Below are 54,830 nucleotides of genomic sequence, written 5' to 3' on the forward strand. Positions count from 1 at the left end.
TGCCCTATCAAGCGTTGGCCACTACAGGCAAATTCGCCGTGGACTCTCCCGGGTGATAAAGAGCTTCGCTTCACTCGCCCGGGGGGCGCGCCCGTACCGAAGTGGACACGTGCGCGCTTTCACGATCTTCCGGGCATCCCCGGCGGATACCAATCCGTGACCTGCGTCACTCCCGCGCGGGCGCCGGGAAAGCGGGCTTGGCCACCGGCGTGAAGGAGTGGTAAGCGCACGGCAATTCGGACGTTTCGCGGAAAACCCATGATCACGGCCCTGATCACCACAGTCCGCATTGTCCGTTACGGCGTCAATAAGGGGCGAGCGGAAGCGGATTCACCCAATCCGCGCGCAACTGTGGCGCACACCACCTTTCTTGAAGGGAACCGTGAAGCCCTGATAGCGGTTGTACTCATGTCCCACACCGCTCACATACCCAGCCACCGGAAGCCCCGCCGCAGCTCTTCGAAGCTCGCGCTGCGGGCCGGAGTTGCCGGTGGCGTCCTCAGCACCATCGCGGTGGCCGGTGCTGCCGGGCCGGCGAACGCCGAGCCGGTGACCGAGACCATCGAGATGCCGACGCTCAACGCGGACCTGTCCACGGACCTGTCGAGCGTCGTCGCCGCCTCCGCCGAGGCCACCCAGCAGATCGCCCTCGACGAGGAGCTCCAGGCCCAGGAGAACGCGGCGGCCACCAAGGCCGCCAAGGACGCCAAGAAGGCGAAGGCCGAGGCCGAGCGCAAGGCCGAGGCCGAGGAGGCCCAGCGCAAGGCCGAGGCGAAGGCCAAGGCCGAGGCCGCCGAGCGCGCCTCCCGCTCCGCCGAGCGCACCACCCTGTCCGCGTCCGCCGGCGACTCCGAGGACGGCGGCCAGGACGACGGCGGCTCCTCCTACGACTCGGGCCAGGCGACCGGCTCCGCCGCCGCCATCGTGGCCTTCGCCCGCGCCCAGGTCGGCGACGCCTACGTCATGGGCAGCACCGGACCCAACTCGTGGGACTGCTCCGGGCTCGTCCAGGCCGCCTACCGCCAGGCCGGCATCGACCTGCCGCGCGTCTCCGGCGACCAGTCCAGCCGCGGCACCTCCGTCTCGCTGGACAACCTCCAGCCCGGCGACATCCTCTACTGGGGCAGCCGGAGCAACTCGTACCACGTCGCCATCTATGTGGGCGGTGGCAACTTCGTCGGCGCGCAGAACCCCGGCACCGGTGTGGTCGAGCGCTCGCTGGACTACGACATGCCGTCGGGCGCGGTCCGCGTGCTCTGAGCCGGTACCACCCGGCCCCGAGGGCCGTCGCTCCCCCGCTCGGGGCGGGAGCGACGGCCCTCCGGCGCGTTCAGCGCCCCCGGAACGCCTCCACCAGGCGCGCGTAGCTGTCCCCGCCGTGGCCGTCCGCGACCGCCTTCGCCATCAGCTCCCGGTGCAGCTCGGGCAGCCGCCCGTCCACCCCGCGCTCCCGGCCGGCGTGCAGCAGGTGCCCGACCGCCGCGAGCTGCACCTCGACGGTGGCGTCGTCCCCCGGGTAGTGGCCGGCGTCGATCTGCGCGGCGTACCGCTCCAGGAAGCCGCTCACCGTCGTCAGCCAGCGCACCGCGACCGGGGTGAAGTCCACCGCCGCCACCCCGTCCGCGCCGGTGAGCGCCACCGCGTGCAGCCAGCCGCCGAAGACCGACCACATCGTGCCCAGCAGCCCCGCGTCGTACAGGGACGCCAGCCCCGCGTCCGCGCCCAGGTCCACCGGGTCGCCCAGGACGGCGAGCGTGTCGCGGTGCCGGGCGAGCGCCCCGGGCGTACCGCCGTACAGGAACATGCTCGTCCGCAGCCCCACGCCCTCCGGCGTCGTCATGATCCCGCCGTCCAGGTACGCGATCCCGTGCCCGGCCGCCCACGCCGCCATCTCCCGGGCCTGCTCCGGCGAACCGGAGGTCAGATTGACCAAAGTGCGCCCGGCCAGCGACTCCGCGACCGGCTCCAGCAGGGCGCTCACGGCCGGGTAGTCCCAGACGCAGACCACGACGAGGCCGCTCGCCGTGACCGCGTCCGCGACCGTGTCCGCGCGCACCGCCCCGCGCTCCACGAGCGCGCCGGCCCTGGCGGGGGTGCGGTTCCAGACGGTGGTGGGGTGCCCGGCGGCGAGGAGGGCGGCGGCCAGCGCCGAGCCCATCCGGCCGAGGCCCAGGACGGTGACGGGCGGGGTGTCGGTGTGTGTGTTCGTCGTCATGATCATCAGCCTCGCAGCGGGCCCGCGCCCCCGACAGCGGCAGGACTGCCCGTCTCCGCAAAAATCCTGCCGCGCCCGCCGGCCGGGCGCCGTACGCTCGGCGCCATGAGCCCCGGGACCGTCGCCATCGCCGTCGTACCGGACCCGCGCCTGGGCATCTCGCCCTGGGAGATGTACGAACTGTCCATCGCCCTCGCGGTGTTCGGCGTGGCGCACGACGACCTCGCCGACCCCTGGTACGAGCTGCGCCTGTGCGGGGCGGCGCCCGGCGGGCCCGCGGCCGGGCCGTTCGCGCTCCGCACCGACCACGGCCTGGACGCCCTGGCCGGCGCGGGCACCGTCATCGTCCCGTCCGTCCCGGACCGGGTGGTGGACGAGGGCGAGGACGTCCCCGCCGACCTGGTCGAGGCGCTGCGCGCCGCCGCCGCCTCCGGGGCGCGCATGGTGTCGCTGTGCACCGGCGCCTTCGCCCTCGCGGCGGCCGGGCTGCTGGACGGCCGCCGGGCCACCGCCCACTGGCAGCACACCCCCGCGCTGGCCGCCCGCCACCCGGAGGTGGTCGTCGACGACTCCGTGCTCTACACCGACGAGGGCTCCGTGCTGACCAGCGCGGGAGCCACGGCCGCCCTGGACCTGTGCCTGCACCTGGTCCGCCGCGACCACGGCGTCCGGGTCGCGAGCCGGCTCGCCCGGCGGCTGGTGGTGCACGCCCACCGCACGGGCGGGCAGGCCCAGTTCATCGAGGCGCCGCTGCCGCCCTCGGACGCCGACAGCCTCGGCCCGGTGCTCCAGTGGGCCACCGAGCACCTGGCCCGGCCGCTGACCGTCGAGGACCTGGCGCGCCGGGCCCGGATGAGCCCGCGCAGCTTCCACCGGCGGCTGCTGGAGACCACCGGGACCACCCCGCTGAAGTGGCTGCTCCAGCAGCGCGTCGCCCGCGCCCAGCTGCTGCTGGAGACCACCGACCTGTCCGTGGAGCGGATCGGCGCGGACAGCGGGCTCGGCAGCGCGGCCAATCTGCGCCACCACTTCGGCCGGACGGTGGGCGTCTCGCCCACCGCGTACCGGAAGGCGTTCAGGCCTTCGGCGCCACCTTCGACAGTCCGTTGATGATGCGGTCCATCGCGTCGCCGCCCGTCGGGTCGGTCAGGTTCGCCAGCATCTTCAGCGTGAAGCGCATCAGCATCGGGTGGGTCAGACCGCGCTGCGTGGCGATCTTCATGACCTTGGGGTTGCCGATGAGCTTCACGAACGCGCGGCCCAGCGTGTAGTAGCCGCCGTAGGTGTCCTTGAGGATCTTCGGGTAGTTGCGCAGGGCCAGTTCGCGCTGCGCCGGGGTGGCGCGGGCGTGCGCCTGGACGATGACGTCGGCGGCGATCTGCCCGGACTCCATGGCGTACGCGATGCCCTCGCCGTTGAACGGGTTGACCAGGCCGCCCGCGTCGCCGACCAGCAGCAGGCCCCGGGTGTAGTGCGGCTGGCGGTTGAACGCCATCGGCAGCGCCGCGCCCCGGATCGGGCCGGTCATGTTGTCCGGGGTGTAGCCCCAGTCCTCCGGCATCGAGGCGCACCACGCCTTCAGCACCTCGCGCCAGTCCAGCTCCTTGAAGGAGTCGGAGGTGTTGAGCACGCCGAGGCCCACGTTGGACGTGCCGTCGCCCATGCCGAAGATCCAGCCGTAGCCGGGCAGCAGCCGGTCCTCGCCCGGTCCGCGCCGGTCCCACAGCTCCAGCCAGGACTCCAGGTAGTCGTCGTCGTGGCGGGGCGAGGTGAAGTACGTCCGGACGGCGACGCCCATGGGCCGGTCCTCGCGCCGGTGCAGGCCCATGGCGAGGGACAGCCGGGTGGAGTTGCCGTCGGCGGCGACGACGAGCGGCGCGTGGAAGGTGACCTCGCGCTTCTCCTCACCGAGCTTGGCCCGCACGCCGGTGATCCTCCCGGTGCGGTCGTCGATCAGCGGCGCGCCCACATTGCACCGCTCGTAGAGCCGCGCGCCCGCCTTCTGGGCCTGGCGGGCGAGCTGCTCGTCGAAGTCGTCGCGCTTGCGGACCAGTCCGTAGTCCGGGTACGAGGCCAGGTCGGGCCAGTCGAGCTGGAGGCGCACTCCGCCGCCGATGATGCGCAGGCCCTTGTTGCGCAGCCAGCCCGCCTCCTCGGAGATGTCGATGCCCATCGCCACCAGCTGCTTGGTGGCCCGGGGCGTCAGACCGTCGCCGCAGACCTTCTCGCGCGGGAAGGCGGTCTTCTCCAGCAGCAGGACGTCCAGCCCGGCCTTGGCGAGGTAGTACGCGGTCGTCGAACCGGCCGGACCGGCCCCGACGACGATCACATCCGCGGTGTGTTCGGAGAGGGGCTGCTGCTCGGTCACGGCGGGGTCTCCCGAATACTCGAAACTGCGTACCGGACGGCACAGGTCGTGTGCAGTCTATGGGGACGTACCGACCACCGACCGAAGGGCCACCCGATGACCGAGCTGCTCCCCGCCGCCGTCGAGCCCGCGCCCGCCGGGCCGGCCGCGCCCGCCGTACGGCTGCGCGTGCCGACCCACGAGGACGCGTACGCCTGGCACCGGGTGTTCGACGACCCGGAGGTCATGGAGTACTTCCAGGGCGGCCCGGCCGAGCTGTCCGTCTACCACGAGTTCACCGCCCGCCAGCGGCGGCACGACGCCGAGCGGGGCTTCTGCCTGTGGACGCTGCTGGACGGCGGCGGCGAGGTCGTCGGCTTCACCGGCGCCCAGCCGTGGCCGCACGCCTGGGGCCCGGCCGGGGAGATCGAGATCGGCTGGCGGCTGGCGCGGTCCGCGTGGGGCAGGGGGTACGCCACGGCCGCCGCCCGCACCACCCTGGACCGGGTGCGGGCCGCGGGGGTGGACCGGGTGGTGGCCATGGTCAACACCCGCAACGAGCGGTCCATGGCGGTGGCGCGCCGGCTGGGCATGGAGCGCGCGGAGACGTACGCCATCCCCGGCAGCGGCGGCCAGGAGGGGTACTGCTACCGCCTGGAGTGGTGACCCGGGAGCGGGCGCCGGCCCGTCCGGGCACCGCCGGCCGCCCCTCCTCCCGCCCGGGAGGGCAGCGGTCCCGGGGCGGCGCCGCCTAACGTGGGCCGGCACGGGAGGTGGTCCATGTCCTCGGTGCTGCTCGTCGCGCTCTACGCCCTGGTCGCGGCGCTGTACCTCTACGCCCTGGCCGACTGCGTCAGGACACCGGCGCCGCGGGTGCGCGTGCTGCCCAAGGCGGGCTGGCTGGTCCTCATGGTGCTGTGCCCCGTCCTGGGCGCCGTCGCCTGGCGGAACCTGGGCAAGCGGCCCGCCTGAACGGCCCCCGGGCGGGCTACTGCTTCGTGCCCCGGTGCAGGGCCACGATGCCGCCCGTCAGGTTGCGCCAGGCGACCTTCGACCAGCCGGCCTTCTGGAGCAGGCCGGCCAGCGCCGGCTGGTCGGGCCAGCTCTGGATGGACTCCGCCAGGTACACGTACGCGTCCGGGTTGGACGACACGGCCCGCGCGACCGGCGGCAGCGCGCGCATCAGGTACTCCTCGTACACCGTCCGGAACGGCGCCCAGGTGGGGTGCGAGAACTCGCAGATGACGACCCGTCCGCCCGGCCGGGTCACCCGGTACAGCTCGCGCAGCGCGCCCTCGGTGTCCTGCACGTTGCGCAGGCCGAAGGAGATGGTCACCGCGTCGAACACGCCGTCCCGGAAGGGGAGCCGGGTCGCGTCGCCCGCCGTCAGCGGCAGCCACGGGTGCCGCTTCTTGCCCTCGCGGAGCATGCCCAGCGAGAAGTCGCACGGCACCACGAAGGCGCCCGCCCGGGCGAACGGCAGGGACGAGGTGCCGGTGCCCGCCGCGAGGTCGAGGACCTTGTCCCCGGCCCGCGCGCCGACCGCCCTGGCGACCTCCTTGCGCCAGCGCCGGTCCTGGCCGAGCGAGAGCACGTCGTTGGTGAGGTCGTAGTTCGCGGCGACGTCGTCGAACATGGAGGCGACTTCGTGCGGCTGCTTGTCCAGGGTTGCTCGGGTCACCCGCCCATTGTGGCAGGCGGGCCCCGGCCGGCTACGCCCGCCTGTGGACGAGCCGGCCGCCGATCACGGTCGCCACGCACGTGGACGCGCCGAGCCGCACCAGCGCCTCGCGGTCCGGCACGTCGAACACCGCGAACCGCGCCGGGCCGCCCACCACCAGGGCGGGCAGCAGCACCAGCGGGCGCGGCGACAGCGCGGGGGCACCGGGCGGCGGCGCGGGCCGCGCGCCCACCGCCAGGCCCGCCCGGCGCACCGCGTCCAGGGCGGCCCGCCCGCGCAGTTCACCGGCGACGGCGACCGTGCCGTGCGCCAGGAGCCGCTGCACCCCGCGCCGGGCGCTGGCACCCTGCCGGGCCGGGTCGGCGCGGAAGATCGCCCGCGCCCGCTCCCCGGTGACCGGCTCGGTGCCGTACCGGTCGGCCTCGCGCGGGTCGGGGTGGTAGGTCTGCTCCAGCAGCTCGGGCCCGTACGGGTTGAGCAGCCCCGGCGTGAGGATGCCGGGCCACCGCCGCACGCGCGCGTGGGGGCGGGCGGCGGCCAGCTCCTCGTACGGGCCGATCGCCGCGAGGACGGACCCCTCGACCAGCACCGCCGTGCCGGGCGTGGCCCCGGCCACGTGGATCGTCAGCACGGCCGGCTCAGGTGGCGGGGAGCAGCTTGAGCTCGGGGTGGGCCAGGCCGCCCTCGATGGCGGTGGAGGAGATGTGCGAGGCGACGCGGTCGTCGGCCGGGTCGTCCGCCGGGTCGTCGTGGACGACGATGTGCTCGTACGTCGTGGTCCGCTGCGCGGGGACGCGGTCCGCGGTGCGGATCATCTCGATCATCTCGCGCAGGTTGGAGCGGTGCTTGGCGCCCGCCGAGGAGACCACGTTCTCCTCCAGCATGATCGAGCCGAGGTCGTCCGCGCCGTAGTGCAGCGTGAGCTGGCCGATCTCCTTGCCGGTGGTCAGCCACGACCCCTGGATGTGCGCCACGTTGTCGAGGAACAGCCGCGCGACGGCGATCATCCGCAGGTACTCGAAGAGCGTCGCCTGGGTGCGGCCCTTGAGGTGGTTGTTCTCCGGCTGGTACGTGTACGGGATGAAGGCGCGGAAGCCGCCCGTGCGGTCCTGCACGTCGCGGATCATCCGCAGGTGCTCGATGCGCTCGGCGTTGGTCTCACCGGTGCCCATCAGCATCGTGGACGTCGACTCCACGCCCAGCCCGTGGGCGATCTCCATGATCTCCAGCCACCGCTCGCCCGACTCCTTCAGCGGCGCGATCGCCTTGCGCGGGCGCTCCGGCAGCAGCTCGGCGCCGGCGCCCGCGAAGGAGTCAAGCCCGGCCGCGTGGATGCGGGTGATCGCCTCCTCGACGGAGACGCCCGAGATCCGGGCCATGTGCTCGACCTCGGAGGCGCCCAGGGAGTGGATGACCAGCTGCGGGAAGTCCTTCTTGATGGCCGCGAAGTGCTTCTCGTAGTACTCCACGCCGTAGTCCGGGTGGTGCCCGCCCTGGAACATGATCTGCGTGCCGCCGAGCTCCACCGTCTCGGCGCAGCGGCGCAGGATGTCGTCCAGGTCGCGGGTCCAGCCCTTGGCGGTGTCCTTGGGCGGCGCGTAGAAGGCGCAGAACTTGCACGCCGTCACGCAGACGTTGGTGTAGTTGATGTTGCGCTCGATGATGTACGTCGCGATGTGCTCCGTACCGGCGTACCGCCGCCGCCGGACCGCGTCCGCCGCCGCGCCCAGCGCGTGCAGCGGGGCCGACCGGTAGAGGTCGAGCGCCTCCTCGGGGGTGATCCGCCCACCCGCGGCGGCACGGTCCAGGACGGACTGAAGGTCGGCCTTCTCGGTCACCGGGTGTCCCTTTCGACAGGGTTGTGGACGGACCGGACCAGCCTAACCGCCGCCCCCGGGCCCGGTTCCGCGCGGGTCGTCCGCGCGGAACCGCGCCGTCCTACCGGTGGGCCGCCGGCTCCGGCGAGGCCAGTAGCTCCACCGCCACGTCGGCCGGGTAGCCGGTCCCCGGGCCGGTCCGGCGGGCGAACTCCCGCACGCCCTCCAGCTGGTCCGGCCCGAAGCGGAAGTCCAGCGTGGTGAAGTACTTCTCCAGCAGCACGGCGTCGAACGCCTCCCAGCGCGCCGCGTGCTCGGCCACCTCCGCGACCTCCTCCAGCGACAGGTCCCGGGAGGCCAGGAACGCCTCGTGGACCTGGCGCACCACCCTCGGCTCGCGCGCCAGGTAGTCCTTGCGGACCGCCCACACCGCGAAGACGAACGGCAGCCCGGTCCACTCCTTCCACATCCGCCCCAGGTCGTGGACCTGGAGGCCCAGCCGCGGGGCGTCGTGCAGCGAGGCCCGCAGCGCGGCGTCGCCGATCAGCACCGCCGCCTCGGCCTCCTGCATCATCACCCCGAGGTCGGGCGGGCAGGTGTAGTAGTCGGGGGCCACCCCGTGCCGCTCGGCGAGCAGCAGCTGCGCCAGCCGCACCGAGGTGCGGGAGGTGGAGCCGAGCGCCACGCGCGCGCCGTCCAGCTCCTCCAGCGGCCGCTTGGAGACGATCACGCAGGACATCACGGGCCCGTCGCAGCCGACCGCCAGGTCGGGGAAGGCGACCAGACCATCGGAGTGGCGCAGGTACTCGACGAGGGTGACGGGGGCGATGTCGAGGTCGCCGCGCACCAGCCGCTCGCTGAGCTTCTCGGGGGTGTCCTTCGACAGCTCCAGATCGAGGAGCGTTCCGGTACGGGCGAGGCCCCAGTAGAGGGGCAAACAGTTCAGGAACTGGATGTGGCCGACGCGGGGCCGGCTCCGCAGCTCGTGGGGGTCGTCGGTTGAATTGTCCACATCGTGAGGCTAGCCCCGCCCACCCGGACCGGCACCGCCGGGGCCTCCGGCCCGCGGTCGGATCGTCAGCCTGGATGAACATTGTCAAACGTCCGGGTGACGTGATCTTTCCCTCTACCCATGCACACACGCTGCGTGCTAGGCTCGACGCAAGTTGCAGTTTGGTTTCCCTTGCAGTACAGAGCCTGCGGAGCATGTGACCCGCAGGCTTTTGTAGTTTTCAGACTTGTTTGGCAGGTTCTGGAGCAGGGCAACCCTTTGGCCCATAGGAGGGCTTATGGCTACCGGAACCGTCAAGTGGTTCAACGCTGAAAAGGGCTTCGGCTTCATCGCCCAGGACGGCGGCGGCCCGGATGTCTTCGTCCACTACTCCGCGATCAACGCGACCGGCTTCCGCTCCCTCGAGGAGAACCAGGTCGTGAACTTCGACGTCACCCAGGGCCCGAAGGGCCCGCAGGCGGAGAACGTCACCCCGGCCTAATTGCCCGGGTCGGCGATCGCGCACGACTTTTGTACCACCGATTGAGCAGTACCCAAGGAGCCCTTTCCGCCCGGCCGCAGCGCCGGGGGAAAGGGCTCCTGCCTTGTGCCCCCGCGCCCGAGCGGGCGGCCGTATTCTCGAAGGCATGACCGAACGCAAACCGCCCGGCGTCGATTTCGAGTCATTCGTCGACAAGCAGATCCGTGAGGCGGCGGAGCGCGGCGACTTCCGCGACCTCCCCGGCTTCGGCAAGCCGCTGGCCGACGATTCCGCCCCCTACGACGAGATGTGGTGGGTGAGGGGGAAGATGCACCGCGAGGGCATCGCCCCGGTCCTGCCGCCCGCGCTCGCCCTCCGCAAGGAGGCCGAGGACGCGCTGGAGGCGGTCGACCGGGCGGCGAGCGAGGCGGAGGTCCGCCGGATCGTCGCCGCGGTCAACGAGAAGATCGCCGCGGCGATCCGCCGCCCGCCCCCCGGCCCCCCGCTGCGGCTCGCGCCCCTCGACGCGGACGAGCTGGTCCGCCGCCGGGGGTTCCCGTAGCGGCACGGGGCCCTCAGGCGTACCGCACCCGGTAGCGCAGGTGCGTGACCTGCCTCCCCTCGGCCAGCGAGACGGGCCCCTCCAGCTGGTACGGGGCGTTCCTCAGGTCCGTGAAGAAGGGCGTCCCGCCGCCCATCAGGACCGGCACCAGGTCGATGCCGACCTCCTCCAGGAGCCCCGCGTCCAGGCACTGCTGGGCGATCGTCCCGGAGTTCACCACTACGTCCCGGTCGCCGGCCAGCTCCCGGGCCAGGGCGACCGCCCGCCGTACGCCCTCCTCGCCGCCGTCCGTGACGAAGTGGAAGGGCGCCCCCTCACGGGGCCAGCCGTCCGGCACCGTGTGCGTGAGGACCACCACGGGCACCCCCATCGGGTGCTCGCCGCCCCACCCCTCGGTCATGTCGAACAGCTTCCGGCCGACCACCAGCGCCCCGGTCTCCGCGACCAGCCGCCGCCAGTAGGTGGCGCTGACGTCGGTGAGGTGGAAGGTCAGCTCGGGGTGGGTGGTCTCGACGGTGATGTCGCCGTTGTCGTACCAGGCGAAGAGCTTGTCGAAGCCCGTCTCGCCGGGCCCCGAGACGTAGCCGTCCAGGGACATGCTGGCGCCGGTGCAGACCTTGGTCATGGTTCCCGCTCCTCCGTGTGCCGGGTGTCCCGCGCGTGTACGCGGCCCCCTGAAGGGCAGACCGGCGCGCCGGGCGTAACTCATCGCGGACCCGTCGCCGACCCGTCGCGGGCTCGTCGCGGGCTCGTCGCGGGCGGGAAAACCGGACCCCACCGGCGTAGCGTGAGACGTGTCTCGGGGAGCACGCCCTGCCCACGCGGGGAGACCTCAGGGAGGCCCGCATGGCCACCACCGCTTCCGCCGCCGCCCTCGGCATCCCGCGCACCCACCCGCTGCGCGCCCGGGCCGTGAACGCCGCCGAGGTCCGGGCGGCCGTCACCGCCCTGGAGGCGCTCGAACCGGCCGACTGGTCGCGCCCCACCGCCTGCGCGGGCTGGACCGTGCGCGACGTGGCGTGCCACGTGGTGGGGCAGTACGAGGAGCTGGCCCGGCCCTGGCTGCTGCTGGGCCGTGCGGTGGCCGGCCGCCGGCGCCACCCCGGCCTGTCCCCGCTGGCCGCGCACAACCAGTACCAGGTCGACGCCCGCCGGTCCGTGGAGCCGGGCACCCTCCCCGTGCAGCTGGCCCGCTTCGGGCCCGCCGCGCTGCGCGCGCTGGAGCGGGTTCCGGCGGGCGCCCGGCGGCGGATACGGCTGAGCACGGTGTTCCCCGAGGCCCGGGCGATGGCCGAGGACTCCCTGGACTTCCTGGCCCGGGTGGTCGTCACCCGCGACACCTGGATGCACCGGGTGGACATCTGCGACGCAACCGGCCGCGAGCCGGTCCTGCACGAGCACGACAAGGAGGTCGTGAGCCAGGTGCTGCTGGACCTGGCCCTCGACTACTCCGGCCCTCCGGCGTTCCTGGACCTCTCCGGACCGGCGGGCGGGCGCTGGACCCTGGGCCGGGGCCGGCCGGCCGTCGTGGTCGAGACGGACGCCCTGACGCTGATGCGCCACCTCTCGGGCCGCCCGCCGGTGGGCGACATCGTCTACCAGGGCGACCCCGCCGACGTCACGGCGCTGGCGGCGGCGCGGGTGCTGTTCTGACCCTCTGGAGCGGGTCGGGGGCGCGCGGGGAGGGGCCCGTCGCCGCGGTCAGCGGCCGTCGCCGGCGTACAGCGCGTCGATGTCCGCCGCGAAGTCCCGGGCGATGGCGGCCCGTTTGAGCTTCAGCGAGGGCGTGAGGTGTCCGGCCTCCTCGGTGAAGTCGGTGGCCAGCACCCGGAAGCGGCGGATGGACTCGGGGCGGGAGACCAGGCGGTTGGCCTCGTCCACGGCGCGCTGGAGGGCGGCGCGGAGGTCCTCGTCCTCGACGAGGTCCTTCAGCGGCACGCCGTCCTTCTTGTTCATCCGGCGCCAGTGGGCGAGGCCGTCCGGTTCCAGGGTGATCAGGGCGGTGACGTACGGGCGGTCGTCGCCGACGACGACGCACTGGGAGACCAGCGGGTGGGCGCGCAGCCAGTCCTCCAGCGGGGCGGGGGTGACGTTCTTGCCGCCCGAGGTGATGATGAGGTCCTTCTTGCGGCCCGTGATGGTGAGGTAGCCGTCCTCGTCCAGCGCCCCCAGGTCGCCGGTCGCCAGCCACCCGTCGGAGGCCACCGCCGGGACGGCCGTGCCGCGCTGGGCGTCCCAGTAGCCGGTGAAGACGTGGCCGCCCCGCAGGAGCACCTCCCCGTCCGCGGCGATCCGTACGGACGTGCCGGGCAGCGGGCGGCCGACCGTGCCCAGCTTGGGCCTGAGCGGCGGGGTCACGGTGGACGCGGCGGTGGTCTCCGTCAGGCCGTACCCCTCGAAGACGTCGACGCCGGCGCCCGCGTAGAAGGACGCCAGGCGCCGGCCCAGCGGCGAGCCGCCGCAGATGGCGTACCGGACGCGCCCGCCGAGGGCCGCCCGGATGCGGCGGTAGACCAGCGGGTCGTACAGCGCGCGGGCCAGCCGCAGTCCGCGCGAGGGGCCGGGGCCGGTGCCGTGCTGCGCGGCCTCCACCGCCTGCCCGTACCGCCGGGCGATCGCGGCGGCCCGGTCGAAGGAGGCGACGCGGCCCATCTTCTCGGCGGTGGCGCGGCCGGTGTTGAAGACCTTCTCCAGGACGTACGGGATGGCGAGCAGGAACGTCGGACGGAAGCCCGCGAGGTCGGCCAGCAGGTCCTCCGTACGGATCGAGGGGGCGTGGCCGAGGCGCACCCGGGCCCGCAGGCAGCCGATGGCGACCATCCGTCCGAAGACGTGGGACAGGGGCAGGAAGAGCAGGGTGGAGGCGGGGTCCTTGCTGACGGACCGGAAGACCGGGTGCAGGAGTCCGACCGCGTTGTCGACCTCGGCGAAGAAGTTGCCGTGGGTGAGGACGCAGCCCTTGGGGCGGCCGGTGGTGCCGGAGGTGTAGATGAGGGTGGCGACGGACTCCGGGGACAGTCCGGCCCGGCGGGCGGTGATGACCTCGTCGGGTATCCGGTGGCCCGCCTGCCGGAGGGCGCCGACCGCTCCGCCGTCGAACACCCACAGGTGCCGCAGGCCGGGCAGTTGGCGCCGTTCGCCGCTGAGGAGGCGGGCCTGGTCCATGGTCTCGGCGACGCACGCGGCGGCGCCGGAGTCCTGGAGGATCCAGCGCGCCTGGAGGGCGGAGGAGGTCGGGTAGACGGGCACGGTGATCAGCCCGGCGGCCCAGGCGGCGAAGTCGAGCAGGGTCCACTCGTAGGTGGTACGGGCCATGATGGCGAGCCGGTCGCCGGGGCGCAGGCCCTCCGCGACGAGCCCCTTGGCCACGGCGAGGACCTCGGCGGCGAAGGCGGCGGCCGTGACGTCGGTCCACGTCCCTTCGGCGTCCTTGCGGCCGAGCACCGGATCGGCGGGCGCCTCGCGGGCGTTGTCGAAGGGGATGTCGGCGAGGGACCCGCTCGTCACGGGCGGGACGAGGGGCGGTTCGGAGACTTCGCGCGGCGGCTGGAGGGGGGCGGGCGTCACGTGCGGCTCCTTCGTCGGGCCGGGCCGGGGCGGGCCGAGTGCAGCCGTCTCGACCCGTTCCTGACTTCCGAGTAACCTTACTCCGGAGTAAATCTAGGGCCGAGCAGGGAGCCAGGACAATGCCCGAGCGCCGTCCGCACACCGCCGCCGCGCCACCCGGCCGGCTCCCCTCCCTGCCGCTGAGCCTCGCCGCGGGGGCGCTGCGGTCGCCGTTCACCCGGCGGCCGGCCCCGGAGGTCGGCGCCCCGCCGGGCGGGTGGCTCGTCGTACCGGGCGTACGGATCGACCCGGCGCGGCTCGCGGCGTACGCCCGGGTCTGCGGGTTCCCCGCGGAGGGGCCGGTCCCGCTGCCGTACCCCCACGTCCTGGCGTTCCCGCTCGCCCTGCGCCTGATGGCCGCGCGGGACTTCCCGCTGCCGCTCCTCGGGCTGGTCCACACCCGGATCGAGGTCGCCGGCCACCGGCACCTGCGCCCGGCCGAGCCCCTGGAACTGGCGGTCCGCGCCGAGGGGTTCGCCCCGCACCGGCGCGGCACCGAGGCCACGGTGGTCACCGAGGCGCGGGTGGGCGGCGAGCCGGTCTGGGAGTCCCGCAGCGGCTACCTGGCCCGCCACGGGAGGCCCACCGGAGCGGGCCGTGACACCCCCGAGCCGCCCGCCGGGGCGCCCACCACCGGCCCCGGCTGCGAGGACCCGGCGCCCGCCACCGGCCCGCTGCCCGCGCGGGCCGTATGGCGCCTGGGCCCCGGCCTGGGCCGCCGCTACGGCCGGGTGTCGGGCGACCTGAACCCGATCCACCTGCACCCGCTCACCGCCCGGCCGTTCGGCTTCCGCCGCCCGATCGCCCACGGCATGTGGACCTTCGCCCGGTGCCTGGCGGAATCCCTGCCCCCGTATGCGTCCGGCGCCGTTCAAGCGGAAGCGGAGTTCAAGACACCCGTTCCTCTTCCTTCCACCGTCACTCACGTGGCCGGAGCGGGGAGCTTCGCTCTGCTGGACGAAAAGAACCGGCCGCATTGCCATGGGTCTTTCCAGCCGATGGATCCGCTTTCCTGACAGAGAAAACTCTTGTGAGGAATGCCTGCAACCTCACGCTTGCACGGGTGATTTCCGGCCAGAATCGGGCGATGAATGGCCAGCGTCTTCACCGCTTGCTCACTTTCCCCGCCCCTCGCCTTAACTCACTCCCGCCCCATGCACTCGCGGGGGAACCGATGGGCGCGCCACCGCGTCCCAACTTGGTCTGTGGGTGAGCTGAGGAATGACCTTCGCATGGAGGGCCGGTGTCGTGATCGCCACGGCGACGACCGCTCTGGCCTTCGGAACCGGAACGGCCGTCAGCGTGGACAACATGTTCCCGAACTACGGATGGCAGTGCTACGACGGCACCATGTCCAACGGCACGTTCTGCCAGACGGACAACAACAGCTTCACGGTCTGGAACCAGGGCACTGTGCCCAACAGCGTGAAGACCACCATCCGCAACACGATCACCGCCCAGTACAACCCGACCGATCTCAACGTCAGTTACGCCTCGAAGGGGACCTACACGGGGGGCTCGGAGACCGACCTCGTCAACCAGTCCGGCGCCCTGCCCGCCGACACCATAGGCATCACCTGGTGCGACGACGCGGTGACCACCCTCCGCTGCGACCAGCACTACGTGCGCTACAACTCCAGCACCGCCGAGGTCGGCCCGATCAACGGGTCCGACGTCTGCCACGAGACCGGGCACTCGGTCGGGCTGGCGCACGGGCGCGACTCCAACCCGCGCATCAGCAACACCCACAGCAGCCTGGGCTGCATGTCCACCAACGACGTGTACTCCCTCGGCTCCATGAACCGCACGAACATCAAGAACGTGTACTAGGAGGCCGGGTCATGACGAGCACCAGAGCGAAGAAGACCACCGGAGCGCTGGCCTGCGCGGCCCTCCTCGCCGGCGCCGGCACCTGGATCGCGGTGAGCGCGGCCGACGGCGGCCCCTCGCGGGCCGCGGCGGACTCCGCCCGCCCCTCGAAGATCATGGGTCACGCCAAGGAGAGCCTGCCGTCGCACACCCCGGAGGACTGGGTCTCCTACGGCGACCACGTGGCGGTGGTGCGGGTGACGTCCGAGACCGCGGCCCCCGCGTCCGCCGAGGAGCAGGAGGCCGGCGAGGGCTATCTGAGCCGGGACGTCACGATGGAGGTCACGGACGTCCTGTGGTCGCGGGCGCAGGCTCCGGCGCTGCCCGGCACCGTCACCACCACCGTGGACGGCTGGTCCTTCAAGGGCGATGTCCGCACCCCGATCGCCCGCGAGGGCGCCGCGCGGCTGGAGCCCGGCCACAGCTATGTGATCGCGCTCGCGCGCTTCGGCAACGGCGAGTGGTCGCGCATCGGTACGGGCGCGGCCATGCCGTACGACTCAGCGAAGGTGGGCAAGGGCGAACTGGAGGGGGACGTCATCGACGTGGCGGCGTTCCGGGCCACCGCGTCGGAGGAGGCGGCCTCGATCGCCGACCCGACGGTCGAGGAGCTGACGGCGGGCAAGAGCGCGCAGGCCGTCACCCAGGTCCTCGCCACCGCGGAGCCCGATCCCGTCGCCGAGGACCACTTCGATCTGGACCCGGTGGCCCGGTACGCGAAGGCGGAGGGGGCGGGGAAGGCGCCCACGCCGTACTGCGCCGCCGCCGAACCGTTCGACGCCGCGTCCGGCGGCACCCTGAGCGCCGAGGAGCTGGCCGCCTATCTGGAGGTGCTCGTCCCGTCCGAGACGGGCCCGGTGGCCGCCGACTTCACCGTGATGATCGCCTGGTTCAAGGGCGACACGGCGCTGGAGCAGGAGGCCGGCGCGGCGGCTCCCCGCGTGGCGGAACGCATCAAGGAGCAGTGCGGGTTCACGGTCCGTCCGCTCGTGCCCGACGCGCCCTGACGGCACACCCGCCCGTCCCGGACCGGCTCCGGGGCGGGCGCGGCCCGTGCCGCGGGTCACGGCGGGCACACGTCACCGGGTGGGTGACCAGCGGCGGCCGTCCATGAGGCCGGACAGGCCCGTCCAGGCGAAGTTCATCAGGGTCGAGGCCGCCTCCCGGGCGGTCACGCCCGGGGTCTCGTTGGCCCACTGCGCCAGCGACTCGGCCGCGCCCACCAGTGCCTGAGCCAGGCCCGAGACGTCACGGTCGCCGAACGCGGCGGCCTGGTGGGCGTCCCGGGCGGCCTCGGCGATCAGGCCCGTGACGAAGGCCGCCAGCTCGTCCCGCATGGCGGCCACCTCCGCCGCGAACGGCTCGCCGTGGGTGCGGGCCTGCTGGTGCAGCACCGCCCAGCCGTCCGGGTGTTCGGCGGTGTGCGTGAAGAACGCGGTGAGGCCCGCCCACAGCTGCCGGTCGGCGGGCGCCCCCGGCCCGGCCGCGTCCTCGCCGGCGCCCTCCCCCACCGCCGCGCGCACGGCGGCGACCAGCGCGGCGGCCTCACGGCGGATGCAGGCCGTGAACAGGTCCTCCTTGGAGTTCAGGTAGAGGTACACCAACGGCTTGGACACACCCGCCAGTTCGGCGATCTCGTCCATGGACGCCGCCCGGTACCCGCGCTGCCCGAAGGTGCGGACGGCCGCGTCCAGCATCTGCTGCTCACGCTCGGCCCGCGGCAGGCGTTTCGCCCTCGCCCCCGTGCTCTTCAACGCCCGTCCTCCCGCTCCTCGGTCGTCGGTAAGCCTAAGCCCGGCGCGAGGGCGCGCGGGCGCGTGTGCCGCGCACATGGGCCACCGACACATGCGCCGTTCGCCACCGAAAGTATGCACATCACTCCGGTGAGTGATACCCGCAGGTGCCGGGGGCTGATTCGCTGACATGGTCGCTCTTCGCCAGAACTCCCGATCGGAGTACCTGCATGAGGCTGTCCCTGCGCCGCGCCTGCGTCGCGCTGCTCCTGCTGCTGCCGCTCGCGGCCACCCCCGCCACCGCCGCCGCCCCGCCCGAGCCCGCGCCGCTGCTCACCTCCCCGGCCGCCGTCCCCGGCCAGTACATCGTCACCCTGAAGCCCGGCCCGCACTCGGCGGTCCAGCTGACCCAGCGGGTGGGGGTCACCCCGCTGCACGAGTACGCGCGCGTGCTGCACGGTTTCGCCGCACGGCTGGACGCCTCCCAGCTCGCGGCCGTGCGGTCCTTCCCGGAGGTGGCCGCCGTCGAGCAGGACACGGTCGTCTCCGCGCCCCCGGTGCCCTCCGGGCCCACGGTCCGGGTGCCCGCCGCCAGTTGGGGGCTGGACCGGATCGACCAGCCCTATCTGCCGCTGGACCGGCAGTTCCACGTCAACGGCTCCGGCGCGGGGGCCACCGCGTACGTGCTGGACACCGGCATCGACTACCGGCACCCGGAGTTCGGCGGGCGGGCGGTGCCCGGGTTCGACGCCATGGGCGACGGGCGGGGCGGCCAGGACTGCAACGGGCACGGCACCCATGTGGCGGGCACCGTCGGCGGGGCGACCTTCGGCGTCGCGCGGTCGGTGCGGCTGGTGAGCGTCCGGGTCCTCGGCTGCGACGGCAGGGGCTCGTACGCGGGCATGATCGCCGGCATGGACTGGGTGGCCAGGAACGCGGCCCGGCCCGCCGTCCTCAACGGCTCGCTGGGCGGCCCGCGCAGCGACAGCCTCAACCGGGCGGCCACCGCCCTGTCCGACGGCGGCGTCCTGCCGGTGGTCGCCGCCGGGAACGACTCGGCGGACGCGTGCGGGGTCTCGCCCGCGAGCGCGGCCCGGGTGCTCACCGTCGGGGCCACCGACCATCTGGACCGGGAGACCGACTTCTCCAACTTCGGCCCGTGCCTGGACATCTACGCGCCCGGCGCGGCCATCGTCTCGGCACGGCTCGGCGGCGGCAGCGTCACCCTGAACGGCACGTCCATGGCCAGCCCCCATGTCGCGGGCGTGGCCGCCCTGTACACGGCGCAAAACCCCTCGGCGACGCCCGCGGGGACCTACGGCTGGATCATGGACCAGTCCGTGAAGGACGTCCTCTCGGTGAGCAAGGGCTCCCCCAACCGGCTGCTCCAGACCGGCGGGCTCTGAAGCCCGGACGCGCGGGTGCCCCCGGCCCTGTACGGCAGGGCCGGGGGCACCCGGTCACGCGTCGGCGTCACGCGTCACGCGTCTCGCGACTGCGGCTTACGGCTCAGGCGGTGGCCGGTACGGCCGCCTTCCGTCCGTCCTCCCGCGCGCCGTCACCGGGGGCGGTGGCGTCGTCGTCACCGTCGATCGGCGACGAGGAGGCGGTGTTGTAGGCGTCGAGGTCGAGGATCTTCTCGCGGGCGGCGACGACGACCGGGACGAGCGCCTGGCCGGCGACGTTCGTGGCCGTACGCATCATGTCGAGGATCGGGTCGATCGCCATGAGCAGGCCGACGCCCTCCAGCGGCAGGCCCAGCGTGGACAGGGTCAGGGTCAGCATGACCGTGGCGCCCGTCAGGCCGGCGGTGGCGGCCGAGCCGATCACCGACACGAACGCGATCAGCAGGTAGTCGCCGATGCCGAGCTGGACGTCGAAGATCTGGGCGATGAAGATCGCCGCGAGCGCCGGGTAGATCGCGGCGCAGCCGTCCATCTTGGTCGTGGCGCCGAACGGCACGGCGAAGGAGGTGTACTCCTTCGGCACCCCGAGGCGCTCGGTGACCTTGGCCGTGACCGGCATGGTGCCGACGGAGGAGCGGGAGACGAAGGCCAGCTGGATGGCGGGCCAGGCGCCCTTGAAGAACTGCACCGGGTTGACCTTGGCGACGGTCGCCAGCAGCAGCGGGTACACCCCGAACAGCACCAGCGCGCAGCCGATGTAGACGTCGGCGGTGAAGGTGGCGTACTTGCCGATGAGGTCCCAGCCGTAGTCGGCGATGGCGTAGCCGATGAGGCCGACGGTACCGAGGGGCGCGAGGCGGATGACCCACCACAGGGCCTTCTGGAGCAGCTCCAGCACCGACTGGCTCAGCGTGAGGATCGGCTGGGCCTTGTCGCCGAGCTTCAGGGCGGCGATACCGGCGACGGCGGCCATGAAGACGATCTGGAGGACGTTCAGCTCGGTGAACGGGGTGACGACGTCGGTCGGGATGATGCCGGTGAGGAAGTCCAGCCAGGAGCCCGCGTTCTCCGGCTTCTCGCCGTCCTTCGGGGTGAGGCCGGTGCCGGCGCCCGGGTTGGTCAGCAGGCCGATCGTGAGGCCGATGGCCACCGCGATCAGCGAGGTGATCATGAACCAGAGCAGGGTGCGGGTGGCCAGCCGGGCGGCGTTGTTGACCTTCCGCAGGTTGGTGATGGACACCAGGATGGCGAAGAAGACCAGCGGCGCGACGGCCAGCTTCAGCAGCTGGACGAAGATGTGGCCGATCTGGTCGAGGGTGGTGTGCAGCCACTGCACGTCATACGTGCGGGTGACCCAGCCGAGTACGACGCCGAGGACGAGACCGGCGACGATCTGGGCCCAGAAGGGCACCTTGGGGAGGCGGGGGCTGCGCTTCGCGGGGGCTTCGGTGCTCGCGGACGCGGACACGGACACACTCCAGTGGTACGTATCGGGGAATACGGGACGAGGGGTGCGGCGCACGCGCCTTACGGCGGCGCCGCTGCATGATGCCGGGTCAGACTGCGCGGCAACAGACCGCGGACATACAGCGGCAGAGATCGACATGCAGGCGCGCCACGAGCGGGATGCTCATGGCGTCGTCTCGGAGGCGCACTGCTGTCGTCACGTCGAACACGTTAACACTTGAACTTTGAGAACCTCAAAGCTCTTCTTTGGGGTACGGGTGGGAGACGGGTCCGCCGGCGGGGCCCCGGACGCCAACACCCCCGTGCGAAGCGCGGCTTCGGCACGGGGGTGCGGCAGGGGTGTGGGGCATGTCACTGCACGGTGCTGTCCTCACGGGTGCGGTTGGCCTCCAGGCGGGCCTTGGCGCTGTCCACCTTCTCGACGATCTGCGCGGACATCGCGTCCCGCTGCTTGCGCAGCAGCACGAAGCTGAGGGGCGCCGAGATCACGATGGCCAGGAGCAGCACCCAGAGCAGGTTGGAGTCCCCGAGGCCCCGCGGCAGCGCGCCGACGTACACCAGACCCCACAGGGCGAGGAAGCAGCCCACGAAGACACCGAGACGCATGAGGGTGTACCGGATCGTGGCGCTCGTGCGGGTGGCAGCGGACACGGCGGGACCTTCTTCCTTCGTATTCCTGGGTACGGCGCGGCCGCCCTGGTGCGGCGTTCCTGTCCGACCAGTGAAGCACGTGACGAATCGATCAATTCAGGGGGTGAGCGGCAGATACATGATGATGTCGTCGCGGTCGTCGCCCGGGGCCACGCGGATGGCGTCGGGCACCCGCCCGACCTCCTTGTAGCCGCACGCGGCGTAGAACCGGTCGTTGCCGGTGCCGCCCCGGCAGGTGAGCCGGATGCCCTCGATGCCGTCGAAGCCGCGGACCGCCTCCTCCGTCGCGGCCATCAGGTCGCGCCCGTACCCCCGGCCCTGGTGGCGGGGGTGGACCATCACCGTGTAGAGCCACACCCAGTGCGTCATCAGGCGGTGGGTGTTGTACGTGATGAAGGCCGTGGCGGCGACGGCGCCCTGCTCGTCGCGGCCGACGAGGAGCCGGGTGCGCCCCTCGGACAGGGCGGTGAGGTGCTTGAGCCACTCCGGGCGGATGTCGTCCGGGGTGACGGGCGGGACGAAGCCGACGGAGCCCCCGGCGTTGGTGACGTCCGCCCACAGGGCGAGGACGCCGTCGCGCAGCGCCGGGTCGACCGGCGGGTCCAGTTCGAAGGTCAGCGGCATGCGTACGACGATAAACGGCGCGGCGCGGGGCCCGGGCGGCCGTCCGCGGGCCGGTCACCGGACGCCCGGTGACCGGCCCGGAGCGCGCCCCGGAGCGGCCCGCGCGCCGGGTCAGACGCGCATCGGCTGCGGCGACTCGCGGCGGCCGGCGTCCGGGCCCGGGTACTCGCGGATGATCTCGTACCGGGTGTTGCGCTCCACCGGGCGGAAGCCGGCGTCCCGGATGAGGTCCAGCAGGTCGTCGCGGGTCAGCTTGTTGGGCGTGCCGTAGTTGTCCGCGTCGTGCGTGATCTTGTACTCGACGACCGAGCCGTCCATGTCGTCCGCGCCGTGCTGGAGGGCGAGCTGCGCCGTCTGCACGCCGTGCATCACCCAGAAGACCTTGACGTGCGGGACGTTGTCGAAGAGCAGCCGGGAGACCGCGAACGTCTTCAGCGCCTCCGCGCCGGTGGCCATGGTGGTGCGCGCCTGGAGCCGGTTGCGGACCTTGCCGTCCTGCATGTCCACGAAGTCGTGCTGGTAGCGCAGCGGGATGAAGACCTGGAAGCCGCCGGTCTCGTCCTGCAGCTCGCGCAGCCGCAGCACGTGGTCCACCCGGTGCCGGGGCTCCTCGATGTGCCCGTACAGCATGGTGCAGGGGGTCTTCAGCCCCTTCTCGTGCGCCAGCCGGTGGATCCGGGACCAGTCCTCCCAGTGGGTGCGGTGGTCCACGATGTGCTGGCGGACCTCCCAGTCGAAGATCTCCGCGCCGCCGCCGGTCAGCGACTCCAGGCCGGCCTCGATCAGCTCGTCGAGGATGTCGGAGGCCGACATCCCGGAGATCGTCTCGAAGTGGTGGATCTCGGTGGCGGTGAACGCCTTGAGGGAGACGTTCGGCAGGGCCTTCTTCAGCTCGCTGAGCGACCGCGGGTAGTAGCGCCACGGCAGGTTGGGGTGGAGCCCGTTGACGATGTGCAGCTCGGTGAGGTTCTCCCCCTCCATCGCCTTGGCCAGCCGGACGGCCTCCTCGATGCGCATCGTGTAGGCGTCCTTCTCCCCCGGCTTGCGCTGGAAGGAGCAGTACGCGCACGAGGCGGTGCACACATTGGTCATGTTGAGGTGCCGGTTGACGTTGAAGTGGACCACGTCGCCGTTCTTGCGGGTCCGCACCTCGTGGGCGAGGCCGCCGAGCCACGCCAGGTCGTCGGACGCGTACAGGGCGATGCCGTCCTCGCGGGTCAGCCGCTCACCGGCCCTGACCTTGTCCTCCAGCTCGCGCTTGAGCCCCGCGTCCATGACGCCTCCCATACGTGTGTCAATCGGGCTCCACCACCGTACGCCCCTCACTCCTCGGGGAGGTCGCCGACCCGGTTCTCCCACTTCGTCGACAGCACGATCGTCGTCCGGGTCCGGGAGACACCCTTCGTCCCGGAGAGCCGGCGGATGGTCTTCTCCAGCCCGTCCACGTCGCTCGCCCGGACCTTGAGCATGAAGGAGTCGTCACCGGCGATGAACCAGCAGTCCTCGATCTCGGCGAGGTCCTTCAGGCGCCTGGCCACGTCCTCGTGGTCGGCGGCGTCGGAGAGGGAGATGCCGATCAGCGCGGTGACGCCGAGGCCCAGCGAGGCGGAGTCCACCGTGGCGCGGTAGCCGGTGATGACGCCCGCCGCCTCCAGGCGGTTGATGCGGTCGGTGACGGAGGGCCCGGAGAGCCCGACGAGCCGGCCGAGCTCGGCGTACGAGGCCCTGCCGTTCTCCCGAAGAGCCTGGATGAGCTGCCTATCCACGGCGTCCATAGCCTGAAGCCTTCCATTATTCAGCAACACAGCGCGTTTCATTGTAGAATCAAAGGCGCACAGAGCCAATGCCCTGTGATGTTTCAGATGATCAAAGAAGATCGACGATCCGTCAGGAGATGACACTCACCGTGTACACGATCGAGATGGCCTACGCCCACATGCGCGCGCTCCAGGAGCTGGCCAACCGCTCGCGTGCCCACCAGCCGGCCGCCGCGCACCGGGTCGACCGCGCATCGGCGCCCCGTCCCAGCCACCGCGGCAAGCGCTAGGGCCTGGCGTCCGGATCTTGCTGGGCTCCAGCCTGATCCAGACGACAGACCCTAGTCCCCTCGGGCTTCTCCCAGCTCTCCCTTCCAGCGGCGGTACAGCCGGTGCGGCACGCCCGCGGCGTCCAGCACCCGCCCCGCGACGAAGTCCACCAGGTCCTGGATGTGCGTCGCCCCCGCGTAGAACGCCGGAGAGGCGGGCAGCACCACAGCGCCCGCCTCGTCCAGCGCCACCAGCTGCCTGAGCGTCTGCCCGCTCAGCGGCGTCTCCCGGACCGCGACCACCAGCGGCCGGCGCTCCTTGAGCGTCACGCTCGCCGCCCGCTGCAGCAGGTCCTTCGACAGCCCCAGCGCCACCCCCGCCACGCACGCGGTGGACGCCGGCACGATCAGCATCCCCTTCACCGGGTACGAGCCCGAGGACGGCCCCGCCGCGAGGTCGCCCGCCGCCCAGTGCCGTACGTCCGACACGTCCACGGCGAAGGTGCCGGGCTTGCCGTCCGCCCCGCGCGCCAGCCACGCGGCCAGGTCGTCGCGCCAGTGCGCGTCGCGGAAGGCGATCCCGGTCTCGTCCAGCAGCGTCAGCCGGGACGCCCGGGACACCACCAGGTCCACGCTCTCCCCGGCCGCGAGCAGCGCGCGCAGCACCGCCGCGGCGTACGGGGTCCCCGACGCCCCCGACACCCCGACGACCCACGGACGACGCTGCGTTTCCACCTGCTCCACGCCGCTGAGCCTATCCGGCCGCGCGGACACCTGACCGGCCGGTACGGAACCGGCGGGGCGGCCCGGACGTTTCCGGAGGGAGACGAACCGGAGAGGAACCGGAGGCGAAGGGGGCCCACCATGAGCGGTCCGGGAGGCGGCCCCGCCACGGGTCGCGGCGGCGCCCGGCGGGCCGGGGCCGCCGCCCTGCTGATGCTCGGCTGGGTGGCGCTGCTGTGGCTGCTGGAGGCCGTGGACGCGCTGAGCGGGCACGCCCTCGACCCGTACGGCGTCTCGCCCCGTGAGCCGGCCGAGCTGCGCGACGTGGTCCCGGCGGCCTTCCTGCACTTCGGCTTCGGGCACCTGGCGGCCAACACCGTGCCGCTGCTGGTGTTCGGCTTCCTCGCCGCGCTCGGCGGCATCCGCCGCTTCCTGGGGGTGGCCACGCTGATCGTGGTCGTGGACGGGCTGGGCGTATGGCTCGTCTCGCCCGCGTACAGCGTCACGGCGGGCGCGTCGGGCCTGATCTTCGGCCTGTTCGGCTATCTGCTGGTGCGCGGCTTCGTGGACCGCTCGCCGCTGGACGTCCTCACCGGGCTGCTCGTCGGCGCCGTCTGGGGGAGCACAATCCTGCTGGGCGTGCTGCCCACGCAGTCCGGCGTCAGCTGGCAGGGCCACCTCTTCGGCCTGCTCGCGGGCGTGGCGGCGGCCTTCGTGTTCCGCCGCCGGCGCCGTCCCGCCGTCGGTGAGCCCGGGGCGCTCAGAGTGTGAGGCCCCGCACCAGCAGGTCGGTGAGCGCGCAGACGAACAGGGCGACCCCGATGAAGCCGTTGGTGGTGAAGAAGGCCCGGTTCAGCCGGGACAGGTCGTGCGGGCGCACGATGGTGTGCTCGTAGACGAAGGCGGCGGCGACCACCACCAGACCCGCCCAGAAGAACACGCCCGCCCCGGTGGCCAGCGCGTACCAGACCAGCAGCCCGGTGGTGACGGCGTGGCAGGCGCGGGCGCCGTGCAGGGCGGCCGGGACGCCGAAGCGGGCGGGCACGGACTTCACCCCGTGCGCGCGGTCCGCCCGGACGTCCTGGCAGGCGAAGATCAGGTCGAAGCCGCCGATCCAGACGCCCACGGCGAGCCCCAGGATCACCGCGTCCCAGGACCAGGCTCCGGTCACCGCGAGCCACGCGCCGACCGGCCCGATGGCCTGGGCCAGCCCCAGGATGGCGTGCGGGTAGTTCGTGAACCGCTTGCCGTACGGGTAGACCACCATCGGCACCACGGCGACGGGCGCGAGCACCAGGCACAGCGGGTTCAGCAGGGCGGCGGCCCCCAGGAAGGCGGCCAGCGCGACCAGGGCGCCGGTCCAGGCGGTCCCCACCGACACCGCGCCGGTCACCAGCTCCCGGCCGGCCGTGCGCGGGTTCCGGGCGTCGATCTCCCGGTCGATGATCCGGTTGCAGGCCATGGCGAAGGTCCGCAGGCCCACCATCGCCACGGTCACCAGCAGCAGCTCCAGCCAGTGGACGGTCCGGTCGTCCAGGAACATGGCGGTGAGCGAGGCGATGTACGCGAAGGGCAGCGCGAAGACCGAGTGCTCGATGAGCACCAGGCGCAGGAAGGCGCGGACCCGGCCGCCGTCCGGCTGCGGGACGGCCGAGGCGGCGGACGCGGCGGAGGCGGTCACAGCCCGTACTCCTTCCAGCGGCGGTCGACCAGGGCCGCCGTCGCCGGGTCGGACTCCACCATGTCCGGCCAGCCGCCGTCGCGGGTGTAGCCCTCCTCGGGCCACTTCTTCGTGGCGTCGATGCCCGCCTTGCCGCCCCAGAACTGCTGGTAGGACGCGTGGTCCAGGTGGTCCACCGGTCCCTCGACCACGGTGAGGTCGCGGGCGTAGTCGGTGTTGCCGAGGGCCCGCCAGGACACCTCGTGCATATTGCGGACGTCGCAGTCGGCGTCCACGATCACGATCAGCTTGGTCAGCGACATCATGTGCGCGCCCCAGATGGCGTGCATCACCTTCTGCGCGTGCTTCGGGTACTTCTTGTCGATCGAGACGATCGCGCAGTTGTGGAAGCCGCCGGACTCCGGCAGGTGGTAGTCCACGATGTCCGGCACGATGATCTTGAGCAGGGGGAGGAAGAAGCGTTCCGTCGCCCGGCCCAGCGGGCCGTCCTCCGTCGGCGGGCGGCCCACCACGATCGACTGGAGCAGCGGCCGCTTCCGCATGGTGACGCAGTCGATGGTCAGCGCCGGGAAGGGCTCCTGCGGCGTGTAGAAGCCGGTGTGGTCGCCGAACGGCCCCTCGGGGAGCATCTTCCCCGGCTCCAGCCAGCCCTCCAGCACCACCTCGGCCTGCGCCGGCACCTGGAGCGGCACCGTCTTGCAGTCCACCATCTCGATCCGCCTGCCCTGGAGGAAGCCGGCGAACAGGTACTCGTCGATGTCCTCGGGCAGCGGGGCCGTCGAGGCGTACGTCACGGCCGGCGGCGCGCCGAAGGCGATCGCCACCGGCAGCCGCTCCCCGCGCCGGGCGGCGACCTGGTAGTGGTTGCGGCTGTCCTTGTGGATCTGCCAGTGCATGCCGATGGTGCGCCGGTCGTGGCGCTGGAGGCGGTAGAGCCCGAGGTTGCGGATGCCGTTCTCGGGGTGCTTCGTATGGGTGAGCCCCAGGTTGAAGAACGACCCGCCGTCCTTGGGCCAGGTGAACAGCGCGGGCAGCCGGTCGAGGTCCACGTCGTCACCGGTGAGCACGGTCTCCTGGACGGGCGCGTCCTTGACCTTCTTCGGCGGTACGTGGGTCATCGCGCCGAGCTTGCCGAACGCCTCCCGCACGCCCACGAAGCCGTGCGGCAGCTCCGGCCGCAGCAGGCCGCCGATCTTGGCGCTGATCTCGTCGTAGGACTTCAGCCCGAGCGCCTTGAGCAGCCGGCGGTCGGTGCCGAAGACGTTCATCGCCAGCGGCATCGCCGAGCCCTTGACGTTCTCGAAGAGCAGGGCCGGGCCGCCCGACTTCTGGACCCGGTCGACGATCTCCCCGACCTCCAGGTGCGGATCGACTTCGGCCTTGATGCGCTTGAGGTCGCCTTCGCGCTCCAGGGCCCGGAGCAGCGAGCGGAGATCGTCGTAAGCCATGGGGCCAAGTATGTCCGAACCGTCCCCGCCGCCCGGCGCCGGGGCGGGCGGCTCCCGCCATCGGGTCCCGGGCTCGGTCCCCGGCTGGGCGGGGCGGTCACCGGCTACGCTGGACCGGACACCGGGGCTGACGAAACGCGCCCCGCCCGATGTTCCAGGGGGCTGTCCCAACATGCTCAGGGCACTGCTGTACATCCTGCCGCTGGCGCTGGCGATCTACGCATTCATCGACTGCCTGAACACCCCCGAGGACGAGGTGAAGCACCTCCCCAAGGTGGCCTGGATCTTCATCATCCTGCTCTTCTGGGTGGTCGGGCCGATCGTCTGGCTGGTCGGCGGGAAGCAGCGGGCCGCCTTCGCCGGCGGCGGCCGGGCGCCGCGCGCCCAGTGGGTCGCGCCGGACGACAACCCCGAGTTCCTGAAGTCGCTCCGCGAGGACCGGCCGGCGGCCGGAGGCACGGGCGACGCGCTCCCGGAGGACGAGCCCCCCGCTCACGGTGACGAGAAGCGGCAGGACGGCAAGAAGCAGGACGACAAGGGGCAGGACGGCAAGGGGCGGGACGGCAAGCGCCGCGACGAGCGGCAGCAGGACGGCGAGGGCGGGCCCAAGGAGGTCTGAGCCCCCCGCCTCCCCTCCCCTCGGCTCCCGGGTCCCGAGCCGTACGGCCGGAGCAGCCGCCGCCATCACGACTCCATGACGGTTCTCCCGACCCCTCACGCGGCCAACGGTTCGAAAGTAACCTTGACTTGACGGTGAGTCACGGGGGGTGGCGGTGGACAGGGAGCTGTACGGCCGCGAGGCGGTCCTGGACGACACGGGCCTCGCCGCCCGGCTGACCGGGCTCGCCCCGTACACCTTCGCCGCCACCGGCTACGAGCACGGCGACGACCCGCCCGTCACCGTCGTCACCGGCGGCCGGGGCACCGGCAAGACCGCGCTCCTCAAACAGCTCCGCAACGCCTACCGGGGCGGCACCCCGCTGGCCCTGCTGGACTGCGCCCGGATCGAGCCGCCCCTCGACCACGGGCCCGGATGGAACCCGCTCACCGGCGCCCTCGCCGAGCTGGCCGTCCAGCTCTCCCCCAAGGTCCACGCGGCCCGGCCCGTGGAGTTCCCCCGGCTCGCGCTGGGCCTCGCGGCGGTCGCCGTCACCGGCTGGTCGCAGGAGGACGACGACCTCGCCCGGCGCGACCTCCAGCGCCTGGGGCCGGTCCTGGCGACCGTCGACGAGACCAAGGGCGCGGCGGGCACCTGGATCTCCAAGGTGCTGGCCAAGCTCGCCGCGACGGCCGCCGAGTCCACCGCGCCGCTCGCCGGGCTGCTCGCCGAGGCCACCGTGGAGACCGTCCTCGAAGAGGTCTTCGGCCGCTCCCAGCGCAAGTCCAAGGCGTGGTACGGCGCCTACCGCAACGCGGGCGGGCGCGGCGAGCTGGGGCTGCACCAGCTCGCCGTCGACTTCGAGCAGGGCGGGCGCCGCCGCGCCGAGGCGGAGGGCTTCCTGGTCGGCGCCCTGGTGGAGGACGTGCGCCGGGCGTACACCGGGCTCACCCGGCTCGGCACCCGGCGGGGCCGGCCGCTGATCCTGCTGGACAACGCCCACCTGCCGCTGGGCCGCCGCCTCGTCGAGCCGGTCCTGCGGGACCGCAGCACCGGGCGCCGCGACCAGCTGGTGATCGTCGCCGCGTCCCGGGACGGCGACCACGAGGGGCTGCGCCGGGCGACCCGGGCGCGGTTGCCGGAGGTCGCCCACCGGGCGCCCTGCCCCCGGGGGCCGGACATCACCTCGGGCATCCTCGCCGTGGAGCTGACCCCGCTGAGCGCGGCGCACACCCGGGCGGTGTTCGACCGGTACGACCCGGCGGGGCGCACCCCGGCCGGGCTGTCCCGGGCGGTGCACCGGCTGACCGGGGGCCGCCCGCTGGCGGTGGCGCTGCTGGGGCGGGCGGCCGGCGAGGTGGCGGCGGCGGAGCGCGGCGGGCTGACCCCGGGCGCGCTGCTGGACCTGACGGTGGAGCTGCGCGAGGACACCGCGCCCGTCCCGGTGGCCGGCACCCTGCTGGGCGAGCTGCTGCCGGCGGGGCTGCGCCCGGACGTGGCCGCCGTGCTGGCCGCCGCGCACGACGAGGACACCGCCCGGGTGCTGGCCCGCACCCGGCTGCGGGGCGCGGCGACCGAGGGCGACCTGGCGCTGCTGGTGCGGGACGCGCTGCGGGCGGACGGCTGGCCCGGCGGGCCCGGGCACTTCGTGGCCGACCCGCTGCTGCGGGCCCTGCTGCTGCACCGGCTGCGCTTCCACGATGACGACGCGCCCGCGTACGCCGCCTGGCGCGCCGTCCACGAGACGCTGCACCGCCACCACGGCCCGGCGCCCACGGCGTACCGGCTCCGGCAGGAGCTGGCGCTCGGCCGCACCGAGCCGGCGGTGACCGAGCTGCGGACGGCGTTCCCGGGGCCGGACGTGCTGGGCTGGCTGACGCTGCTGCGGCTGGTCGCCGGCGCCCCGTACCCGCGCGAGCGGAGGCGCACCGGCCCCGATCCGCGCCGGGCGGTGGCGCTCGGCGAGGACCCGGGCGGCCCGCCGCCCGACGGGCTGGACGCCGACGCGGCGGCGCTGCACCTGGGCGTGCGGCGGCTGCTGCACGCGCTGTGGCTGCTCACCGACCCGCTGGCGCTGCCCGACGACGATGTGATCGAGAAGCTGGCGCACGAGCTGCGCCAGCTCTCCGGCCGGCACCTGACCGGCACCAGCCCGCTGTGGGACGCGGCCACCCACTGGCCGAGGGACATCCGTGCCTGGCGGAGCCCGACCGTACCGCCGGGCCGGGAGGACGGAGTCTGAGGTGCCCCACCCCCTGCGCTACCGGGTCTTCTACACCACCCGGCAGAAGATCGTCACCAGTGTGCTCGCGCTGGCGCTGCTGGCCTGGGGCACGGTGTACGCCGTGAACCGGCTGACCACCCCCGAGGACCGCTCCTGCGCCCCCGGCGTCGCCCGCCCGGCCGGCAGCGACGAGTGCGTCGGGGTCAGCGGCGACGGGCACGACTTCGGGGTGCCCGCGCTGGCCGGGGTCGCCCGCGCCATCGACCGGGAGAACGACCGGCTGGAGCCAGGCCGGTACGCCACGGTGGCGCTGCTGCTGCCGCTGACGTCCACCAGCCCCTCCATGCGGACCAAGATCCTGCACGAGGTGCAGGGCGCCTTCGCCCAGCAGTACGAGGCCAACAACCGCTCCAACAACCTGGCGCCCAGGATCCGGCTGGTCCTCGCCAACACCGGCAACGGCAACGCCCACTGGGCGGTCACCGTGGCCGCCCTGAAGACCATGACGGGCGCGCCGCACCACCTGCGCGCGGTGTCCGGGATAGCGACCAGCAGCGCCCCGGTGCGGCAGGCGGTCACCGAGCTGACCGGCGCGGGGATCGCGGTCGTCGGGACCACCATCACCGCCGACGACCTCACCAACGGCCCCGGCCGGGCGCCCTTCCCAGGGCTCGCCCGGGTCTCCCCCACCAACAGCGACGAGGCGCGGGCGCTGGCCAACTTCGGCCGGGTGGACGCGGCGAAGGCGATCCTGGTGCACGACGCCCGCGACGGCGACCACTACACGGACACCCTGAAGCGGGCGTTCAGCGCCCTGCTGGCGAAGTCCCCCTACCAGCCGCAGCTGTTCACCTCGCCGAAGGACCCCAACGCCGAGGGCAGCACCGCCAACACCTTCCAGCAGATCGCCCTGCTGCTGTGCACCACCCGCGCGGACACCGTCTTCTTCGCCGGACGCCACACCCAGCTGCGGCAGTTCGTCAACGCGCTGGGCGCGCGGGGCTGCACGCACCGGCCGTTCACCGTGCTCACCGGCGACGAAGGCTCCTACCTCGGCGCCGACGACCAGCTCGACCGGGACGCCCTGGGCGCCGGGCTGACCGTGCGCTACGCGGCGCTGGCCCACCCGGACGCCTGGCAGGCGGCCCCCGGCCGGCCGGTGCCGAAGGCGGGCGGGTCGCCGGCGGCGTACCAGCGCTTCCGCTCGATGATGGACGCGATCAGCACCCCGGAGGCCGGGCCGGTGGGGCCGGTGGAGCTGTCGGACGGGCAGTCGATCGTGGCGTACGACGCGATGGCGACGGCCGTGCGCGGCATCCGGCGGGCCACGACCGGGGGCGGGCTCCCGGCGCTGGAGGACGTGGGGCTGCAGTGGCCGCAGGTGACGGGCGCGCTGCGGGTGGAGGGCGCGAGCGGCTGGATCTGCCTGGACAACCACGGCAACCCGTACAACAAGGCGGTCCCGGTGGTCGAGCTGACCCGGGACACCCCCCGGTTCGTCCAGATCGCCTGGCCGGACGGGAAGCCCCCGACCGCCGAGTGCCTGCCGCCCCGGAAGAACTAGGCCCTACGACGCGTCGAAGTCCCGGGCCTCGTACTGGTCGCGCAGCTCCTGCCAGCGCGCCCGGGACCAGGACGCCCAGTCGGCCGGGTGGCCGTCGAGGGAGTCCGCCAGGTACAGGAAGTGGTCGTGCCAGCCCGCCAGGCAGTCCAGCCGGAGGTCCTCCGAGCCCCGGAACTCGTGGCTGAATCGCAGCGCGGTCGCCCGTGGTCCGCCGCCCGGCTCCAGGTGGAACCGCATCCGGCCGTACGGCTCGACCGTGTACTCGACGATCCGCTCCACGTCCCAGGCGGTGACCGTGCCGCTCCGCACGGTCGTCGGCGCGGTGTTGAGCCAGCGCAGGACGACCTCGCCGCCCAGCCGGTTCTGCAGCACCTCGGGCTCGGCGAGCCACCCGCGCAGCCCGCCGGGGGTGGTCAGCGCCAGCCAGACGCGCTCCTCCGGGTGCGGAAGCGGGACCACGAACCGCAGGGTGTGGGTGTCGCCGCTGCTCTCGCTGGTGCCGGGCGGGATCTGTTCGGCCATGCCTCCAGCGTCGCGCGGTCCCGCCCCGGCCGCTACCTCACACGCCCGCGTACGAGTGCAGGCTGTTCACGAACATGTTGACGCCGTAGTAGTTGAACAGGAAGCAGGCGAAGGCGATCAGCGCCACGTACGCCGCCTTGCGGCCCTTCCAGCCGGCCGTCGCCCGCGCGTGCAGGTAGGCGGCGTAGGCGACCCAGGTGATGAAGGACCAGACCTCCTTGGCGTCCCAGCCCCAGTAGCGGCCCCACGCGTCACCGGCCCAGATGGCGCCCGCGATGATCGTGAACGTCCACAGCGGGAACACCGCCGCGTTGACGCGGTAGGCGAACTTGTCCAGCGTCGCCGCCGCCGGCAGCCGCTCCAGCACCGACCGGGCGAAGGCGCCCGGCGTCCCGCCGGAGGCGATCTTGTTCTCGTACGAGTCCCGGAAGAGGTACAGCAGCGTGGCGACCGCGCCCAGGTAGAAGACCGCGCCGCAGAAGATCGCGGTGGAGACGTGGATCCACAGCCAGTAGGAGTGCAGCGCCGGGACGAGCTGGTCGCTCTCGGTGTAGAGCCAGGTGGTGGCGACGCCCAGGTCGAGCAGGACGGTGGTGACCAGCGGCAGGCCCAGCCAGCGGACGTTCTTCCGGGCCGCCAGGAAGGCGAGGTACACGCCCGTGGCCACCGTGGAGAAGGTGATCGAGAACTCGTACATGTTGCCCCAGGGGGCCCGCTGCACCGACAGGGCGCGGGTGACCACGCCCGCCGCCTCCACCAGGAAGGCGAGGGTGGTCAGCGACACGGCGATCCGCCCGTACAGGTCGCCCTCGGCGGTGCCGCCGGCCGCGCCGGGCCCGTCCGGCACGTCACGCGCGCCGGACACCGAGCGGGTGACGACCTGCGGCCGGTCCAGGACGGCGGTCCCGCCCTGTGCCGCCCGCACCCGCACCGCGGGCGCCGCCGGGGTGGTCAGCGCCGCCGCCGTACGGCCGACCTTGCTGCGGCTGCCGAGGACCCACTCGGCGATGTGCGCCAGGAAGGCCAGGGTGTAGACGGCCATCGCGGAGTAGATGAGCACATTGCTCATCTCCGCCAGGCTCTCGTTGGACGCGGCGGCGAGATTCACTTCTCAGCCCTTTCATCGGCTTCGTCGGCCTCGGGCGCGGTCGGCGCCACGGTGTGGAGCGTGGCCGCCAGGCCGGCCAGCTCCTCGGGGAGCTTCGCGGACTCGTTCCGCCCGAGCCCCGCCATCTCGACGACGGTCACACCGTCGTCCCCCCGTACGGCCCTGACCCAGACCCGGCGCCGCTGGATGAACAGCGAGCCGGCCAGTCCGGCGATCGCGGCGACCCCCCCGGCGAGGGCGAGGCCGTTGCCGGGCTGCTGGGAGATCTGGAAGCTGGCCCACTCCTTGATGTCCTTCTCGAAGGTGACCGAGCCCGCCCCGCCCGGGAGCGTCATGGTCTCGCCCGGCGCCAGCGTCTGCTTGAAGATCTGGCCGCCGGCGTCCTTGAACGGGGTCATCTTGCTGGTGTCCAGCTGGTACACGTTCTGCGGCAGGCCGCCGTCCACCCGCAGGTCGCCCTGGTACGCGCCGAGGTTGAGCGCGGGCTGGGCGAGGGCGGGGAACTGGCTGAACATCTGGCCCTGGCCCTTGCCCGCGTACGTCGGGACGAAGAACGCCGGGAAGCCGAGCTGGACCTTCTTGCCGTTCTTGTCGCGGTAGCCGTCCATCACCTTGATCACACCGGTGGAGGTGACGTTGTTGTCGATCGGCAGCAGCGGGACCGCGCTCTGGTAGACGACCCGGCCCTTGCCGTCCCGGACGGTGACGACCGGCGCGTACCCGTGGGCGATCAGGTAGACCTTCGAGCCGCCGACCTCCAGCGGCTCGTTGACCCGGATGACCCCGCGCCGGCGCTCGCCGCCGCCCTCGGAGTACGAGACGTCCGCCTCGAAGGTGCGGGGGGTGCCGCGCTGCGGGCCGGACGTCTCGTACGTACCGGTGAACTGGTTCAGCCGGAAACTGAACGGCGCCAGGTCGTCCGTGGAGAACAGCGAGCCGGACCTGAAGTCGTCGTACTGCGTGAGCGTGTTGGCGAAGCCGCCGCCCTCGATGACCAGCTTGCCGCCCTCGGACTTGAACAGCTGGCCGGTGGCGAACGCCACCAGCATCACGATCAGCGCCAGGTGGAAGACCAGGTTGCCGACCTCGCGCAGGTACCCCTTCTCGGACGCCACCGCGTCCCCCGCCGTGTGCGCCCGGAAACGCCGGGCCCTGAGCATCGACAGCGCCGCCTCGCGCACCTCCTCCGGATCGGCCTCGGTGCGCCAGGTGGCGTAGGCCGGCATCCGGGTGAGGTTCCTGGGGGCGGCGGGCGTACGGCCGCGGAGCTGGCCCGCGAACTGCCAGGTGCGCGGGACGATGCAGCCGATCAGGGAGACGAACAGCAGGATGTAGATCGCCGAGAACCACACCGAGCTGTAGACGTCGAACAGCTGGAGCTTGTCGTAGAGCGGCGCCAGGACGTCGTGCCGCTCCTTGAAGGCGCGGACCTTCATGTCGTCGACGTTGTTCTGCGGGATCAGCGAGCCGGGGATCGCGCCGAGCGACAGCAGGAAGAGCAGGATCAGCGCGACCCGCATCGAGGTGAGCTGCCGCCAGAACCAGCGGATCCAGCCGGTGACGCCGAGCGCCGGGCCGCCGCTCGTGGGCAGCTCCTCCTTCGGGGCGGTGGACAGCTGCTCGCCGGCCTCCGCCACGTCCCGCTCGGTCGTTTCTGCCTTGCTCATGGAACTAGATCCCCACCTGGAAGCCTGCGGACCACCCTTGCATCTGCTGCACCAGGGCGTCCCACGCGCCGGTGAGCAGCAGCACCCCGGTCACGATCATCATGCCGCCGCCGACGCGCATCACCCATGTGTAGTGCCGCTTGACCCAGGAGAAGGCGCCCAGCGCCTTGCGGAACGCGACCGCGGCGAGCACGAACGGCACCCCGAGCCCCAGACAGTACGCGAAGGTCAGCAGCGCGCCGCGCCCCGCGCTGGCCTCGTTGGCCGCGAGGGCCTGGACGGAGGCGAGCGTCGGTCCGATGCACGGCGTCCACCCGATGCCGAAGAGCGCGCCCAGTAGCGGCGCCCCGGCGAGACCCGCCGCCGGCCGCCGGTGGAAGCGGAACTCGCGCTGGGTGAACCACGGCATGAGGCCCATGAAGAAGACGCCCATCAGGACCATCAGCACACCGAGGACGGTGGTGAGCGTCTCCCGGTGCGCCTGGAGGGTCCAGCCGAAGTAGCCGAAGAGGGCGCCGCCGGAGACGAACACCGCGGAGAACCCGAGCACGAAGAGGGCCGCGCCGGCCGCCATCCGGCCCCGCCGGGCCTCCGCCAGATCGGCGCCGGTGACGCCGGTCACGTACGAGAGGTAGCCGGGGACCAGGGGCAGGACGCACGGGGAGAAGAAGGAGACCAGCCCGCCCAGCACGGCGACCGGGAGGGCCAGCAGGAGAGCCCCGCTGAAGACCGTCTCGTTGACCATCGGGTCAGTTCCCCGCGGCCTTCGCGGAGCCCTCGTTCAGCACCGGGTCGATCATCTCGCGCAGCCGGGTCTCGTCCAGCGCGGTGAGCGCCCGGGCGGCGATTTTCCCCTCGCGGTCGAGCACCACGGTGGAGGGGATGCCCGTCGGGTTGAGGGTGCCCTTGGGGAAGCCGTAGAGGACGATCTCGCCGTGCGGGTCGAAGAGACTCGGGTAGGGGATCTTGTGGTCCTTCTCGAAGGCGAGCGCGGGCTGCTTGGTGTAGTCCCGGGTGTTGATCCCGACGAACTCCACGCCCTTGCCCTTGAGGTCGGCGGCGACCTTGGCGAAGTGCTTCGCTTCGGCCCGGCAGGGCCCGCACCACGAGCCCCACGCGTTGAGGACGACGACCTTGCCCTTGAGGTCGGCGACGTCCAGCTCGCCGCCCTCCAGGGTGGTGCCCGCGAGCTTGCCGGGTGCTTTGCGCTCGCCCTTGGCGACCGTGGCGACACCGCCGGTGCCGGTGACGAAGTTGGTGTTGCCGCCACCGCCGGACTTGCCGCTGGTGTCGCCGCTGCACGCGGTCAGCGCGAGCGCGACGGCCAGGGCGCCGGCGGTGAGCAGGATGCCTCGGGGGGCGCGGCTGAAGCTCATGTGAAAAGTTTCGCATGGGCGTTTCGGGGATCTTGCGCGCCCCCCTCGGTGACCGTAAGGCCCGATGTCAGGCCGGCTTAAGGAAGGAGTTCCAGCCGCCCGCCGGGGATTGCCCCACCTCCAGGGAGCGGAGCCGGTCGAGGATCTTCGGGTCCTGGACGTCGAGCCAGTCGGTGAACTGCCGGAACGACACCAGGCGTACGTCCTTCTTCCCGGCCATGCCCTTGAGCGCCTCTTCGACGGCGTCCATGTAGATGCCGCCGTTCCACTGCTCGAAGTGGTTGCCGATGTAGAAGGGCGCGCGGTTCGTCTCGTAGGCCCGCTGGAATCCGGCGAGATAGGCCCCGGTGGCCTGCTTCTTCCATTCCGGATAGCGCGACGGCATGCCCTTGGTGGTGTTCTTCGACTGGTTGGCCAGCATGTTGTAGTCCATGGAGAGGACTTCGAAGGACCGGCCCGGGAAGGGGATCGCCTGGAGCGGCAGGTCCCAGATGCCCTGGCGCTTCACGGGCCACTTCTGGTGCCCGCCGGGCGAGCTGGCGTCGTAGCGCCAGCCGAGCTTCTTGGCGGTGGGCAGCAGATTGTCCTGGCCGAGGAGGCAGGGGGTGCGGGCGCCGACCAGTTCCTTGCGGTAGTCGAAGGGCAGCGGGTCGAGGTCGGTCCAGCCGGTGATGGTCTTCCATTCGGTGACGAATTTCACCGCCTGGTCGATCTCGCTCTGCCAGTCGGCCGGGGTCCACTTCTCGACCGAGCCGGAACCGGCGCAGAAATGGCCGTTGAAGTGCGTGCCTATCTCGTGCCCGTCGAGCCACGCCTGGCGGACGTACTTCAGCGTCTGCTTGATGTGGTCGTCGGTGAGATAACCGATGTCGGAGGCGCCGACGCGGTTGTTCGGCGGCCGGTAGAGGCTCTGCTTCGATTCCGGGAGCAGGTAGAGCCCGGAGAGGAAGAAGGTCATCGCCGCGTCGTGATTCCTGGCCAGTTCCAGAAAGCGCGGGAAGAGGCCGTTGCCGACCTCGCCGGCCCCGTCCCAGGAGAAGATCACGAACTGCGGCGGGGTCTCGCCCGGCTCCAGCGGCACCGGCTTGGCGGGCTGGTGGGGCTGCTTGCCGGTGTCGGCGGTGGAGCCGTCCCCGATGGGCCGGCCCTGCACCCGGCCGCCCGGGGCGGTCGGGCCGCCGCTCCCGTTCGTGCCGCCCTTGCCGGGCGTGGCCCCGGCGTCGTCCTTGCCGCCGCCGAGGCCGCACCCGGCGACCCCGATCGCGGCGGCGGCTCCGACTCCCGCTCCCAGCAGGCCCCTTCGAGTGATCCCGGGCATATCGTCCCCATCCGCGCTCGTTCGTTGCCGGACATACGCTCCAAACCGGCACCTGGTGAGAGGGACGGGGCAGAGGGGCGGTTCCAGGGCGGGGGGCACCAATCCGCACGGTGACGGGCCCGTTACGTCACCGGGGCGGGGGCGCCGGGGGTGGGCGCCGGCTTTCGGGGCCGGCGCCCCCGGGCGCGTACGAGCGGGCCTCAGGCCCCGTACGCCTTGGACGCGCCCTTCACCGGCTTCGCGCCCGCCCGCAGGTGCGGCGGGACCAGGTCGCGGGCCGGCTCGCTGTAGCCGACGGACACGATGGTGTCGCCCTGGTACGTGAACGTGGTGAGCGAGGCGAGCGTGCACTGCCGGCGGCGCGGGTCGTGCCACAGCCGCCGCCGCTCCACGAAGCTCCGCACGATCCAGATCGGCAGCTGGTGGCTGACGCACACCGCCTCGTGCCCGCGCGCCGCGTCCCGCGCCGCGCCGAGGGCGCCCATCATGCGGACGACCTGGTCCACGTACGGCTCGCCCCAGGAGGGGCGGAAGGGGTTGGTGAGGTGCCGCCAGTTGGCCGGGCGGCGCAGCGCCCCGTCGCCGACGCCGAAGGTCTTGCCCTCGAAGACGTTGCCCGCCTCGATCAGCCGCTCGTCGGTGGCCAGGTCCAGGGCGTGCGCCTTGGCGATGGGCTCGGCGGTCTCCTGGGCGCGCTCCAGCGGGGAGGCGACGACATGGGTGATGTCCCGCCCGGCCAGGTGCTCGGCGACCCGGTCGGCCATCTGCCGGCCGAGGTCGGAGAGGTGGTAGCCGGCCCGGCGCCCGTAGAGGACGCCGTCGGGGTTGTGCACCTCGCCGTGGCGCATCAGGTGGACGACGGTGATGTCCTTGCCGCTCGTCATGCCGTGGCCTCCGCGGCGGCGCGGGCGGCGGCGGGCAGGGCGGCGGCGATCCGCTCGACGGCCCGCTCGTCGTGGGCGGTGGACACGAACCACGACTCGAAGGCGGACGGCGGCAGGTAGACGCCCTGCGCCAGCATCGCGTGGAAGAACGCGGTGAAGCGGAAGGACTCCTGCTTCCTGGCGTCGTCGTAGTCCGCCACCTCGGCGCCGGTGAAGAAGACGGAGAACATGTTGCTCGCGGTCTGGAGGCGGTGGGCGACGCCCTCCTTGTCCAGCGCGGCGGTCACCAGGGCCTGGATCTCGCGGGAGACGGCGTCGACCTTCTCGTACGCCGCGTCGTCCAGCAGCCGCAGCTGCGCGAGCCCGGCGGCGGTGGCGACCGGGTTCCCGGACAGGGTGCCCGCCTGGTAGACGGGGCCGGCCGGGGCGAGGTGGGCCATCACGTCGGCACGGCCGCCGAAGGCCGCGGCCGGGAAGCCGCCGCCCATGACCTTGCCGAAGGTCATCAGGTCGGGCCGGACGCCGTCGACGCCGTACCAGCCGGCCTTCGACGTACGGAAGCCGGTCATCACCTCGTCGGAGATGTACAGCGCCCCGTTCTCGGCGCACAGGTCCTTGAGCCCCTGGTTGAAGCCGTCCCGCGGCGGGACCACGCCCATGTTGCCCGGGGACGCCTCGGTGATCACGCAGGCGATCTCGCCGGGGTGGGCGGCGAAGGCGGCGCGCACGGCGTCGAGGTCGTTGTACGGCAGGACGACGGTGTCGCCCGCCTGGGCGCCGGTCACGCCCGGGGTGTCGGGCAGGCCGAAGGTGGCGACCCCGGAGCCGGCCGCGGCCAGCAGCGCGTCCACGTGCCCGTGGTAGCAGCCGGCGAACTTCACGACCTTGGCGCGGCCGGTGAAGCCGCGGGCCAGCCGGATCGCCGACATGGTCGCCTCGGTGCCGGACGACACCAGCCGCACCTGCTCGACGGGCTCGATCCGGGCCACGATCTCCTCGGCGAGCGCGACCTCGCCCTCACCGGGCGTACCGAAGGAGGTGCCGCGGGCGACGGCCTCCTGCACGGCGGCGATCACCTCGGGGTGGGAGTGGCCGAGGATCATGGGCCCCCACGAGCAGACGAGGTCGACGTACTCGCGCCCGTCCGCGTCGGTGAGGTACGGACCCGTACCCGACACCATGAACCGGGGCGTACCGCCCACGGCCCGGAAGGCCCGTACGGGAGAGTTCACGCCGCCGGGCGTCACGAGGGACGCGCGGTCGAAAAGCGTCTGTGAGACTGGGGCTTCGTATGAATACGGCACGTTGGTCCTGACCTGCGAGAACGAGTTGACGGCAGCAAGGGGCGGGCACGGCGGCCGGGCCGCGGAGGGGCTCCTCCGTGAACGGCCCGCCGGTCCACGACGTTGTTTACGACGAGAGGCGCCCCTCACGACGAGGCGCCGGACCTCCGGGTCTGCGAAACTGGGGCGTCATAGGGAATGCTCATGGAATCCATGGTGTCAGAGGCCCGGACGTTCTTGCGGACAGGTGTTTCACCGCACGTTCGCGGGGGAGGTCACTGTCACGATGATCGGGTTGCACGGCGGGGGCCGGGCGGCCCGCAAAGCAGTCGGGTGGAGATATGCATCGCGGTGGCGGACTGGGCGAGGGGACCGACGACCTGGGTCCTGAGCCTGCCCGGCGGGGGAAGCACCGGCGCGAGCGGGACAGAACCTCCCTGGGTCCGGTACCGGGCGGAAGCGGAAGCGGGGGTGGCCGGGGCATGGGGGTGACCTACAAGTACTTCGGCGCGCCCAACGGCGCCACCGCCGCGCGCGTGCCGATCTCCATGCGCCCCGAGGAGCTGGGCGGCGACGAGCTGGGCATGGGCGGCATGTTCACCAAGATCAAGCCGGAGACCATAGCCGCGATGGTGCTCACCGGCATCCAGGGCATGCCCCTGCACAAGGTCCCGCCCCTGGAGCTGGTGGTGCTGCACCCCGACTACGCGGTGGTGAAGCTCCCGATGACGGTGGTCGACCCGCTGCGCGGCGTCGGCGAGGAGTCGGTGGGCGCGGCGGCGTTCATCTGGTCCACGGTCCCCGACCGCGGCGGCCCGCGCGACGCGTTCAACGTCTACCAACTGCTCCACGAGTGGCAGGACTTCTCGCACCGCCTGCACGAGGCGGGACACCAGCCGTACTGCCTGGTGTGGCCCTGACGCGGTAGCGGTACGCCGGCGGGGCCGCGTGGCGGGGCCCGGCCGGTCGGTCGGCCGGTTGGTTGTTCGGTGGTTAGTTGGCCGGTGGTCGGTCGGTCCGTCGATCGGTCCGTCGTCACGCGTTGTCCGAATCGCGTTGCCCGGTGTCAGAGGCGTACGCCAGAATCGTCGGGCGTGTGAAAGACCTCGTACGGCAGACGATCCCGCAGGTTCCCCCATCCCTCCGGGTGCCCGCCCGACGGCGGCGTCGGCGACGAGTGCGCTCCGTCATGGGAAGGACACCGCTGTGGACACCGCCTCCGGCAGCCCCGGGACGGGGGCCTTACGCGCCCCGGCCGAAGCCGCCGCCCCCCTCCTGACCGATGACCGCGTCCCGTATCTCGCCCGGCTCCCCGAGGCGCTCTCCGCGGCCCTGATCTCCGGCGGGCGCGAACTGCGCTACCCGGCCCGCACCGTGGTGCTGCGGAAGGGGGAGCCGTCCTCCCACGTCCTGCTGATCATGGACGGCTGGCTGAAGGTGACCGACGGCTCCCCGGAGGGCCACGAGGCGCTGCTGGCGCTGCGCGGGCCGGGGGACGTCATAGGGGAGAGCGCCGCCCTGCACGGCACGGCACGGTCCGCGTCGGTGACCGCGCTGGAGCCGGTCCGGGCGGTGGTCCTCTCGTCGGAGGGCTTCACCGCGTTCCTCGACCGGCACCCGGTCGCCATGCGCCGGCTCATGGCCGTGGTCACCGACCGGATGCGCGCCGCCGACCGCAAGCGCCTGGAGCTGGCCGCCTGCGGCGTCAAGGAGAGGCTGGCCCGCCTGCTGCTGGAGCTGGCCCAGTACCACGGCGAGCAGGTGCCGGAGGGCGTCCTCGTCAAGGTGCCCCTGACCCAGCAGGAGCTGGCCGGGGCCATCGGGTCGTCCCGCGAGTCGGTCACCCGCCTCCTGCGCGAGCTGCGCGAACGCGGGTACGTCACCACCCGCCGCCAGGCCCTGGTGGTCGTCGAGCCGAAGAAGCTGCGGCGGATCGGCGGTTCTGGGTAATCCGTCACACCCGCTGTGCGTCAACGGTCCTCGTGGGCCGCCACGCGCTGCTGAATCCTGGGCGGCGAGCGGCCCGGCCGGGGCGGCATCCGAGGAGACCCACATGGCGGACCCCAGCAACAGGACCATCCTGCTCATGGACATGGAGGGATCGGGAGGGCGGCGCGACAGCGAACAGGCCGTCATCCACCGCATGTTGTACACCGTGCTGCACGAGACGCTGGCGGCCGCGTCGGTCGAGCCGACCGAGTACCGCTGCGAGGACCGCGGCGACGGCGTGTTCGTCCTGATCGACCCCGCGGTGCCGAAGCCCGCGCTGCTGAGGGCGCTGCTGACGGCGACCCCGGAGCGCCTGGTCAGCAACAACCGGCTGGCCGCCGAGGGCGCCCGGATCCGGCTCCGGATCGTGGTGCACACCGGGGAGGTTGCGCTGGACGAGTTCGGCGCGGTCGGGGCCGATCTGGTGCACGCCTTCCGGCTCCTGGACGCCCCGGCGCTGCGGGAGGCCCTGGGCGCGACGCCGGAACCGAGCGTGCTGTGCGTGTCGGACGCGGTGTACCGGGGGGTGGTGCGGCACGCCCATCCCGGCGTCCGCCCCGAGCACTTCCACCCGCTGACGGTCGCGAGCAAGGAGGGGACCGACCTGACGGGCTGGTACCACGACAGGTCGCTCCAGTACGCCGGGGCCGGGCCGGACACCGCCGTACCGGGAGCCCGGCCCGCCGCCGAAAAGCCCGCCGCCGAAAAGCCGTCCGCCGGGGAGCACGCCGGGGAGCACGCCGCCGGGGGGCCTCCCGCCGGGCGGCCCGCCGGTGCGGCCGACGTGCCGGCGCTGCACACGCACACCGGCAACTTCTTCTTCGGGACCACGAGCGTCGCCGGTGACGTGGTCGCCCGGGACAAGCACGCCGGCACCGGCGGCACCACCGGGCCCGCCCGGTAGCGGGACGGAAGGACGCGCACAGTGAACCAGCACACCGCCACGTCCCCGCCGGGCCCCGCCCCGGAAGCCGGCCCCGGCCCCCTCGCCGGCGACGCCGACGGCGCACAGAGCGCGCCGGGCGCGAAGGGCACGCAAGACGCGCAGAGCGCGAAGGGCACGCAGGACGCGCAGGACGCGCAGGACGCCGGCCGGCCCGCCGGCGGGCCGGACCCGGCGGCCACCACCGGCTCCCCGCCCGACGAGGCGCCCGCGCCCGGGGCGTGGGAGGCCATCGAGCAGCTCTTCTCCCTGGCCCCGCACCTGCGGTCGGGCCGGGCCAACGTCATGGGCGACACCCGGGTGTCCGGGGACGTCGTCGCGGGCGACAAGCGTGTCGACGTCCACCTGCACGGAGGCCCACCGTCCCGGCTGCACAGCGTCGGCCCCCTCCCGGCGGCCGAACTCGCGCATCTGGCCGCCACGTTCGCCCCGAGCCGGCGCTACGACGAGCTGTACGCCGAGCTGGTGCTCCGGCGCGTCCTGGTGCTGCGCGGGCGGTCCGGCACCGGCCGCAGGACCGCGGCCGTGCGCATGCTCCTCCAGGCCGCCCGGACGTCCGGCGAGGTGATCGCCCTGGACCCGGGCACCGAACCGGCCGACTTCGCCGACCACGTACGCCCCGGGGGCGCCCATGTGGTGGTCGACCCGGTCACCGGACCGGACGGCCCGCTGCGGGACGTCCACCTGCACGCCGTGCACCGCCGCCTCGGCGCCGAGGGGCTGTTCGTCGTCGTCACCGGCTCCGCGGTGGAGGACGTGACCACCCACGACTGGGAGCCGCCCCCGGCCACCGAGATCACGCGGGCCCATCTGCTGCACGCGCTGCAGCAGTCGGGTCCGGAACCGGCTTCCGGCGGCGCCACCGTGAGCGAGAGGGCCCGGTGCCTGCTCGAACTGGACGTCTCCGTCGCGTACTTGAGCGCCGGTCCCTCGCCCAGGGAGGCGGTCGGCTTCGCCCGGCTCCTCGCCGCCCGTGCGGCGGGCCGCTGCGGCGACGAGGAACTGTCCCGGTACGGCCGGGTGTCGGCCGAGGAGACCGCCGGCCGGTGGTTCGCCGGGGGCGGGCCGGAGGAGGGCGTCTCCCTGCGCGACAAGGCGTTCCTGATCTCGCTCGCTGTGTTCGACGGGCTGCCCTACCCGCTGGTCGCCGAGCTCGGGGACCGGCTCCATCTGAGGCTGCTCGGGGTCGAGGAACCCGGCCGCCCCGCCGGGCATCCGGTCTTCGCGGCCTCCCCGGCCGAGCGGCTGGCGCTGGCCAGGGCGGAGGAGTACCCCGACGAGACCGACACCCCCTGGGGGCGGCTGCCCGAACGGGTCGTCGCCTTCCGCGACGGCTCCCTCTGGAACACCGTCCTGTGCCACGTCTGGACCAGCCACCCCGCCGTGCGCGGGCCCCTGCTGGCGTGGCTCGACTCCCTGGTGGCGGACCGGCGCGTCACCGTGCGGCTCCGGGCCGCCGTGGCCTCGGGCGTGCTGGCCGCCGCCGACTTCGGCCACGCCCACGACGCCTTCCTCGACCGGTGGGGCTCCTCCCCGAGGCCGGCCGAGCGGCAGCTCGCCGCCTGGTCGCTGTACACCGCCGCCGAGCACGGCATGGACACCGCGGTCCGGCGCCTGCTCTCCCAGTGGAGCGGCCGGCCCGACCCGGCCCGCCGGTGGACGGTCGCCCGCTCCTACGCCCTGCTGGGCGGCGCCACCGCGACGAGCGCCCTGCGCGACATCGAGCGGATGGCCGCGTCCGGGCCGGAGCCGGACCCCCTGCTCCGCGCGGCGTACGAACAGACCCTGGAGGCGCTGCTCCAGGGGCCGGCCGCCGTGACCGTCCTGGAGCGGCTCGTGCGGTGGTACGGGAGCCGGGGCCCGCTGCGCGCCCTCGCGGCGCAGGGCTTCCTGCGGGGCGCCCGCAGACGCGTCCGGGGCGAGGGCCCGGGGGGCGCCCTGTGGCCGCGGCTGCTGTGGCTGGCGGAACACGACACCGCGACACGGCAGTTCGCCGTCGTGATGTGGCGGCTGCTGCTCAACGACCGCGAGCGGCGCGACGCGGCACGTGACGAGCTGGTCCGCTGGGTGCGGTGCGCGGACCACGCGTCGACGCGGGCCGCCCGCGGGCGGCTGTTCACCGGCCCGCCGTACGAGGAGGAGCCGGACCCGCCCGGCGCCGTGTCGGACGTCGAGTCGGCCCTGTGCCGGCTGCTGCCCCTCCTGGTGGAGACCGGCAACGACCGGGAGCGGCTGGACTTCCTGCTGCGCCGGTACGAGCCCCCGGCCGGCGCCGACGGCGCCACCGCCGCCCGCCTCCGGGACGCCCTCGCCGGCGAGCCCCCCGCACGCTCCGCCCCGCACCGGTGACGCCACCGGTCCACGACCACCGTCCGCCCCGCCCCACGGGGCGGCGACCCGAGAGCAGGAGAACCATGGCACCCATGAACGACCCCGTCCACCAGGTGCACGACCTGGGCCGGTTCACCTTCGTCCGCAACCGGCCTCCGACCTACGCCGAGCGCGCGCTGGTCTTCCTGACGTCGGGCGGCCGTCCCCGGACGTACCTGCCGTCCCAGCAGCCCACCCGCGGTGAGCTGGTGACGAGCAACTTCAGGACCCTGTACGAGGTGGACATGGCCGTCCGGCACCTGTCGCTGGAGCACCGGCTGCCGAGCGACGGCGACGCCGCGTTCTTCTCGGCGGAGACCGACCTGACCTGGCGGGTCACCGACCCGGCCCGGATCGTGGAGCAGCAGATCCGGGACGTCCGCGCCCTGCTGGAGCCCCGGATGCTCAGCCGGATGCGCCGGGCGAGCCGCCGCCACGCCATCGAGGAGAGCGCCGCGGCCGAGGTCGCGGTGGCGGAGGCGCTGGCCGCGGAGCCGCTGGCCGCCGACCTCGGGCTGGAGATCCGGTGCGAGGTGCGGATCAGCCTCGACCAGGAGGCCATCGGCCAGCTCTCCTCGCTGCGCTCGCTCGACTACACCAAGGAGCGCAGGCGGAGCGAGCACGAACTGACCAGGCTGGTCAACCGCAATGAGCAGGAGGTGATGGAGGAGCGCGGCACCTTCTACGCCCGGCTGCTGTCGCAGGGCGAGTTCGAGCGCTGGGGCGTGCACCTGTCGCAGAACCCGGCCGACATCCCGCTCGCCATCGAGTCGATCCGCGACGACGAGCGCGAGGCCAGCGCCAACCAGATCCGTGTCATCGAGCGGGTCCTGGACTCGGGGGCGGTCGAGGACCACATGGTGGAGGACGCCGCGCGGGCGGCCCTGGCGGCGGTGAAGGAACGGCTGAACGACGCGGGCCGGGGCAGGACGCGCAAGCAGCCCCTGTACCGGGAGCAGCTCGAACGGGGAACGGGCGACAAGGACGAGCGGCCGGACGCGGCGGGGGACGAGCGGTGACGGCCACTCCCGAGTACGTCGTACGGGCGCTCGTGCCCGCGCTGGTCGCGGGCGTCGCCTGCTACGTGCTGCTCCGGTGGGCCGCGGTGCCGCTGCTGGCCCACCTGGAGACCGGCGTGGAGTACGCGCTGAACGTCCTGGTCATCGGGTTCCTGCTGCCCGAGTACTGCTGGACGCGGGCCCAGCGCCGGGTCTCCGGCCATGCCGCCCCGTTCGCCTACACGTACGGGGACGCGGTGTGCGCCGTGGCGAGCGCCGGGCACCGCTGCACCGGCACGGTGCTCTCGGCGCTGCGCGAGGCGACGGGCCGGCTCGGCCACCAGGGCTCCCTGTGCGGCGGGCTGCTCGGGGCCGGCGTGCTGCTGTGGGCCGGCCTGACCTGAGACCGGCCCGCCCCGGGACGGCCCGACGACGACAGGGAGTACCGAAGGTGAGCGATGCCACCAGCCCGGACGCCACCGGCCCCGAGCCCTCCTCCTCCCCCTCCTCCTCTCCCGGCTCCGCCCCGCCCGCGGCGGCCGGACCGTCCGGTTCATCCGGTTCGTCAGGGCCGACAGGACCCTCAGGGGTTCCGGGCACGCAGGCCGCGGAACGCCTGCTGGCCGAGGTGCGCACCGAGATCGGCCGGGCCGACACCAAGGCGAGCGTCCTCGTCGGCGCCCTGGGCGCCTGTGCCGGGGTGGTGCTCGGCGCCTACTGGGGCAGGATGCCGGCCACCGGCGTCAGCCGCTTCGCGGGAGTGGCCGGCGCCCTGGCCTGGGCCCTGGCCCTGGGTTGTCTGCTCTTCGCCACCGCTCCCCGCTACCGGGCGAGCCGGTGGCGGGAGGGCAGCCCCCTGACCTACTTCCTCGACGTCCGCCGCGCCGCGAGCTCCGGCGTGCTCGCCGACGCCCTGCGCAGCACCGAGGAGCAGCAGCTGGCCGGTCTGGCGACGGCCCTGCGCAACACCAGCGAGATCGCCGCCGCCAAGCACCGGTGGATCAGGGCGGGTCTGGGGTGCTTCGTCCTCGGAGCGGTCGCTCTGGGGGTGTCCGCGCTGACGGCTCTCTGAGCGCCGCGTGTCAGTGGCGCGGCCTAGAGTGCTCGCATGGGAGACAGTGGGTCGTCCGTACGGATCGAGGCGTGGTCGGAGGCCGACTTCGCGTTGCTCCGCGCGGTGAACGTGCCGGAGATGATGGAGCACCTCGGGGGGCCGGAGACCGAGGAGCAGCTCGTCAAGCGGCACCAGCGGTACGTCGATCTGAGCGCGGACCGGACCGGGGCGGGGCGGATGTTCCGGGTGGTGCTGGAGCCGGAGGGGGTGCCCGTGGGCGTGGTGGGGTTCTGGGAGCAGACCCTGGACGGCGCGCGGGTGTACGAGACCGGGTGGAGCATCCTGGGCGGGTACCAGGGGCGGGGGGTCGCCACGGCGGCCACGGTGGCCGTGGCGGAGCGGGCGCGGGCGGCCGGTAAGCACCGGTATCTGCACGCCTTCCCGTCCGTGGACAACAGCGCGTCGAACGCGGTGTGCCGCAAGGCCGGTTTCACCCTGCTCGGCGAGCGCGACTTCGAGTACCCGCCGGGGCACCCGCTGCGCACCCACGACTGGCGACTGGATCTGCACGGCTGAACGGACGGGCGGGTCACCGCCCACGTCCGTTTCGTGCCGCGGGCCGTGCCGCGGGCCGTGCCGCGGCGGGTGCCGGCGGCCCGGCCGGCGGCACCGAAACGGCGTGGCCCCTCGGGCGCGGCCGGTGGCATGCTGACGTCGTGAACGGACCGGAGATCCACATCAGCTTCGCGCCCGCGCTGGGCCTCTTCGTCGCCGCCGCCCGCCGGGCCGACCGCTCCGCCGTGGTGACCGACGGGGTGTCGTCGCTGGGCCATGTCGTCGAGTCCCTGGGCGTACCGCTCACCGAGGCGGGCCGGCTCCTGGTGGACGGCAGCCCCGTCACGCCCGCGCACGTCCCGGCCGCCGGCGAGCACGTCGAGGTGCTGAGCGTCGAACGCCCGCAGCGGGTGCCGGGGGCGCCGCTGCGGTTCCTGCTGGACGTCCACCTCGGCACGCTGGCCCGCCGGTTGCGGCTGCTCGGCGTGGACGCGGCGTACGAGAGCGAGGACATCGGCGACCCGGCGCTCGCGGCGTGGTCGGCCCGGGAGCAGCGCGTGATGCTCTCGCGCGACCGGGGGCTGCTGCGCCGGCGTGAGCTGTTCGCGGGCGCGTACGTGTACAGCGACCGGCCGGACGAGCAGTTGCGGGACGTCCTGGAGCGGTTCGCACCGGCGCTCGCCCCGTGGACGCGGTGCACCGCCTGCAACGGGCCGCTCACCGACGCCGACAAGGAGGCGGTGCGCGGCCGGCTGGAGCAGGGCACGCAGCGTACGTACGACGTCTTCGCGCAGTGCGCCTCGTGCGGCAGGGTCTACTGGCGCGGCGCGCACCACGCCCGCCTGGAGGCGATCGTCGCGGACGCCCTGCGCGAATTCGGCGGCGCGGCGGCGTAGTCGGGAACGGCGCGGCGGCGTAATCGGGGGCGGCGCGCCCGCCCGGACCCAGGGCCCCCGGACCAGGGCCCGCCCGGACCAAGCCGGTGTATGTGGCGGCGCCCCTACGGCCGTTCCGCGGTCAGGTAGCGCTGCACGGTCGGCGCGAGCCAGGCGACCAGCTCGTCGCGTGACATCTCCACGGCGGGCGGCAGCCGCAGCACGTACCGGGCGACCGCCATGCCGAGCACCTGCGAGGAGACGAGGACCGCGCGGCGCGGGGCGTCGTCCGGGTCGGGGCAGACCGCGGCGGCGACCGGGCCGATCTGCGTCCCGAACATGCTGCGCAGGCGCTCGGCGCCCGCTTCGTTCGTGACCGCGACGCGCAGCACCCCGGTCAGCACGTCGTCCTCCTCCCAGCGGTCGAGGAAGTGCGAGACGAGGACGGCTCCGACGTGCTTGACGGGCACGGCCCCCACGTCGGGAAGGCGCAGGTCGAACTCGGAGGCGGCGGCGAACAGCCCCTCCTTGTTCGTGTAGTACCGCATCACCAGCGAGGGGTCGATGCCCGCGTCCCGGGCGATGGAGCGGATGGTGGCGCGCTCGTACCCCTCGGCGGCGAACCGCTCGCGGGCCGCGTCGAGGATGGCGGCGCGGGTGGTGTCGGAGCGGCGGGAAGTCGTCACGTCAACAAGCGTAGGCCAACAGGCGTTGACATGCCAGCCGCGCCGCCCTTATCGTTGCCAACAAGCGTTGACCAACAGTTGTTGACCAACACGCGTTGACCTCATCCTGGGAGATGGGGCACCGAGGAGGCAGCCATGCACGGCACGCCCGGCACGGAAACGCCCGGAACAACCGATCCGCGGACCGACGTCATCGTGGTGGGCGCGGGGCCCACGGGGCTTCTCCTCGCCGGTGACCTCGCCACCGCCGGCCTGAAGGTCACGGTGGTGGAACGCCGGCCGCCCGGCATCAGCAACATGACGCGCGCGTTCGCCATCCACGCCCGCACCCTCGAACTGCTCGACGCGCGCGACCTGGCGGACGAGCTGGTGGAGCGGGGCACCCCCGTCACCCGGCTGCAGATGTTCGGCCGGCTCTCGCTGGACGTGTCGGGGCTGCGCACCCGCTTCCCCTTCGTGCTCATCACCCCGCAGTACGAGGTGGAGCGCCTCCTGGAGCGCCGCGCCGTCGCCGCCGGCGTGGACTTCCGGTACGGCACCGAGCTGCGCGCCCTGCGCCAGGACGGCCGCACGGTGACGGCCGACGTCACGGGCGGCACGGACGGTGACGGTGTCCTGCGGGCGCGGTATCTCGTCGGTGCCGACGGCCACCGCAGCGCCGTGCGCCGCGAGTTGGGCCTGCCGTTCCCCGGCCGGTCCGTCATCCGCTCGATCGTGCTCGCGGACGTCCGCCTGACCGAAAGGCCCGGAGACGTCATCACGGCCGACGGCCCCGGCGACACCTTCGCCATGATCGCCCCCTTCGGCGACGGCTGGTACCGCGTCATGGGCTGGGACAGCAACCATCAGGTTCCCGACGGCGCACCGCTCGACCTCGACGAGGTCCGTGACATCGTCCGGCGCAGCCTGGGCTCCGACCACGGCATGCACGACGCCCGCTGGCTCTCCCGCTTCCACAGCGACGAGCGCCAGGTGCCCGCGCACCGGAGCGGCCGGGCCTTCCTGGCCGGGGACGCGGCCCACGTCCACTCCCCCGCCGGCGGCCAGGGACTCAACACCGGCCTCCAGGACGCCGCGAACCTCTCCTGGAAGCTCGCCTCCGTCCTGCGCGGCGAGGCCTCCGACCCCGAGGCGCTGCTCGACAGCTACCACTCCGAACGGCAGCCGGTCGGCGCGACGGTGCTGCGCAGCAGCGGCGGCCTCGTCCGTCTCGCCATGGCCCACACCCCCCTCCAGCGCACCGTCCGCTCCCTGGCCGTCGGCATGCTGACCAGCGTCCGCCCGGCCGCCGCCAAGGCCACCGGCATGATCAGCGGCGTCGGCATCGCGTACGGAGCGCCGCGCGGCGCCCACCCCCTGACCGGCCGGCGCGCCCCGGACCTGGCGCTCGCCGAAGGGCGGCTGTACGAGCTGCTCCGCCAGGGCCGGTTCGTCCTCGTCGCCCCGCCGGGGGCCGTCCCGCAGGGCCCGCACACCCCGGTGCCGGGCCAGGCCGTACGGGCGAGCTGGGCGAGCGGCGCCCGCCGGGGCACCCTCCTGGTGCGGCCCGACGGCTACATCGCCTGGGCCACGGACTGACCCGCCCCCCGTGGTCCGGCCCCCGCCTAGGAGCCCCGGCCGCCGCGCCGCCGCCCGCCACCGCGTCCCGTCGCCGGGCTCATTCGAGCACGTGCCGCAGATACGACCCCGGGTCGGCGAGGTAGCGGCGCCAGTGGTCGACGAGGGCCAGGTCCCGCCACTCCACGCGCCGCAGGCCGTGTTCGCCCACCTCGACGATGTCGGCACCCGGCAGGGCGGTCAGCAGCGGCGAGTGGGTCGCGCAGACGACCTGGCCGCCCCGCTTCACCAACTGGTCCAGGTGCCCGAGCAGTTCGAGGCAGGAGCTGAACGAGAGGGCGGCCTCCGGCTCGTCCATCACGTACAGGCCGGGCTGGAGGAACTTGCCGCGGAACGCCGCGAGGAAGCCCTCGCCGTGGCTCACCGAGTCCGGGGCGAAGCCTTCCCGGTCCAGGGCGTCCAGTGCCGTCTCGGCCCGCAGGAAGAACCCCTTGCGGGCGGCCCGGCTCCCGAGCATGCGCCGGCCGCGGGGCGCCGCGTCGAAGCGGACGCGTTCGCCCAGTACCGACTTGCCCCGCTGAGTGGCGTACCGCCAGTCGTGCGAGCCGCCCCAGGAGTCCAGCCCGAAGCCCTCCGCCAGGGCCTCGACGAGCGTCGACTTGCCCGAGCCGTTCTCCCCGACCAGGAAGGTCACGGGCGCCGTGAACCGCAGCCCTTCCTCCAACAGCTGCCGCACGCACGGCACCGACCAGGGCCACTCGTCCTCGTCGTGGGCGGCGACATGGGCGTACGCGCGTTCGACAATCATGGTCCGAGTGTCACGGCCGCCCCGGCCGCACGGCAAACGTGGCGCCGCCGGATTCAGAAGACGTACGGGTCGCCCGTCGCGAGCACCAGCACCCGGTGGTCGTTGTCGGCCGGGTTCCGGTCGGTCGCGCCACCGTTCCAGGCAGTGGCGATCCGCGCCGTCAGCTCCTGCGGCGCGCCGGTGGTCCGCAGGGTGAGCGCCGTCTCGTGCCGGGTGCCGTCGGCCGCCAGGGGGCCGGTGGAGCACAGCACCTCGCGCTCGCCGCCCACCACGCACCGCTCGGGCATCTCGTGGCCGGTGGCCAGCGGGGCGGAGAGGGTGAGCCGGACGGTCGAGTCGCCGAGCGCGGAGGGCCCGCGGTTCTCGCTCAGCAGGACGACACCGAGCCGCCCGTCCACCAGGGACAGGTGCCCGTGGTGCGAGACGTCCGCCTCGGGCGCCACGGCCGGAGCCGCCAGGGCAGCCGGGACGGCCACCTTCGGCGGAGCCACCAGGGCCGCAGGTACCGGGGCCCCGGCGGCGGGCGCCGCCTCCGGCACGGCCGCCGTCCCCGTACCGCCCGCGCACACCGCCGTCGCCAGGGCGACGGACATCACCAGCAGAGCCCCGCGCATCGCAACCATGCCCTGAACATACCGATATGACCGGCCCCCGGCGGCCTCCCCCGCCGCCCGGTCCCGATCTTCCCGGCCCGCCTATGCTGGCGGCGTACCACCGACCCGTACCGCCCGCCCGTGCCCCACGGCCGGCCATCCGCGCGAGGAGCACCGCCATGACCGCCGCCACCCCCGCCTCCCCGGGCGCCGCCCCCGTCGCCGTCGTCACCGGGGCGAGCAGCGGCATCGGCGCCGCCACGGCCCGCCGGCTCGCCGAGGCCGGGCACCATGTGATCCTCACCGCCCGGCGCAAGGACCGGGTCGAGGCCCTGGCCGCCGAGCTCACCGCGGCCGGGCACCTGGCCACGGCGTACGCGCTCGACGTCACCGACCGCGCGGCCGTCGACGCCTTCGCGGCGGACCTCGGGCGCCTCCCCTCCGTCGACGTCCTGGTCAACAACGCGGGCGGCGCCCTCGGGGCCGACCCGGTCGCCACCGGCGACCCGGCCGACTGGCGCCAGATGTACGAGGTCAATGTGATCGGGACGCTCCACATGACCCAGGCGCTGCTGCCCGCGCTCACCGCGAGCGGCGCCGGCACGGTGGTGGTCGTCTCCTCCACGGCCGGTCACGCCACCTACGAGGGCGGCGCGGGCTATGTCGCCGCCAAGAACGGCGCCCGGGTGCTCGCCGAGACGCTGCGCCTCGAGATCGTCGGCACCCCGGTCCGCGTCATCGAGGTCGCGCCCGGCATGGTGAAGACCGAGGAGTTCGCCACGACCCGCTTCCGCGGCGACACCGAGAAGGCGGCCAAGGTGTACGCGGGCGTCCCCGACCCGCTCTCCGCCGACGACGTCGCGGACACCATCGCCTGGGCGGTCACCCGTCCCCCGCACGTCAACATCGACCTGCTGGTGGTCCGCCCCCGCGCCCAGGCATCCAACAGCAAGGTCCACCGCGAGTCCTGACCGCCCCGGCCCGGCGCAGGACCCCGGCGGCCGATCCGCCGGGGCCCCTTGCCGCCGGTCCGCGTCAGCCCTTGACGCAGACCACCTGCTTGAGCTTCGCCACGACCTCCACCAGGTCGCGCTGCTGGTCGATGACCTGCTCGATCGGCTTGTAGGCGGCCGGGATCTCGTCCACCACGCCGGAGTCCTTGCGGCACTCCACGCCCCGCGTCTGCTCCTCCAGGTCCCGCGTCGAGAAGCGCCGCTTCGCCGCGCCCCGGCTCATTCGGCGGCCCGCGCCGTGCGACGCGGAGTTGAAGGACGCCGCGTTGCCGAGGCCCTTGACGATGTACGAGCCGGTGCCCATCGAGCCCGGGATGATCCCGAAGTCGCCGGAACCGGCCCGGATGGCGCCCTTGCGGGTCACCAGCAGGTCCATCCCGTCGTACCGCTCCTCCGCCACGTAGTTGTGGTGGCAGGAGATCACCCGGTCGAAGGTGACCTTCGCCTTCTTGAACTCCCGGCGGACGACGTCCTGGTACAGCGCCATCATGATCGCTCGGTTGTACTTGGCGTACTCCTGCGCCCAGAACAGGTCGTTGCGGTACGCCGCCATCTGCGGGGTGTCCGCGACGAAGACGGCGAGGTCCCGGTCGACCAGGCCCTGGTTGTGCGGCAGCTTGCGGGCCTCGCCGATGTGGTACTCGGCCAGCTCCTTGCCCACGTTCCGCGAACCGGAGTGCAGCATCAGCCAGACCGATCCGGACTCGTCGATGCAGAACTCCACGAAGTGGTTGCCGCCGCCCAGCGACCCCATCTGCTTCGCCGCCCGCTCCCGGCGGAAGCGGACCGCCTCCGCCACCCCGTCGAACCGCGCCCAGAAGTCGTCCCAGCCGCCGGTGGCGAAGCCGTGCAGCCGGCCGGGGTCGACCATCTCGTCATGCATGGCGCGCCCCACCGGGATCGCCTGCTCGATCTTCGAGCGGAGCCGGGACAGGTCGCCCGGCAGGTCGTTCGCCGTGAGCGACGTCTTCACCGCCGACATGCCGCAGCCGATGTCGACGCCGACCGCGGCCGGGCAGACCGCCCCGCGCATCGCGATCACCGAGCCGACCGTGGCGCCCTTGCCGTAGTGCACGTCCGGCATCACGGCCAGGCCCTTGATCCACGGCAGGGTGGAGACGTTGTGGAGCTGGCGCATCGCGCCGTCCTCCACCGCCGAAGGATCGGTCCACATCCGGATCGGGACGTTCGCCCCGGGCACCTCTACATACGACATGTTTCCTCATTCCCCCGAAAAGTCCGAAAGCGCAAAAACCGGATCCAAGCCCGCGAAAGAGACAGCGGACCGGCATCGACGGCAGTGCGTGCGATACACATTGTGTCCACCGGCCGGTGGCGAGGAGCAACGTGTTTTCCTCGGGCCGGGCCGCAAAGAACCGTGTCGGCACCAGAGCGAGAGGAGCCCGGGACCGTGCAGCGAAGGGCGTACGTATCCGGTGGGGCCGCCGCACTCGCGGCGCTCACCCTCGGCGTCACCGCACTCGCCGGGTGCAGCGGCGGTTCCGGGGCGGACGGCG

Annotated in this window: 57 protein-coding genes (1 of these 57 running past the window's edge); 28 read left to right on the forward strand and 29 right to left on the reverse strand. The window is 73.2% G+C overall.

The window, feature by feature from the left end; all coding sequences use genetic code 11:
• Nucleotides 1-408 precede the first annotated feature (408 nt).
• Nucleotides 409-1,260, forward strand: a complete 852-nt coding sequence (locus ACF08D_RS15520; RefSeq protein WP_392223091.1) for a C40 family peptidase — start codon at nt 409-411, stop codon at nt 1,258-1,260.
• A gap of 70 nt (nt 1,261-1,330) precedes the next feature.
• Here the strand turns inward: ACF08D_RS15520 and ACF08D_RS15525 are convergent, their stop codons facing one another.
• On the reverse strand, nt 1,331-2,215 hold the full coding sequence (locus tag ACF08D_RS15525; protein ID WP_392223092.1) for an NAD(P)-dependent oxidoreductase: 885 nt from the start codon (nt 2,213-2,215) through the stop codon (nt 1,331-1,333).
• Between the two features lie 105 nt (nt 2,216-2,320).
• Between ACF08D_RS15525 and ACF08D_RS15530 the strand changes: the two genes are divergently transcribed.
• Nucleotides 2,321-3,325, forward strand: a complete 1,005-nt coding sequence (locus ACF08D_RS15530) for a helix-turn-helix domain-containing protein (protein WP_392223093.1) — start codon at nt 2,321-2,323, stop codon at nt 3,323-3,325.
• Here the strand turns inward: ACF08D_RS15530 and ACF08D_RS15535 are convergent.
• Nucleotides 3,291-4,583, reverse strand: coding sequence for a geranylgeranyl reductase family protein (locus tag ACF08D_RS15535; RefSeq protein WP_392223094.1), 1,293 nt, complete (start codon nt 4,581-4,583; stop codon nt 3,291-3,293). The two genes, ACF08D_RS15530 and ACF08D_RS15535, sit on opposite strands and share 35 nt — an antisense overlap.
• 96 nt (nt 4,584-4,679) lie before the next feature.
• Here ACF08D_RS15535 and ACF08D_RS15540 point away from each other — a divergent pair, with 96 nt between their 5' ends.
• Complete coding sequence (locus ACF08D_RS15540) at nt 4,680-5,228, forward strand: GNAT family N-acetyltransferase (protein WP_392223095.1); 549 nt, start codon at nt 4,680-4,682, stop codon at nt 5,226-5,228.
• Between the two features lie 114 nt (nt 5,229-5,342).
• Entirely contained in the window at nt 5,343-5,534 is a 192-nt protein-coding gene (locus ACF08D_RS15545) for a PLDc N-terminal domain-containing protein (RefSeq protein ID WP_392223096.1), read from the forward strand.
• Nucleotides 5,535-5,550: 16 nt separating this feature from the next.
• Here the strand turns inward: ACF08D_RS15545 and ACF08D_RS15550 are convergent, their stop codons facing one another.
• From ACF08D_RS15550 to ACF08D_RS15565, 4 genes are all read right to left on the reverse strand, one after another.
• A complete protein-coding gene (locus tag ACF08D_RS15550; protein WP_392223097.1) occupies nt 5,551-6,243 on the reverse strand; it encodes a demethylmenaquinone methyltransferase in 693 nt (230 codons plus the stop codon).
• Nucleotides 6,244-6,274: 31 nt separating this feature from the next.
• Entirely contained in the window at nt 6,275-6,874 is a 600-nt protein-coding gene (locus ACF08D_RS15555) for a hypothetical protein (protein WP_392223098.1), read from the reverse strand.
• 7 nt (nt 6,875-6,881) lie between these two features.
• On the reverse strand, nt 6,882-8,081 hold the full coding sequence (mqnC, locus tag ACF08D_RS15560) for a cyclic dehypoxanthinyl futalosine synthase (RefSeq protein ID WP_392223099.1): 1,200 nt from the start codon (nt 8,079-8,081) through the stop codon (nt 6,882-6,884).
• Between the two features lie 100 nt (nt 8,082-8,181).
• Complete coding sequence (locus ACF08D_RS15565) at nt 8,182-9,072, reverse strand: menaquinone biosynthetic enzyme MqnA/MqnD family protein (protein ID WP_392223100.1); 891 nt, start codon at nt 9,070-9,072, stop codon at nt 8,182-8,184.
• Nucleotides 9,073-9,349: 277 nt separating this feature from the next.
• On the opposite strand from ACF08D_RS15565, the gene ACF08D_RS15570 reads away from it, so the two are divergent.
• Both ACF08D_RS15570 and ACF08D_RS15575 read left to right on the forward strand, forming a co-directional pair.
• Nucleotides 9,350-9,553 (forward strand): cold-shock protein, encoded by a 204-nt coding sequence (locus ACF08D_RS15570; RefSeq protein ID WP_017948713.1) that lies wholly within the window; start codon nt 9,350-9,352, stop codon nt 9,551-9,553.
• Nucleotides 9,554-9,698: 145 nt separating this feature from the next.
• Complete coding sequence (locus tag ACF08D_RS15575) at nt 9,699-10,094, forward strand: DUF1992 domain-containing protein (RefSeq protein ID WP_392223101.1); 396 nt, start codon at nt 9,699-9,701, stop codon at nt 10,092-10,094.
• Between the two features lie 13 nt (nt 10,095-10,107).
• On the opposite strand, the gene ACF08D_RS15580 is transcribed toward ACF08D_RS15575, so the two are convergent.
• Nucleotides 10,108-10,719, reverse strand: a complete 612-nt coding sequence (locus tag ACF08D_RS15580; RefSeq protein ID WP_392223102.1) for a dihydrofolate reductase family protein — start codon at nt 10,717-10,719, stop codon at nt 10,108-10,110.
• A 221-nt stretch (nt 10,720-10,940) separates the two neighbouring features.
• Here ACF08D_RS15580 and ACF08D_RS15585 point away from each other — a divergent pair, with 221 nt between their 5' ends.
• Nucleotides 10,941-11,747: a maleylpyruvate isomerase family mycothiol-dependent enzyme gene (locus tag ACF08D_RS15585; RefSeq protein WP_392223103.1), complete on the forward strand. Its 807-nt coding sequence runs from the start codon at nt 10,941-10,943 to the stop codon at nt 11,745-11,747.
• 48 nt (nt 11,748-11,795) lie between these two features.
• Here the strand turns inward: ACF08D_RS15585 and ACF08D_RS15590 are convergent, their stop codons facing one another.
• Nucleotides 11,796-13,661, reverse strand: coding sequence for an AMP-dependent synthetase/ligase (locus ACF08D_RS15590; RefSeq protein WP_392223104.1), 1,866 nt, complete (start codon nt 13,659-13,661; stop codon nt 11,796-11,798).
• Nucleotides 13,662-13,780: 119 nt separating this feature from the next.
• Between ACF08D_RS15590 and ACF08D_RS15595 the strand changes: the two genes are divergently transcribed.
• The 3 genes from ACF08D_RS15595 to ACF08D_RS15605 all read left to right on the forward strand — a co-directional run bounded on the left by ACF08D_RS15595 (nt 13,781) and on the right by ACF08D_RS15605 (nt 16,576).
• On the forward strand, nt 13,781-14,716 hold the full coding sequence (locus ACF08D_RS15595; RefSeq protein ID WP_392223105.1) for a MaoC/PaaZ C-terminal domain-containing protein: 936 nt from the start codon (nt 13,781-13,783) through the stop codon (nt 14,714-14,716).
• Nucleotides 14,717-14,921: 205 nt separating this feature from the next.
• Nucleotides 14,922-15,530 (forward strand): hypothetical protein, encoded by a 609-nt coding sequence (locus ACF08D_RS15600; protein WP_392223106.1) that lies wholly within the window; start codon nt 14,922-14,924, stop codon nt 15,528-15,530.
• An 11-nt stretch (nt 15,531-15,541) separates the two neighbouring features.
• Nucleotides 15,542-16,576, forward strand: coding sequence for a hypothetical protein (locus tag ACF08D_RS15605; RefSeq protein ID WP_392223107.1), 1,035 nt, complete (start codon nt 15,542-15,544; stop codon nt 16,574-16,576).
• A 72-nt stretch (nt 16,577-16,648) separates the two neighbouring features.
• On the opposite strand, the gene ACF08D_RS15610 is transcribed toward ACF08D_RS15605, so the two are convergent.
• On the reverse strand, nt 16,649-17,266 hold the full coding sequence (locus ACF08D_RS15610; RefSeq protein ID WP_392223206.1) for a TetR/AcrR family transcriptional regulator: 618 nt from the start codon (nt 17,264-17,266) through the stop codon (nt 16,649-16,651).
• Nucleotides 17,267-17,532: 266 nt separating this feature from the next.
• Between ACF08D_RS15610 and ACF08D_RS15615 the strand changes: the two genes are divergently transcribed.
• Nucleotides 17,533-18,708, forward strand: a complete 1,176-nt coding sequence (locus ACF08D_RS15615) for a S8 family peptidase (protein WP_392223108.1) — start codon at nt 17,533-17,535, stop codon at nt 18,706-18,708.
• A gap of 103 nt (nt 18,709-18,811) precedes the next feature.
• Here the strand turns inward: ACF08D_RS15615 and ACF08D_RS15620 are convergent, their stop codons facing one another.
• From ACF08D_RS15620 to ACF08D_RS15640, 5 genes are all read right to left on the reverse strand, one after another.
• The gene (locus ACF08D_RS15620; RefSeq protein WP_392223109.1) at nt 18,812-20,176 is read right to left on the reverse strand and encodes a dicarboxylate/amino acid:cation symporter; all 1,365 of its coding nucleotides are present in this window, start codon (nt 20,174-20,176) and stop codon (nt 18,812-18,814) included.
• A gap of 350 nt (nt 20,177-20,526) precedes the next feature.
• Nucleotides 20,527-20,781, reverse strand: coding sequence for a DUF4229 domain-containing protein (locus ACF08D_RS15625; protein WP_392223207.1), 255 nt, complete (start codon nt 20,779-20,781; stop codon nt 20,527-20,529).
• A 141-nt stretch (nt 20,782-20,922) separates the two neighbouring features.
• On the reverse strand, nt 20,923-21,450 hold the full coding sequence (locus ACF08D_RS15630) for a GNAT family N-acetyltransferase (protein ID WP_392223110.1): 528 nt from the start codon (nt 21,448-21,450) through the stop codon (nt 20,923-20,925).
• 111 nt (nt 21,451-21,561) lie between these two features.
• The gene (mqnE, locus tag ACF08D_RS15635; RefSeq protein WP_392223111.1) at nt 21,562-22,725 is read right to left on the reverse strand and encodes an aminofutalosine synthase MqnE; all 1,164 of its coding nucleotides are present in this window, start codon (nt 22,723-22,725) and stop codon (nt 21,562-21,564) included.
• 47 nt (nt 22,726-22,772) lie between these two features.
• The gene (locus tag ACF08D_RS15640) at nt 22,773-23,225 is read right to left on the reverse strand and encodes an Lrp/AsnC family transcriptional regulator (protein WP_392223112.1); all 453 of its coding nucleotides are present in this window, start codon (nt 23,223-23,225) and stop codon (nt 22,773-22,775) included.
• A 119-nt stretch (nt 23,226-23,344) separates the two neighbouring features.
• Between ACF08D_RS15640 and ACF08D_RS15645 the strand changes: the two genes are divergently transcribed.
• The gene (locus ACF08D_RS15645; RefSeq protein WP_392223113.1) at nt 23,345-23,497 is read left to right on the forward strand and encodes a hypothetical protein; all 153 of its coding nucleotides are present in this window, start codon (nt 23,345-23,347) and stop codon (nt 23,495-23,497) included.
• 51 nt (nt 23,498-23,548) lie between these two features.
• On the opposite strand, the gene ACF08D_RS15650 is transcribed toward ACF08D_RS15645, so the two are convergent.
• Nucleotides 23,549-24,220 carry a UbiX family flavin prenyltransferase gene (locus tag ACF08D_RS15650; RefSeq protein WP_392223114.1) on the reverse strand — a complete coding sequence of 224 codons (672 nt, stop codon included), beginning with the start codon at nt 24,218-24,220 and terminating at the stop codon, nt 23,549-23,551.
• Between the two features lie 120 nt (nt 24,221-24,340).
• Between ACF08D_RS15650 and ACF08D_RS15655 the strand changes: the two genes are divergently transcribed.
• On the forward strand, nt 24,341-24,970 hold the full coding sequence (locus tag ACF08D_RS15655; protein WP_392223115.1) for a rhomboid family intramembrane serine protease: 630 nt from the start codon (nt 24,341-24,343) through the stop codon (nt 24,968-24,970).
• On the opposite strand, the gene mqnP is transcribed toward ACF08D_RS15655, so the two are convergent.
• On the reverse strand, nt 24,960-25,880 hold the full coding sequence (mqnP, locus tag ACF08D_RS15660; protein ID WP_392223116.1) for a menaquinone biosynthesis prenyltransferase MqnP: 921 nt from the start codon (nt 25,878-25,880) through the stop codon (nt 24,960-24,962). The genes ACF08D_RS15655 and mqnP overlap by 11 nt on opposite strands.
• Entirely contained in the window at nt 25,877-27,328 is a 1,452-nt protein-coding gene (locus ACF08D_RS15665) for a menaquinone biosynthesis decarboxylase (RefSeq protein ID WP_392223117.1), read from the reverse strand. Before ACF08D_RS15665 ends, mqnP begins: the two co-directional genes overlap by 4 nt.
• 172 nt (nt 27,329-27,500) lie before the next feature.
• On the opposite strand from ACF08D_RS15665, the gene ACF08D_RS15670 reads away from it, so the two are divergent.
• The 3 genes from ACF08D_RS15670 to ACF08D_RS15680 all read left to right on the forward strand — a co-directional run bounded on the left by ACF08D_RS15670 (nt 27,501) and on the right by ACF08D_RS15680 (nt 31,714).
• Nucleotides 27,501-27,947, forward strand: a complete 447-nt coding sequence (locus ACF08D_RS15670) for a PLD nuclease N-terminal domain-containing protein (protein ID WP_392223118.1) — start codon at nt 27,501-27,503, stop codon at nt 27,945-27,947.
• Nucleotides 27,948-28,101: 154 nt separating this feature from the next.
• Nucleotides 28,102-30,168, forward strand: a complete 2,067-nt coding sequence (locus tag ACF08D_RS15675) for a hypothetical protein (RefSeq protein ID WP_392223119.1) — start codon at nt 28,102-28,104, stop codon at nt 30,166-30,168.
• Between the two features lies 1 nt (nt 30,169).
• The gene (locus tag ACF08D_RS15680) at nt 30,170-31,714 is read left to right on the forward strand and encodes an ABC transporter substrate-binding protein (RefSeq protein ID WP_392223120.1); all 1,545 of its coding nucleotides are present in this window, start codon (nt 30,170-30,172) and stop codon (nt 31,712-31,714) included.
• A gap of 3 nt (nt 31,715-31,717) precedes the next feature.
• Here the strand turns inward: ACF08D_RS15680 and ACF08D_RS15685 are convergent, their stop codons facing one another.
• The 8 genes from ACF08D_RS15685 to hemL form a co-directional block, all read right to left on the reverse strand.
• Entirely contained in the window at nt 31,718-32,236 is a 519-nt protein-coding gene (locus ACF08D_RS15685) for an SRPBCC domain-containing protein (protein ID WP_392223121.1), read from the reverse strand.
• Between the two features lie 37 nt (nt 32,237-32,273).
• Nucleotides 32,274-33,344 carry a c-type cytochrome biogenesis protein CcsB gene (gene ccsB, locus ACF08D_RS15690; protein ID WP_392223122.1) on the reverse strand — a complete coding sequence of 357 codons (1,071 nt, stop codon included), beginning with the start codon at nt 33,342-33,344 and terminating at the stop codon, nt 32,274-32,276.
• Nucleotides 33,341-35,011: a cytochrome c biogenesis protein ResB gene (locus ACF08D_RS15695; RefSeq protein WP_392223123.1), complete on the reverse strand. Its 1,671-nt coding sequence runs from the start codon at nt 35,009-35,011 to the stop codon at nt 33,341-33,343. The genes ccsB and ACF08D_RS15695 overlap by 4 nt, the downstream gene beginning before the upstream one ends.
• Before the next feature lie 4 nt (nt 35,012-35,015).
• The gene (locus ACF08D_RS15700) at nt 35,016-35,756 is read right to left on the reverse strand and encodes a cytochrome c biogenesis CcdA family protein (RefSeq protein WP_392223124.1); all 741 of its coding nucleotides are present in this window, start codon (nt 35,754-35,756) and stop codon (nt 35,016-35,018) included.
• Nucleotides 35,757-35,760: 4 nt separating this feature from the next.
• The gene (locus ACF08D_RS15705) at nt 35,761-36,387 is read right to left on the reverse strand and encodes a TlpA family protein disulfide reductase (protein ID WP_392223125.1); all 627 of its coding nucleotides are present in this window, start codon (nt 36,385-36,387) and stop codon (nt 35,761-35,763) included.
• A 67-nt stretch (nt 36,388-36,454) separates the two neighbouring features.
• A complete protein-coding gene (locus tag ACF08D_RS15710; protein ID WP_392223126.1) occupies nt 36,455-37,705 on the reverse strand; it encodes a hypothetical protein in 1,251 nt (416 codons plus the stop codon).
• A 200-nt stretch (nt 37,706-37,905) separates the two neighbouring features.
• Nucleotides 37,906-38,589, reverse strand: a complete 684-nt coding sequence (locus ACF08D_RS15715; protein WP_392223127.1) for a histidine phosphatase family protein — start codon at nt 38,587-38,589, stop codon at nt 37,906-37,908.
• Entirely contained in the window at nt 38,586-39,893 is a 1,308-nt protein-coding gene (gene hemL / locus ACF08D_RS15720; RefSeq protein WP_392223128.1) for a glutamate-1-semialdehyde 2,1-aminomutase, read from the reverse strand. Before hemL ends, ACF08D_RS15715 begins: the two co-directional genes overlap by 4 nt.
• 320 nt (nt 39,894-40,213) lie before the next feature.
• Between hemL and ACF08D_RS15725 the strand changes: the two genes are divergently transcribed.
• The 9 genes from ACF08D_RS15725 to ACF08D_RS15765 all read left to right on the forward strand — a co-directional run bounded on the left by ACF08D_RS15725 (nt 40,214) and on the right by ACF08D_RS15765 (nt 48,677).
• A complete protein-coding gene (locus ACF08D_RS15725; protein ID WP_392223129.1) occupies nt 40,214-40,792 on the forward strand; it encodes a hypothetical protein in 579 nt (192 codons plus the stop codon).
• 286 nt (nt 40,793-41,078) lie between these two features.
• Nucleotides 41,079-41,822 (forward strand): Crp/Fnr family transcriptional regulator, encoded by a 744-nt coding sequence (locus ACF08D_RS15730; protein WP_392223130.1) that lies wholly within the window; start codon nt 41,079-41,081, stop codon nt 41,820-41,822.
• Nucleotides 41,823-41,925: 103 nt separating this feature from the next.
• The gene (locus ACF08D_RS15735) at nt 41,926-42,765 is read left to right on the forward strand and encodes a hypothetical protein (protein WP_392223131.1); all 840 of its coding nucleotides are present in this window, start codon (nt 41,926-41,928) and stop codon (nt 42,763-42,765) included.
• Between the two features lie 21 nt (nt 42,766-42,786).
• Nucleotides 42,787-45,153, forward strand: a complete 2,367-nt coding sequence (locus ACF08D_RS15740) for a hypothetical protein (protein WP_392223132.1) — start codon at nt 42,787-42,789, stop codon at nt 45,151-45,153.
• A 74-nt stretch (nt 45,154-45,227) separates the two neighbouring features.
• Nucleotides 45,228-46,193: a hypothetical protein gene (locus ACF08D_RS15745; RefSeq protein WP_392223133.1), complete on the forward strand. Its 966-nt coding sequence runs from the start codon at nt 45,228-45,230 to the stop codon at nt 46,191-46,193.
• Nucleotides 46,190-46,576, forward strand: a complete 387-nt coding sequence (locus ACF08D_RS15750; RefSeq protein WP_392223134.1) for a hypothetical protein — start codon at nt 46,190-46,192, stop codon at nt 46,574-46,576. Before ACF08D_RS15745 ends, ACF08D_RS15750 begins: the two co-directional genes overlap by 4 nt.
• 47 nt (nt 46,577-46,623) lie before the next feature.
• Complete coding sequence (locus tag ACF08D_RS15755) at nt 46,624-47,244, forward strand: Pycsar system effector family protein (RefSeq protein ID WP_392223135.1); 621 nt, start codon at nt 46,624-46,626, stop codon at nt 47,242-47,244.
• Nucleotides 47,245-47,280: 36 nt separating this feature from the next.
• Complete coding sequence (locus ACF08D_RS15760; RefSeq protein WP_392223136.1) at nt 47,281-47,802, forward strand: GNAT family N-acetyltransferase; 522 nt, start codon at nt 47,281-47,283, stop codon at nt 47,800-47,802.
• 140 nt (nt 47,803-47,942) lie between these two features.
• Nucleotides 47,943-48,677 carry a Mut7-C RNAse domain-containing protein gene (locus ACF08D_RS15765; protein WP_392223137.1) on the forward strand — a complete coding sequence of 245 codons (735 nt, stop codon included), beginning with the start codon at nt 47,943-47,945 and terminating at the stop codon, nt 48,675-48,677.
• Between the two features lie 104 nt (nt 48,678-48,781).
• On the opposite strand, the gene ACF08D_RS15770 is transcribed toward ACF08D_RS15765, so the two are convergent.
• Nucleotides 48,782-49,342 carry a TetR family transcriptional regulator gene (locus ACF08D_RS15770; RefSeq protein ID WP_392223138.1) on the reverse strand — a complete coding sequence of 187 codons (561 nt, stop codon included), beginning with the start codon at nt 49,340-49,342 and terminating at the stop codon, nt 48,782-48,784.
• 135 nt (nt 49,343-49,477) lie between these two features.
• Between ACF08D_RS15770 and ACF08D_RS15775 the strand changes: the two genes are divergently transcribed.
• Nucleotides 49,478-50,920: an FAD-dependent oxidoreductase gene (locus ACF08D_RS15775; protein ID WP_392223139.1), complete on the forward strand. Its 1,443-nt coding sequence runs from the start codon at nt 49,478-49,480 to the stop codon at nt 50,918-50,920.
• 79 nt (nt 50,921-50,999) lie between these two features.
• Here the strand turns inward: ACF08D_RS15775 and ACF08D_RS15780 are convergent, their stop codons facing one another.
• Nucleotides 51,000-51,707, reverse strand: a complete 708-nt coding sequence (locus tag ACF08D_RS15780) for an AAA family ATPase (protein ID WP_392223140.1) — start codon at nt 51,705-51,707, stop codon at nt 51,000-51,002.
• Nucleotides 51,708-51,760: 53 nt separating this feature from the next.
• Entirely contained in the window at nt 51,761-52,330 is a 570-nt protein-coding gene (locus tag ACF08D_RS15785; protein ID WP_392223141.1) for a hypothetical protein, read from the reverse strand.
• A gap of 149 nt (nt 52,331-52,479) precedes the next feature.
• Between ACF08D_RS15785 and ACF08D_RS15790 the strand changes: the two genes are divergently transcribed.
• On the forward strand, nt 52,480-53,271 hold the full coding sequence (locus tag ACF08D_RS15790) for an SDR family NAD(P)-dependent oxidoreductase (RefSeq protein WP_392223142.1): 792 nt from the start codon (nt 52,480-52,482) through the stop codon (nt 53,269-53,271).
• A gap of 64 nt (nt 53,272-53,335) precedes the next feature.
• Here the strand turns inward: ACF08D_RS15790 and ACF08D_RS15795 are convergent, their stop codons facing one another.
• Nucleotides 53,336-54,529 carry an RtcB family protein gene (locus ACF08D_RS15795; RefSeq protein WP_392223143.1) on the reverse strand — a complete coding sequence of 398 codons (1,194 nt, stop codon included), beginning with the start codon at nt 54,527-54,529 and terminating at the stop codon, nt 53,336-53,338.
• Between the two features lie 195 nt (nt 54,530-54,724).
• Between ACF08D_RS15795 and ACF08D_RS15800 the strand changes: the two genes are divergently transcribed.
• A protein-coding gene (locus ACF08D_RS15800; RefSeq protein ID WP_392223144.1) for a DUF3558 domain-containing protein crosses the window boundary here: on the forward strand, nt 54,725-54,830 show its start. 806 nt of this gene lie beyond the right edge of the window; only the first 106 of its 912 coding nucleotides appear in the window; it begins with the start codon at nt 54,725-54,727; the stop codon falls past the right edge of the window.

This window comes from Streptomyces sp. NPDC015131, from assembly GCF_043079975.1.
Classification (GTDB): Bacteria; Actinomycetota; Actinomycetes; order Streptomycetales; family Streptomycetaceae; genus Streptomyces.

Coding starts and splice junctions, on each gene's coding strand:
- ACF08D_RS15520 (WP_392223091.1), top strand. CDS start 409: ATGTCCCACACCGCTCACATACCCAGCCACCGGAAGCCCCGCCGCAGC.
- ACF08D_RS15525 (WP_392223092.1), bottom strand. CDS start 2,215: ATGACGACGAACACACACACCGACACCCCGCCCGTCACCGTCCTGGGC.
- ACF08D_RS15530 (WP_392223093.1), top strand. CDS start 2,321: ATGAGCCCCGGGACCGTCGCCATCGCCGTCGTACCGGACCCGCGCCTG.
- ACF08D_RS15540 (WP_392223095.1), top strand. CDS start 4,680: ATGACCGAGCTGCTCCCCGCCGCCGTCGAGCCCGCGCCCGCCGGGCCG.
- ACF08D_RS15545 (WP_392223096.1), top strand. CDS start 5,343: ATGTCCTCGGTGCTGCTCGTCGCGCTCTACGCCCTGGTCGCGGCGCTG.
- ACF08D_RS15570 (WP_017948713.1), top strand. CDS start 9,350: ATGGCTACCGGAACCGTCAAGTGGTTCAACGCTGAAAAGGGCTTCGGC.
- ACF08D_RS15575 (WP_392223101.1), top strand. CDS start 9,699: ATGACCGAACGCAAACCGCCCGGCGTCGATTTCGAGTCATTCGTCGAC.
- ACF08D_RS15580 (WP_392223102.1), bottom strand. CDS start 10,719: ATGACCAAGGTCTGCACCGGCGCCAGCATGTCCCTGGACGGCTACGTC.
- ACF08D_RS15585 (WP_392223103.1), top strand. CDS start 10,941: ATGGCCACCACCGCTTCCGCCGCCGCCCTCGGCATCCCGCGCACCCAC.
- ACF08D_RS15595 (WP_392223105.1), top strand. CDS start 13,781: ATGCCCGAGCGCCGTCCGCACACCGCCGCCGCGCCACCCGGCCGGCTC.
- ACF08D_RS15600 (WP_392223106.1), top strand. CDS start 14,922: ATGACCTTCGCATGGAGGGCCGGTGTCGTGATCGCCACGGCGACGACC.
- ACF08D_RS15605 (WP_392223107.1), top strand. CDS start 15,542: ATGACGAGCACCAGAGCGAAGAAGACCACCGGAGCGCTGGCCTGCGCG.
- ACF08D_RS15610 (WP_392223206.1), bottom strand. CDS start 17,266: ATGCTGGACGCGGCCGTCCGCACCTTCGGGCAGCGCGGGTACCGGGCG.
- ACF08D_RS15615 (WP_392223108.1), top strand. CDS start 17,533: ATGAGGCTGTCCCTGCGCCGCGCCTGCGTCGCGCTGCTCCTGCTGCTG.
- ACF08D_RS15625 (WP_392223207.1), bottom strand. CDS start 20,781: ATGCGTCTCGGTGTCTTCGTGGGCTGCTTCCTCGCCCTGTGGGGTCTG.
- ACF08D_RS15630 (WP_392223110.1), bottom strand. CDS start 21,450: ATGCCGCTGACCTTCGAACTGGACCCGCCGGTCGACCCGGCGCTGCGC.
- mqnE (WP_392223111.1), bottom strand. CDS start 22,725: ATGGACGCGGGGCTCAAGCGCGAGCTGGAGGACAAGGTCAGGGCCGGT.
- ACF08D_RS15640 (WP_392223112.1), bottom strand. CDS start 23,225: ATGGACGCCGTGGATAGGCAGCTCATCCAGGCTCTTCGGGAGAACGGC.
- ACF08D_RS15645 (WP_392223113.1), top strand. CDS start 23,345: ATGACACTCACCGTGTACACGATCGAGATGGCCTACGCCCACATGCGC.
- ACF08D_RS15655 (WP_392223115.1), top strand. CDS start 24,341: ATGAGCGGTCCGGGAGGCGGCCCCGCCACGGGTCGCGGCGGCGCCCGG.
- ACF08D_RS15665 (WP_392223117.1), bottom strand. CDS start 27,328: ATGGCTTACGACGATCTCCGCTCGCTGCTCCGGGCCCTGGAGCGCGAA.
- ACF08D_RS15670 (WP_392223118.1), top strand. CDS start 27,501: ATGCTCAGGGCACTGCTGTACATCCTGCCGCTGGCGCTGGCGATCTAC.
- ACF08D_RS15685 (WP_392223121.1), bottom strand. CDS start 32,236: ATGGCCGAACAGATCCCGCCCGGCACCAGCGAGAGCAGCGGCGACACC.
- ACF08D_RS15695 (WP_392223123.1), bottom strand. CDS start 35,011: ATGAGCAAGGCAGAAACGACCGAGCGGGACGTGGCGGAGGCCGGCGAG.
- ACF08D_RS15700 (WP_392223124.1), bottom strand. CDS start 35,756: ATGGTCAACGAGACGGTCTTCAGCGGGGCTCTCCTGCTGGCCCTCCCG.
- ACF08D_RS15705 (WP_392223125.1), bottom strand. CDS start 36,387: ATGAGCTTCAGCCGCGCCCCCCGAGGCATCCTGCTCACCGCCGGCGCC.
- ACF08D_RS15710 (WP_392223126.1), bottom strand. CDS start 37,705: ATGCCCGGGATCACTCGAAGGGGCCTGCTGGGAGCGGGAGTCGGAGCC.
- ACF08D_RS15715 (WP_392223127.1), bottom strand. CDS start 38,589: ATGACGAGCGGCAAGGACATCACCGTCGTCCACCTGATGCGCCACGGC.
- ACF08D_RS15725 (WP_392223129.1), top strand. CDS start 40,214: ATGCATCGCGGTGGCGGACTGGGCGAGGGGACCGACGACCTGGGTCCT.
- ACF08D_RS15735 (WP_392223131.1), top strand. CDS start 41,926: ATGGCGGACCCCAGCAACAGGACCATCCTGCTCATGGACATGGAGGGA.
- ACF08D_RS15745 (WP_392223133.1), top strand. CDS start 45,228: ATGAACGACCCCGTCCACCAGGTGCACGACCTGGGCCGGTTCACCTTC.
- ACF08D_RS15760 (WP_392223136.1), top strand. CDS start 47,281: ATGGGAGACAGTGGGTCGTCCGTACGGATCGAGGCGTGGTCGGAGGCC.
- ACF08D_RS15775 (WP_392223139.1), top strand. CDS start 49,478: ATGCACGGCACGCCCGGCACGGAAACGCCCGGAACAACCGATCCGCGG.
- ACF08D_RS15780 (WP_392223140.1), bottom strand. CDS start 51,707: ATGATTGTCGAACGCGCGTACGCCCATGTCGCCGCCCACGACGAGGAC.
- ACF08D_RS15785 (WP_392223141.1), bottom strand. CDS start 52,330: ATGGTTGCGATGCGCGGGGCTCTGCTGGTGATGTCCGTCGCCCTGGCG.
- ACF08D_RS15790 (WP_392223142.1), top strand. CDS start 52,480: ATGACCGCCGCCACCCCCGCCTCCCCGGGCGCCGCCCCCGTCGCCGTC.
- ACF08D_RS15795 (WP_392223143.1), bottom strand. CDS start 54,529: ATGTCGTATGTAGAGGTGCCCGGGGCGAACGTCCCGATCCGGATGTGG.